Source organism: Vibrio cholerae ATCC 14035 (assembly GCF_000621645.1).
GTDB classification, from domain to species: Bacteria; Pseudomonadota; Gammaproteobacteria; order Enterobacterales; family Vibrionaceae; genus Vibrio; species Vibrio cholerae.
This window is the reverse complement of the sequence record NZ_JHXR01000020.1, coordinates 1-57671: the sequence shown is the minus strand read 5'-3', so window position 1 is coordinate 57671 and position 57671 is coordinate 1. Positions and strand designations below refer to the sequence as shown.

Genomic DNA, 57671 nt, shown 5'->3' with positions numbered 1-57671 from the left:
CATTGCTACTTAATTGTGCAAACCCCTGCTCTACTTGCTCTAATAAATCCCTATTGCCTTTGGCGACCGCTGGACGTAATTCCTCTGAATAAAGAAACTTCACTGGCGTAAAATCTTTCGCGCCATTGGAAACCACTATATAGAAATTGGCGACCTGAGTATCGGCCACAAAACCATCTAATTCTCGTCGCTTTGCTGCAGACATCATCAATTCATTGTTGGCGTACTCAATCAACTTAAGTTGAGGATATTCTCGTTGCATGAACTCTTGTTCAAATCCCCCTTTTACTACACCTAATGAGACGTTAATGGCCCCCGATAGCAGCGTATCCAATTTATCGCCCAATAACGTGCGGTGTACGTAGAGTTGTGTATCGATTGTCAGTAAAGGTTCTGCAAAATCGAGATACGCTAATCTTGAAGCAGAACGGATCAAACCAGCTTGAACATCGGATTTGCCAAGCTTCACCGCTTCTAGGGAATCATTCCAATCCATCAGTTGGAATTCAATATCGACATGATTCGCTTCACCAAAAGCCAACCAAAAATCAATCAATATGCCAGAAGGCTGTCCCTGTTCATCCAAATAAGAATAGGGTTTCCATGCTTTTGAGTTGGCAATAGTCAAGGTTTGGCGCTCTACAGCCTCACTCATTGATCCGAATAAAAGCGGCCAAGCAATCATGAGAAGCAGAAACAGTTTGGTCGAAAAGCGATGATCCATTCGCTCATATCCTTTGTAAGTCACATTATTGGGCGATGACGGTGGCCAGTATTAAATGAAAGCAGGTGAATAGAAAGTATGGCGCTGACAGCAGGGGAATACAAACGATCAGTATCGACTAAATGAAAGATTTTATTGCAACGTAAAAAGCAACCTTTTGATTATGAGTGATCTTTTCCACACCTCACCGAGGTGTGAACCCTCCTTGGCTCTTCATCATAACCTGTTGCGGCTGAGGTACTGCTCGCAGACTGAATGCGCAGTCGGAACCAAACCATTTGCCGATCAAACGATCAAATTTGGCTTGCCTCGATATAAGCATTGAGCTCTTGCTGGCTAACAACGGTAAAGAGTTCACCATCTAGATAAAAAGTGACCTCATCTTGACCTTTTTCGCCACGCAATACTTTATGACTGCCATCGACATAGGTCACTTCCATCTGAAGCGTATGCGAATCAAGTTGTTCTAGCGTTGCTTTTTCGATCGGGCGCACTTGTGCTTTCAGTGGTGCTTCTGTCAAAGAGCGATCCAATTGACCATTGACTTTGATAATCGCTTTGGCAGGAATATCAACAACCGCTGGCGACTTTCCTGAAATTGGGTTTTTACCTGTCCAGAACTCAATCGAGTTAAAAATAAACAGGTCGGCAGTACTGGTTAAACCATAGACGGGTGAAAGCAGCAAAAACAGGCCTTCACGGGCGTAACGGTTATCCACCACTTCTAAATTGAATTTATTGACCAGTCCGGTCGCTGCCATTTGTCCCATACATCCAGTTAAGGAAGTGACACCCAATACTGCGATTAGCGCCATTTTTAGTGCATTATGCTTCATATCAATCTCCACTTATTTGAAAAAGGTGGGCGATAGTAGAGGCTTTTTTCAATTTTTGAAGGGGGAAGAAAGTGAATTAACCCTATTTTGACCAAGTGCTTTACTTATTAGTCAAATCATTTAATAAACATATAGTTACAAACAAGAAGCTAACATTACCCCACTTAATGTTTACTGATGATTCATCACGCTGAATGATTGGGTTGACTCACTAAAAACCACCACATTTCTTCACAAATACAACAGTGATGAAACAAGCGAAATTTATTTTTTATCCGTCTTTAAAAAGTGATTCCAATCACAAGGCTATTGGTTATAATCCGCGCGCTTTGCCAGAATTGTTGAATTTTGCAAAGTTATTTTGAACAAATATCCCAGATAACGGGGTTGTCTATCCTAATTTTTACTGAGTATCACAAATAATGAGCAAGATTGATAAAGCTATGCGCATTCTGCTGGCGGGTTTCTGTATCAACCTTTGTCTTGGCATTCTTTATGCCTGGAGCGTTTTTAATAAAGCCCTAGTTACCGACTTTGGCTGGAGTGCAGCGGATGCCTCTTCCCCTTATGCTATTGCAACCATCGCTTTTTCTGTCTGTCTTTTAGTTGCTGGCATTCTGCAAGACCGCATGGGTCCACGTAATATCCTGATTTTAGGTACCACCTTAACGGGTTTAGGCATGATTGCCTCAGGTTTTGCTTCTTCTGTTTTGATGCTCAATCTCACCTTCGGCGTGATGACGGGTGCAGGTATCGGTTTTGGCTATGCTTGCCTCTCCCCGTCCGCTATGAAGTGGTTCCACCCAAGTAAAAAAGGCATGGTAAATGGCCTGATTGCAGCGGGTTTTGGTCTGGCAGCGATTTATCTTGCGCCACTGACATCAGCCTTGATTACTCATTTAGGCATTCAAACCAGCTTTATGATTCTGGGCGCGGGTGTACTGGCGATTGCGGTACCGCTCGCCTGTACGATTAACAACCCACCAGCGGGTTATGTGCCTGCTGAGCCGAAACTGAAAGCCGGTCAAGAAGCAAAAGTAGTCGCCAAAGTCGCCAACTTAAGCTGGAAAGCCATACTGAAAACACCTCAGTTTTATGCATTGTGGCTGATGTATGCTCTTGCCGCTTCTGTTGGTTTGATGATCATCGGTAACATCACGAACATCGCTAGCGTGCAAGCAAACCTACCAAACGCGGTATACCTTGCTTCAATCTTGGCGATTTTCAACTCAGGCGGTCGCATTGCTGCGGGTATCTTGTCAGATAAAATTGGTGGCGTGCGTACTCTACTGCTGGCATTTTTGCTGCAAGGTGGAAACATGGTGTTGTTCGCCACGTTTGACTCAGAATTTACCTTAATCATCGGCACGGCGATTGCCGCCGTCGGTTACGGTACGCTACTGGCGGTGTTCCCATCGATCACGGCAGAATTCTATGGCTTGAAGAATTACGGCACCAACTATGGCGTACTCTACACTTCATGGGGCATTGGTGGCGCGATTGGTGCTGCAGTCGTGGGTTACTCAATGACTCATGGTGGCGGCTACAACTTGGCATACACCATTTCCGCAGCAATGATGGCCGTGTGTATCCTGCTTGCTCTGATCACCAAGCCTATTTCAGCGGAGAAAGTGGCTCAGTTGCAAACCGCCTAAGCAGCGTAAGCTTGTGTATAAATAGCCTGACCCAGTCAGGCTATTTGCATTTCTATCCCCTTCCGACTTGAAGCGCAGCGGTGTTGGCTACGTTCGTTCACCCCAATCACATAGTCTATTTATGCTCATGGGGATTATGAGAGCCATCCTTGGCTCTCACCAAAGGCCAGCCGATGGCTGTGCAAATTTGTTCCAGACAAATTTGTCACTCACTTGCCGCTACCTGCAACTCCAAGTGGTTTGGGTATACACTTGTTTCTTTAAAGCAAGCGGAATGAAAGTGCACCGTGAGTTGGACATCTCCCCTCTTCCTTTGCTTTAATTCACCCATTCTCTTCTTGAATTTTGTCATTATGAATTTCAAATCTTCGATTCTGTTGCTGCTGGCCACGATTTTCTCCGGTTGCGCTATGTACGCAGGCATCAACTATGATCAGCTCTTTGGCACAGAGCAGGTACGTGAGCGACAATTGCCTTTGCACTCTAGCCAAGCTCAGCATTTTTTAAACGAAGTAAAACCCATCTTAGATAACCGATGTGTCGTCTGTCACGCCTGTTACGATGCCCCCTGTCAGCTCAAAATGACCTCGGCTGAAGGCATTGATCGCGGGGCGAGCAAAGCGTTGGTTTATCAGGGAACTCGGCTGACGGCCGCTACTCCAACTCGTCTCTACGAAGATGCTCAGTTAACCCAAGAATGGCGAGCTGCTGGTTTTCATCCCGTGCTGAATGAGCGAGATCAAACCGCGCAAGCCAATCTTGATGCTGGGGTGATGGCACGTTTGCTGATGCAGAAAGAGCGTCATCCACTACCACAGCAAGATCAGTTACAAGGATTTGATTTTTCAATTGATCGTGAGCAAACCTGCCCAACGATCAACGAAATGGATCACTTCGAACAAGTGAATCCTAATTGGGGAATGCCCTTTGGTATGCCGAATTTATCCCCCAAGGAGTACGCTACCCTGCTCTCTTGGCTACAAGAGGGAGCAGTGATGAATCAAGCGCTCCCGCTGAGTGCGCAAGAACAAGCTTTGGTTACGGAATACGAAGCCTTGTTGAATCACAGCTCGCGTAAAAATCAGCTCGCAGCACGCTATATCTACGAGCATCTATTCCTCTCACATCTGTACTTTTCAGAAATAGCGCAGGAGCGGCCTCGTTTCTTTAAACTCATCCGCTCCAGTACTCCACCGGGTGAGCCTGTAAAGCGAATCGTGACGCGTCGTCCGTACGATGATTCGGGCGTTGAGCGAGTCTATTATCGCCTTGTGCCAGAACAAGAGACGATTGTCGATAAAACCCACATGCCTTTCGCACTCCACAAACAACGGATTGCGAACTGGAAACTCTGGTTTATTGATGCGGATTATGAGGTTGCCGAGCTTCCAAGTTATCGTCCGGATATTGCCGCAAACCCGATGTCCGCGTTCATCGACCTTCCCGTTAAAGCGCGCTTTAAGTTTTTGCTCGATAATGCGCAAAATACGGTGATGGCCTTTATCAAAGGCCCAGTGTGTCGAGGCCAGTTGGCGCTGAATGTGATTAACGATAGATTCTGGGTCTTCTTCCTCGATCCTGAGAAAGCCGATCTTCCAGAAGTCAACGAATTCTATCGCTCACAAGTCGACAATTTGAAGCTACCGGCTGAACAAGAGAATACGGCACTGCCGCTGAGTAACTGGGTACGTTATTCGCTACAACAAAGCCGTTATCTCGAAGCAAAATCTGAATTTATTAATCAATGGTTTAAAAATGGTACGCACCTTACCACGGACATTATTTGGGATGGAGCGGGCACAAACCCTAATGCCGCATTAACGATTTTCCGCCATTTCGATAGCGCATCTGTCGTGCAAGGATTGGTGGGTGAGCCTCCCAAAACCGCTTGGATAATGGATTATGCGCTGCTTGAGCGCATTCATTATCTGCTTGTTGCTGGTTTTGATGTATATGGCAATTTCGGACATCAGTTGATTACTCGTATGTTCATGGATTTTCTGCGCATGGAGGGTGAGAGTAATTTTGTTGCCCTGCTACCACGCGATATGCGCCATCAGGAGTTATCTAGTTGGTACCAAAATCAAAGTGTACAGTTTTCCGATTTCTTGCAACGTAACGTAAAACCCTTTGATCAGCCAACCAGCGTTAACTATGTGACTGATAACCCGAAACAGGAGCTGTTTGCTAAACTCCGCAAGCAAGTACAGTCGGTATTGAGTGATCGATACGTGATAACTCAAACGGGATTCAAAGCCGAACATGAGTTTGCTTTGCGCCAGATAGATCATCTGCGTGGTGAAGGTTTGCTGCCCATTCCACAATTGATGATGTTGATGATTGAAAGTGAACAAGGTAAACCGCAACTGTTTACTCTCATTCACAACAATGCCCACACCAATATCTCGAGCTTGTTTGATGAACAGAACAACCGCGACCCCAAAAATGATAATTTGACTTTAGTGCGCGGAGTGGTCGGCAGTTATCCATCGGCGTACTTAACACTGAAAGAAAACCAGATCCCGGAGCTGTATCAACGCCTAGTGGCGATGAAGTCAGAGCAAGATTATGTCGCCCTATTGGATCGTTTTGCAGTACGCCGCAGCTCACCCGAATTTTGGGCATTTAGCGATCTTGTGCATCAATGGTATCGCCAAGATCAACCCATTGAGTTTGGTTTGCTCGATTACAACCGTTTCGAAAACCGTTGAACCAAGTTCTTCCCCTTAAGAAAAAATTTTCTTAAGGGGAATCCTTTGTACACATCCATACGTGTCAAGCAGTGCTATTCATTTTTACTCTGGCCGCGTGCTATGAAATAAAGGGGATAGGCTAAACTTGTCCTAGATGGGATAGAATCCATTATTGTGTTGTCCTAATGTTTGACATGCACTATGCAGAGAGCCATCACAGGAGGTATTGGATGAACATTCGTGATCGCATCGAAGCCATTGAGCAAGAAATTTATGTGGCTTGCTCAGAAGGAGATTTGGCAACGGTCAACTTACTCGAACAGCAATTGGAGCAGCTACGCGGTAAAGCGCAGCCTTGGTCTGATGAGCCTTACGCTCCTGAAGGACGAGATTACTGGGATAGTGACTGGCGTTGATGCCTAATAGCTAATAGACAGTTAATGAAGCCGAACGTGAATCATTCGGCTTCCTTTTAATTATGTGCCCAGAATCAACAACGGCAGGCTTAGCAACGTATCTCCTGTCGAAGCAAAACCTATGATGATGGCAATCAATCCACTGACTAGAGCAAAGTACCAGACGGTGGACACCATTTGTGCATAACGATTGAGAGGTAACAAATGGCTGTGATGGCGCTGACGCCACTCAAAAACAATATCTAGTGCGCCCATCAAAAGTAAGAACCCAAACAGGGTTAAGCCCAAGCTGTAACTTAACGCAATCCCACCAAGAATCGCGAGCACACAGAGGATTACCCCCATTTTACTGTTCATCGAAAAGCTCACGCTTTTGAGAATGTGCCCGCCATCCAGCGGTAAAACAGGCAATAAATTAAACAAATTAAGAAACGCATTAAATACTGCCAGCGCTGCCCAGAAAGGCGAATCCGTCACCCAGTACACCCCAACGAGCAACAAGGACAATAGGAAACCAAAACACGGTCCCATGATCGAAATCACCACGTCTTGCCAACGGGTATTGATCTTTTCATCGCTGAGGGCGAGTCCACCAAGGAATGGCACTAGATAGATGCCTTTGGTTTTCATGCCAAAATATTTCATGGCTCTAACATGGCCATACTCATGGAAAACCAAACAGCCGATCAGGGCGAGCGCAAATTGAAACGAAAAAAGCCAAGAGTAGGCGGCCAAACTGGCCGATGCCATGACCACTTTGATCATTTTGGCACTTTTGAGTGCTTTCATCGCTAAAGAGACAAGGCCGATAACACTGAATCGACGTTCTACCTTAGGGGCCTCATACGGTGTTTGGCGTTCAACATCCTTTTCACTGCGCATGCCTTGCGCCACAAGCTCACCGTTGAGTTTGGTTTGGTACTGTAACTGAAACGGTTGCCAAGTCAGTGCGATCTCGAGACAACACTCCAACACATGCTCCCCTTGAGTCAGTTGGAAATGGTGTTGAATATCCCCTTCATACTGTTCTTGTGCTGGGCGCTGAGCAACCAAAATGTTGTCCCAAAACAGTTGCTGCCAACCCGACATCGTCCCTTCAAGTCTTAGTGGCTTACCTAAATAATCAATGCAAAGCAGTTCCAAAGCTCAATCCAGTCGTCAAAAAATGATGCCGCATTATACCGAATGCCTTGAGAAGAAGCAGAAATTTACTCTTTTTGAGCCAAGTGATTGGCGCAGAAAAGCGGTGTTTTGCCTGAAATTACCGAATATCCCTTTAAATTCTGAGTTTAAAATGGATAATACGCGCTTACATTTATTTACAAGGTGGGTACTATGTCTACTGAAGCAACTTTACTTGAACGCTGTCAATCACAATGCGAGCTATGCGCGGCCTCTGCTCCTCTTTCTCCTTTTGTGGTTGCTCCGCATGCCCTCGTCACTGTCGATCACGCAGTGATGCTGTGTGACACCTGTAAAGGACAAATCGAAAACCCAGAAACGGTGGATATGAACCATTGGCGTTGTCTGAATGACAGTATGTGGAGCCAAGTTCAACCTGTTCAGGTTGTCGCATGGCGCCAACTGAAACGTATTTCTGAAACGGAAGGCTGGGCTCGTGATCTGCTGGATATGATGTATCTTGATGAAGAGACCGCTAAGTGGGCAGAAATTGGCATGGACGATGATGCGGAAAAACCACGCGATGTAAATGGTGTTGAGCTGAAAAAAGGTGACGATGTCACCGTCATCAAGGATCTACCAGTGAAAGGCTCAAGCATGGTTATCAAACAAGGTACTGCAGTACGCGGTATCGCGTTAACCGAAGATCCAAAGCACATTCAAGGTAAGGTGAACGGCCAAACCATGTACATCATTGCTGAGTATTGCCGTAAAAAGTAATCGATGATTGAGCGAGTGAAAGCTTAATTAAGATAATAAAGAAAAAGCGCTTTAGGCGCTTTTTCTTATTTGAAGCATATTCGTAGCAAATACGCCCTTCAAGAAACAAAAAAGTCGGCAAATGCCGACTTTTTAAACTCTATTTACGCTTAACGGTATAAACCCACATCTTTTTGGATGTGTGCTGACATTTCAGTCGCGTAGTAATGACGTGGCGCATTATCTACAAACAGAATGTCAAACAGATGAGCAATCAATCCTTTGAAGTTAACCGCGTAGGTTTTTTTATCCTTAGAGGTTGGGACTGTCATTGTTCCCATTTGCATTGCCTGAGCCATGATAGCCTCTCTTGAATCGGTAACTTACTTTGTTGAGGTGAATATTAGTCAATGCACATCTGGTTAGAAAATGACTAATTTTGACGGTTTGGATTACTAAAACTAATGAAACAATGCATTAACATGCTGCCATTTAGATATTCAACAAGTCACGAAAAAGTTCAAACTTTAAGCGCCTTTCACGCATAACTATTACGCCATTTTTTACAACACAAAAAACTTTAACAACTTATTTACTAAAAATATTTTTATCTCCCCATGACTCTACTCAACAACGAGGCACAGGGAGATAACATTTGAAATTTAAGAGACTTTCTCTGCGATGGGTTTGGATTGAGAACGCTCACGGAGTACAGACGCGATCACCGCCGTGCTCATGGTCACCAGTAGCACGCAGAGTGAGATCGGCGTTGGAATTGCCCAAGCTGAATCAACTAACATCATCTTCACCCCGATAAACATCATAATGAAAGCCAAAGCCGGTTTAAGATAGAAAAATTTATCCATCATGCCTTGAAGTACAAAATACAGAGAGCGCAGCCCCAATAAAGCAAACACGTTCGCTGCCAGCACTAAAAATGGCTCTTGGGTCACGGCAAAAATCGCAGGAATCGAATCTAAAGCAAACATCACATCCATAAACGCAATGACGCCAATCACAATAAACATCGGAGTTACCCACCACTGCCCTTGCTGCTTACAGATCAATGCATTGCCTTGATACTCTTTCGTCACATTGAAGCAACGACGAATCAAACGTTCAGGCAGTGGGTTAATCGACCCTTCACCTTTATCGCGCGCCAATTGGATCCCTGTCCAAATCAGAAACAGAGCAAACACGTATAAGATCCAGTGATATTGACTGAGCAGCTGCGCCCCCACGGCAATCATGATCGCACGTAAAACCAGCGCGCCGATCACCCCCCAAAGTAAAGCTCGTGGGCGTAAGTGCTCTGGCACTGAATATTGATGAAAAATAATCGCAAACACGAACAAGTTATCGACACTTAACGACTTTTCGAGCAAATAGCCGGTAATAAAAGAAAGAGTGGCTTTCTCGGCACTGTAGCTGCTGTGAGGGGCGTACCATTGCCAGCCGTAATAAAGGCTAATCGCAAAGACAAACGCGAGAAGAAACCAGACGATGCTCCAGATGGCCGCTTTTTTGATCGTGACATTCCCACTACGGGTTTGCCAGAGATCAACGGCTACAAGAGTTAAGGTAAGTAGGCCAAAGCCAAGATAAGTGATTGGGGACATATTTTCCTCCGAAAACGGAAGATCTTGCTTGGTCGCCAGACCTCAAGACCTTCCGCATACCAATGATTCCTGCAACAAATGCAGTATTGAATGCGTTGGTCTCGTCGAAGCGTTGAACTTGAATTCAGAGCTTATATTTGCCGGTTGAGTCAAACTCAACGAGATGACGACAAATAAACCTAAGGCGACTACTCCCCAAAACGTCGCCATTTTATGCCTGTGGTTTGACCGTGTCTAGTACAAAAAAAGGAGCCATATTCAATGACTCCTTCACGTTCGGCTTACCATTTTTCTATACACCATTGCGTAATGATTACACTCCCGCAAACGGCAATAGATAGATAAGGGCGGACCATATCCCCACCCAAGCCACTACCACTAATGTATCGAACCAATCTCGGCTTAACATGTTCTCCCTCCCCTTGCTCAGCAATATTGAGCAAAAACTAGGCAGAACAAAGCAAGCTGTATGCCAACCTACTTGATCAACTTAGTGTTGACGTGACATCCAAACCATTTGCAGTCACAGATAGGCAGCAAGGCAAAGAGATATCCGTTTTAATGATGGTGGCATTCACAAGCATCATGCGCTTCAAAAGAGAGCAAGGAGGGGCAGTCCGACAGCAGCTCAATAAAGGCATCGGCCATAGAAACCTGTGTCACCATGCCCTCTCCTTCCATATCAAGCAGCGCATCATAGCCTTCTTTGCCTTTCATGGTATAAGCGGAAGAGGTTCCCCAGTACAAAGCTTCAGAATCCACCGCTTGCCACTCACCCTCTAATTGGATCTGCAGTTGTGTAATGCGATGACCTATGGGCTTATCCGCTAAGTATTGATAACGCAGGTGATGGCAATATGGATAGCTGCCTGAGCCTGTTCCTTGCACGCCATTACTGAGCGCGTTATTGATCGCACCTTCCAGAGCGCGTGCGATCACTTCCCCTTTCACTTGGTAAACGCCGATCGGCACGGCAAATGGCAAAAGCTTTCCTGCCACATCGGCAACTGAGATGCTACCCGGCAAAATTGACGTACGGACACCACCCGCATTATGGATAGCAAACTGAACGTCTAGCCCACGCTTATTCAATGCATACACAAATGCTTTCGCGACCAGAGGGGCAATCTCACTGCCACCTTCAGCATCCGGTATGCGCAAATGGCGTAAAGTGCGATCCGCATGAGCGATAATTTGTTGTTGCAGTTGACGTACTTGGGGTATGTATTTCTCCTGCAATAGACTTTGCACCACAGGATCTTTTTTACACACCACCACATTCGGATGGTTATCCACTTCATCACGCGCTTGACTATAACGCTCACTGATCTGCTCTTGGCTCATGCTGGCATCAACAAACATCCGACGCCCGAGCAGTAGCTCATTCCGCCCTTCAAATCGGGTCACCTCACCATTGGCGGCAAAATCAATCTGACAATGGCCAAGAGTAAGCGCGTAAAATCCAGCTTGAACGATATAGGTGTGATTGATTTTTAAGCCATATTCATCTTGACTGCCGAGTCCAAGGGCTGAGAAATCACCTTGTAGTACATGGCTATGCCCCCCCACAATCACACTGATCCCAGACACTTGTTCCGCTAATGCAATGTCACCGTCATAGCCTAAGTGACTCAGCAAAATGATCTTATTGATGCCGTGTTGGTGGATTGCCGCAATCGTCTTTCGTGCCGTCTCGATGGCGTTCACAAACGGAGTATCACTGTCTGGGGTGGCAATATCGGCCATCTTATCAATCGACAGGCCAAAGATAGCAATTCTTTCACCCTGCGCCTTTTTCTCAATCCAGCGTGCATGGCCCTGAAGCGCATCATAACTGTAGACTTTAGGGTTGCTCCCCAAACGCAGCGATTTGCTGTCTCGTTCTTGTGATAAATCCCAGTTGCCCGCCAACAAAGGAAATTGAATGCGCTGCGCGAATTGAGCAACAGGATAATTTCCCATATCCAATTCATGATTACCGATGGCCATTGCGTCTAACTTGAGTGCATTGAGCATGTCGGCATTCGCTTTACCTTTGAACAGCGAAAAGTAGAGTGTTCCTTGGAAACAGTCTCCCGCATGTAAAAACAGAAATTCGCGCTGCATGCGCTGCGCATCATCGCGTAATTGAGCAATACGGGTTGCAATTCGAGCAAAGCCCCCAGCACTGACAAAGGGTTTTAAAATGTCCGCATCATGTTCCAGCGTCAGTTGTAACGAGGTAGGTTCAAAGTAGGAATGGGTGTCATTAATGTGTGCCAGCGTGATCGACGCTGGCTGATTTTTTCTTCTCATAGGCATACGTCTTCTCTCTTTTCCACTCCTATCCTAGCCCGCCGATCATGACAGAATCGTGACTTTTATGAAACCTCTCTGAAATTTTAGTGACGCTAAATAACTTATGTCACATTTTCTTGGCCTTATTCATTACAAAAATGTGAACTCTGGTTTGAAAAACCAAGCTTAACACCCTGCTTATATTGGGTTTTTCCTTTATTCTTAAAGAAAACCTCATAAGATAGCCCACACTATAGGCACTGGTGAGGAATCTAAGGAGCAGCCTATGCATTTAGAGCGAATTGAAATCGCTGGTTTCCGTGGCATCCGCCGACTATCACTGACCTTTGATGAAATCACCACACTGATTGGAGAAAACACTTGGGGTAAATCGTCTTTGCTGGATGCCCTATCGGTAGTATTGCCTGCGGATGGCACTCTGTACCCATTCACCCTGCAAGATTTCCACGTTGATTACTCTATTGCTGATGCGCAGACGCAAAATTTGCAGATCATCCTTGTTTTCGCCGCCAGCGACCTCCATGAGCCCAAGGCTGGGCGCTATCGTAAACTCAAACCACTTTGGCAAACCGATGAACAAGGGGCGCAAAAAATCATTTATCGGATCAGCGCCTCAAGGGTCAAATATGACATCAGCACTCAATACGCTTTTCTAGATTTAGAGGGCAACTCACTCACTCTTCATCACTCAGAAAAATTGGCGCAAGAGTTGATGAGTTTACATCCAGTGATCCGCTTAAAAGATTCTCGACGTTTTGAAAAATCGCTCGCCAATGGTAACGGCAAGAATGCTCGTGTCGAGAAACGGATCAGCAATACGTGGCGACGTTTAATGGCGACGCCCGGACACGTTAACAAAGGCGAGATCCGCAGCAGTTTGAGTGCAATGAACTCTCTGGTTGAGCACTACTTTTCGTTCAAAAGTCAAAGCCGGAAAAATCCGCGCCGCGAACGCGACAGCTTACTGTATGCGGCCTCTCCGAGTGAAAAAAGCCTCAGCCAAATCATTCATGAAACCAAAAATAAACAGACTAAGCTGCTACTTCTTGGTTTACTCAACGCGTATTTACAAGGCAAAGGACCCAAAGAGCTGCGCCGCTGCGCTCGGCCGATTTTGATCATTGAAGATCCGGAAGGTCGTTTACACCCTACACACCTTGCCCGAGCTTGGAGCTTTTTAGATTTGCTCCCCATGCAGAAAATTCTCACCACCAACAGCAGTGATTTACTGGGGGCGGTGCCTTTGCATTCGATTCGTCGTTTGGTGAGAAAATCCGATCGCACCATTGCGACCTCCGTTTCGCAACGCAGTTTAAGTCGAGATGAGTTGCGCCGCATTGGTTTCCATATCCGCTTTCACCGCTCGGGAGCGCTCTTTGCTCGCTGCTGGCTGCTGGTTGAAGGTGAAACGGAAGTGTGGCTATTTAACGAACTCGCCCATCAATGCGGATACAACTTAGCTGCAGAAGGTGTGCATATCATCGAATTTGCTCAATCAGGGCTAAAATCCTTAATCAAGGTTGCACGTGCGTTTGGTATTGACTGGCATGTGGTGACCGATGGCGATCCTGCGGGGAAAAAATACTCGGCGACCGTACGAGGATTACTGGGACATGATCAAGAGCGACATCGCTTAACCGAATTGCCCGATCGAGACATTGAGCACTTCCTTTACTCGCACGGCTTTGAATACTTCTTCAAAGAGCTGGTTAAAATTCCTCATGACCACCCGATCCCCGCCAAAAAAGTGGTCTCTAAAGTTCTGAAAAAACACGCGAAACCGGATTTGGCTTTGGCGATCGTTTCACATTGTGAAAGCAATGGAACAGAGTGTATTCCTGTACTCCTGCGCTGGACGTTAAAACGAGTCATCACAATGGCAAACGGCAATACCTAGGATTGGTAAAGGTTTTCATCTACACAGGGATTAAATCTCCCTCACCTAGCTGGGGGCTCTTACAAAAAAGCCACACAAAGTTGTGTGGCGGTATCTAAATTCTTTCGATACGAATTATCAGGGGTACTCTTTACCAATCGTTTTTTACCAATAGGCTTTTTTCTTTCACCTATCGCTTTTCTGCCAATCGTTTCTGAGAAAAGTTTCACACGGACCTTCACGCTTAGCGAGAAGTCATTTCGCTCACGATGGTCGTTTGTTCAGCGCGAGGTTGCTTGAGCTTGTGATGTAACCAAAGACCACTGGCTTTCATCAGATAACCAAACACACCACCGAGCATTAAAGACGGGATCACCAATTGCCAGTTTCCTGCAGCAGCAAAGGTTGCGCAGCAACCGATAAAGGTACCTGGGATATAAGCCAACCAGGATTTTTGCGCTTGGATACACATGATAAAAGCCACTAAAGCCGTCACAACGTAACCGATAATCTCAATGCCAACCCATTGACTGGCATGAATGATCACCATTGCCCAGAAAACACCCGTTAGGTTGGTTAATAAGCTCTGACCTAGCCCTTTCAAGCCATCTTTAGGGGACGCAAAGTAGCTCGTGCAGCCAAGAAAACCAGCCCATGAGAGCAAGCCGAGTGACACCGCAATCCATCCCCAAACACCAGAGAGAATTCCTGTGGTTAACGCAATAGCAAACAGAGTGCTCATATCCGCCTCATACATGCTGAAAAGTTTTCAGCCTTGGTGAATTAAGGCGACATGCTAACCGAAGAAAACGGGAATATTAGTGATTAAAATCACAATAAAATGATAATGAAAATCTTCATTACATTCATTTGGTGACGCAACCGATAAATCAACAGATTCAGGAAATATGATACCCCTTATAAGATGCTCGGTTTTCCTTTCATCATGCGTAATCCTTCACGTTTAATGCACTCAGCCAGCGGGTTTTCTTCCATATCTGCACGCCAAATAAAAGAGAGAGTACGCTCCATATTGAGCTCCGGCACATTCAGTGCAACCAGTAATCCACTTTCGATAAAGCGTTCAACATCCAAATACGGTAGGCAAGTCAAATAAGGGCCATTGGCCACCAACGTGCGTAACACAGGAACATGTTCATATTCGCGCCAAACATCTAAGTCTGGGATTAACGGATGGATCACACTATCAAAAATATTGCGAGTCCCTGCACCTTGCTCGCGCAGAACCCATTTCGCCTGTTCAAGCTGAGCAAGACTGACCGATTCACGTTTCGCAAATGGATGATGTGCCGAAGCGACAATCGTTAAGTGATCGCGACACCATACCTCTTGATAGATGCGGTTGTCATCGCAGCGTCCTTCAATAATCCCAAGATCGTATTTATAGTCGAGAACACCTTCGATCACTCCCTTGGTACTTTTCACGCCCAATGAGATGCGAATCTCAGGAAAGTCACTATCAATAATACTGATGAGATCAGGCACCAAGTGTTCCGCCGGGGTTTGACTCGCACCTAAGCGAATCTCACCACTTAAGAGGTGTTGATCATAAAAGCCCATTTCAATCTGCTGGGCATCTTGCAGTAAACGCTTTGCTTTAGGGCGTAGCCACATGCCCCAATGGGTTAATGCCATCTGTTTACCTTGTCTTTCAAACAGAGGACGTCCGAGCATTTTTTCCAACTGAGCTAAAGACATGCTCGTTGCTGATTGAGTGAGCGCCAGTTTATCCGCAGCCTGACTGACACTGCCACAATCGGCAACTGCATCAAATACTGCTAATTGCTTTAATGAATACCGCACTGCCTATCCTATTCTTTTCATTCACTGTTTTGCTCCAGATGAGCAAACGGTTTCATTTTACGCTTCATCCCTACCATATCAATAGAATTGATGTGGTTTTTAAAAATTATCAATTTTACCTTTACTCCTTTGTCCCCCTAATCTGATGGCGTAGCAACGCATAAGGTGTTGTGTACTAAACGGAGGTAAACATGAAATTGAGTTTGGGGAGCGAATATGTCTGCAGCCTACTCTAAAAATCAAAACTGCTTTTCACCCACGGAAATGATGGCAGAAGCAGAAAAGTTCGCACTGAGTAAAGCGAAAAAAACCAGCGGCATGATCTTAGGTCTTTCGGTTATGGCGGGCGCTTTTATCGGTTTGGCTTTTCTGTTCTACATTACCGTCACCACAGGCAGCGCTTCTGCCGGCTGGGGATTGAGCCGACTGGCGGGTGGTGTAGCGTTCAGTATGGGGCTGATTTTGATCGTCATCTGCGGTGGCGAGTTGTTCACAAGCTCTGTGCTATCTAGCATCTCATGGGCAAATCGCGAAATCAGTTTTGGAAAAATGCTCTCTATCTGGGGCAAGGTGTACGTCGGTAACTTTATCGGTGCCATTTTTCTACTGCTTTTGGTGACAGCGGCTGGCCTTTACCAGCTTGATGAAGGCCAATGGGGTTTAAATGCCCTCAATATTGCGCAGCACAAACTTCATCACACCACAGTACAAGCTTTTGCTTTAGGCATTCTATGTAACCTACTGGTTTGTTTGGCTATTTGGCTGACCTTCAGTTCAGCGAATGCTATGACTAAAGCGGCCATGACCATCATGCCTGTCGCGATGTTTGTTTCTAGCGGCTTTGAGCACTGTGTGGCCAATATGTTCATGGTTCCACTGGGTATTGTTATTCAAAACTTCGCACCAGACAGTTTCTGGCAACAGGTTGGTGTGACAGCCAGCCAATACAGCGATTTGAATGTCACTCAATTTATTACGGCGAACTTAATACCGGTCACGCTCGGCAACATTGTGGGTGGTGCCGTGCTGGTTGGCCTCGCCAACTGGAGCATTTACCGCCGCCCTCAGTTAAAAGCCGCCAATGTTGTCACGATTACGGAAACTCAAGCACTTACGTCAGTCAAGGAAACTCTTATGAAAAGCACAATTACAGTAAAAGATATGATGAACACTCAACCTGTTACCCTCAGCGTTGAGATGACCACTCCAGCCGCGATCGACACCCTACTCGACCACCATTTGTCCGCTGCTCCAGTTGTCGATATGCAAGGTCGCTTGGTTGGTGTGCTCTCTAGTCACGATGTAATGGTTGATCTCTGGTGCCAAGACTACTTGCCAAGCCAAGACCAAAAAGTGGTAGATCTGATGACTCGTGATGTGATTGCGATTGATATCAACGACAAGCTGGTGGATGTTGCGGAGTTCTTCTGTATCGATAAAGAACAGCTATTCCCAACCACAAGCATGGGCATTGCCACTCGCTTCAACGCTCTCTCATTAGAAGAACGCGCCAAAAGCATCAAGGTAAACAAACCACATATGCTGCCTGTTCTACACAATGGTCAGTTAGTGGGAGTACTGGAGCGTAATGATGTGCTTGAAGCGCTGCGCCCAATTTATGGTGAACGGGTAAGAATTGTCAAAGATAAAGCGTTGGCTCGCGCTTAACTCTCATTTTGGTTAGGAAATAAGTCGCTTGACCAAAAGCAAGCCCCCAAATTCTGGGGGCTTTTTCTACTCATCTGAGCCATCAATGAGTAAGAGATTAACATCGATTATTTTTGAACGCCTTCCACATGCAGTTCCATATCGACATAGCTAGAAGCACCCATCACTTGAATGCCGAAATCTTTCAGCTCAAGACGGGTCGTACCCGCAAAGCCAGCACGCTGACCACCCCATGGATCTTGCCCAGCGCCGATAAACTCAGCATTGATCACGATAGGTTTAGTTTGACCATGCAGAGTCAAGTCACCTTTCACTTCAAGCTGACCATTGCCTTTATCAACCACTTCGGTGCTCTTGAAGGTCGCGGTCGAGTATTTCGAAGCATCGATAAAATCTGCGCTGCGAATGTGCTTGTCACGCTCCGCATGGTTTGAATCTAGGCTGCGTGTATCCACATTCACCACAACACTCGAAGCGGCAATGTTGGCAGGGTCGTAAGAAAACTCACCATCAAATTTATTGAAACGTCCCTTAATGTAGCTATAACCCAAATGATTCACTTTGAAGTTGATTGAAGCATGCGCGCCTTTTGTATCAATCACATAGTCAGCGGCATTAGCTGCAAATGGGATAGATATGACTGCAGCAAGACCAACTGCCATTAGTGTTTTTTTCATTTTGATGCTCCTGTCAGCATTTTACGTAACGTGTTATCACGGTTAATAAAGTGGTGTTTAAGTGCGGCGACGGCATGCAGCCCCGCCAGTATGATTAAGCCCCAAGCCGTATAAAAATGGATATTGCCTGCGATATCCGCTTGGTTTTCAAATAGAGCCCCCGCCCCAGGTACCGTAAACCAGTTGAACACCTCAATACCTCGACCATCTTCCGTTGAGATGAGATACCCAGAGACAAAAAGAACAAACAATCCAACGTACATCAAGTGATGAGCACTTTTAGCCGCTACGATTTCCCAGCGCGCGCCTTCAATTTTCGGAGATGAAGAAAACGCTTTCCAAATCAGACGAAATAACGTCAAACCTGCCAGTAACAAACCTACCGACTTATGCCAGTGTGGTGCTGTGCGGTACCATTCACTGTAGTAAGAGAGATCCATCATCCAAGTGCCAACGGCAAACATCCCGATAACGACCAAAGCAGAAATCCAATGGATACTGCGAGTGACCAAGTTATAGTGTTGGCTGTCTGAATTTTTCATTACGTCATTGCTCTTATCGTGTTTCAGTTACAGGGTTGTAGCTTATTGGTTAACAATTATTCTCGAAAGAGTATTTACCAATTTTTACGTTGCGCCTAGTCAATCCATCTGAAGAAGTACATCAAAAAATTAGAACGAACTTTGACAGAGTATAGACAACACTCGCCATTTATGGCTTTTCACGCACCTTGAAAGAGTCATATCAGTAAAGAAGGTTCATGACTGAGTTGTAACAAAACGTGAATTTGGTAATTCATCGAACAGTACCAAGCGGACTAACATTTACCCACCAGAAAAGCGCTAGAGATCAAGAAGTCACCGTTTCCTGCTAGTGACAAAGTGTAACTGTGATAATCTTGTTTAGCTTTTGTAAGGGAGAACAACATCTTGCTACTGGATATCGTCACGCAAAGTGTCAATGAGTTTCAGGTGGACTGCCTCAGATTATGTGAGAAGCATTATCCAACCATTCATAATCAAGGAATGAGTGAACACCATTTAGGGTTAGCTTTTGCAAGACGCCTTGCCAGAACGTTGAGTGAATTTGGTCATCCTTGCGAATACGCCCCCATCGAGTCGACCTATCAACGCGATTTACCTCATCATTTCAGAGTATCCAGTGACGCGGGTACGGTATGGATTTTGACTCATCATCTGATGAGTGCGGGTAAAGCTTGCCGAGTCAAGTTAATGCGCGACATTAGCCAGTGGAAACAAGAATACGCTTATGTGATTCAGCCCAATGATTTACTGCTGCTACTGAGCGATCACTGGATGGGACGTAGTCGAAAAAGTCGTGAACTGCTCCATTGGTGGACCGGACAACTGCCAGATGAAATGGAGGAATACCATGCTCAAGGGATCGGGTTACAGGAAAGTGATTCGCAATTAACCCAAACGTTGGAACATTACTATCAAATAAGTCCCTGTTTCATCAAATTCGGGCACCCACTGAAGCGTTCTAAAAATCAGCAACTGGTTCGTAAATATGTACAACTTTACGCCGTGTTACAGTGGAGCTAATCGTTTGCTCGACGAATGATCTAGACGGATTTCTATTTTTTCCCGCCACAAAAAGTGAGCTACGTCGATATTTGTAAAACCTTTTTACGCACACTCTACAATCAGATTTATTGAACACCGCAATATGACAGCTTGATGTATTTTACCTGCATATTTATGTGATCCTCGTCATCCATCCATAACATAATGTAATTTAAGGTGTTACTTAAGTAATGCCTACTTTTGATTGAGACTGAATAAAGCTTAATTTAGCTCAAAAATTCATTTTTATGACTCATGCTATCGTGTGACAGCAAGATTGACAGAATGAACGTTTCGCCAATAACATGGCGTGCGTCAAAAGTCTTACTTCAGGGAAACATCACGCTGTTTTTGTTCAAGGATGCTCAATTTGTATGGTTCTGACTGATAAACAACAATTTCTCGACTGCATCCATTACGATGAAGGCGGCGAGTATTACGCGAGATATAACGGATTAACCTTGCGCAGTGTCTTTCAACCCATTTTTGATAAGCAACATCAGGTTGTGGGTGCTGAAGCACTGGTTAGGATTTTTACCCAGCATCATACACAAATCCGGCCCGATCTGTTTTTCCATTCTGAAACCTTCGCGGATGATGACAAACTTAATGTGGAGCGCTTAAGCCGAGCCATTCATATTCGTAATTTCAGCCTTTCCCCCTACCGTGATACCCGACTATTTCTCAATGTCTTACCCGTTGCCGGTGAGCAATTTGCTTACTGTGATATCAGCTCTACCTTGCTTGCAACTCGACTGGCCGAGCTTAATATTCCACATCATCGCGTGGTGATGGAGTTGGTTGAAATTGAGTCTGGGGATGAATGCATGCTGCAAATGGCCACCGAAAAACTCGTCGCCAATGGGTTTCAAATTGCGATTGATGACTTCGGCTGTAAAGCATCAACCCCAGAGCGGGTCGCCATGCTGCGCCCCAATATCATCAAACTGGATAGACAGTTACTGCTCGATTTTATGGCTGGTGATTGCTGTGGATTGCTGGCAGGTGTTCAGCTAGCGCAAAAAACGGGCGCACATACGGTTGTAGAAGGTATCGAAACGGCGGAGCAACTCGCTGCGATGCAAAAACTGGATATTAATATGTACCAAGGTTACTACCTCGCTTTACCAAAAGGGATTGCCAAAACCGCTAAGGTAGCAAATGCAAACTAAATACTCGTCAAGATAGGGGCATCAACGGTAAGTAAACTTCCAGCGAATATCGTTGCGGAATGTGTCTCTAACCTTTACACCTTAAACAATACACAGCATACTCGCTGCGTCTTTGCGAGAGGTTAACCTGTCATGTTGCATGTAGTAACATCACTGTTGAGTTTTATTTTGCTCTGTGCAGCACCTTTGCTGCATGCTGGTGATGCGCATCGAATTATTGACCCAACCTTAGAAAAGCAACTACAGCATCACACCGCTCACACATGGTTAGCCAAATTTGCGCTGCTTCCTAATCGCCAGCAAGATTACCGCACATTATTAAGAGCAGAACCTGAAGAAAGAGAAGATTCGACGTTCACACCGCATTTCAGTGCAGCCAACGAGACGTTCTCTTTCACTTTACGCCACTATTTTCTTTATCCCAGTCAGCGTTTCTTCCAGTTGACGACACTCAATCATGCTCGTAAAGCATGGTTATTTTCCAATCTCTACTCCCGTTACGCGCACGCTTAGCCACACCTCTTTTCTCGTATTCCAATGGGTTGTTGCTACTGAGGTGTAGCGCGAGTTAGTGTGCCATGTCTATCCAGAGATAAGCTCTGTTGTCACGACGCCCTCTTTGTAAGACCACTCATGCAGAGCATTTTTACCTTCATCATAAAAGAGGATCACCGTTTGGATTCCGTACTCTCTATTTTTAGTGCGCTTTGGCATCACGATGCCTTCGCCCTACAAAACGTTAATTTACTCTTGCTGTATTTCTGCCTAGCGCTACTGATTTTCTTGGAAAGTGGTTTCTTGCCTGCTGCGCCACTGCCTTGTGATAGTGTCATCGTACTGAGTGGCTCGCTCGCTGCAACTGGTGTATTGCAACTGCACTTTGTGCTTATTACCCTATTCCTCGCGGGCTGGTTGGGTAGTCTGGTGGCTTTCTACCAAGGCTCTCAGCTCAAACACTGGCGAATAATTAACAATTGGTTAGTGAAAGTTCCAGATAAACAATTAATGACGACCGATAAACTGATGCGTCGCTATGGATTAATTGCTTTATTTTTTGGTCGCTTCTTCCCTGTAGTACGCTCTTTGCTCCCTATGGTGATGGGATTACGTAATAGCGTTCAGCCGCTACGCTTTCTCTCAGCGTCAGCCATTAGTGCCCTATGCTGGGTTTTATTCTTGGTTGGCGCTGGCTTTGGTATTTCACTGTTACCCACTAAGCTCGAACAATTTGCGACCAAGCTACTGATGATCGCACCGATCTTCACACTGATTCTGGCCTTACTCACATTTGCCGCCAGCGCCATACTCAAAAAACGCGAGCGTAAAGTGAAAGTCACGGTAGAAGATTGAAAGTCTCAAAGCGGCTCGGTATGCAGAGCCGCTTTATAAGTATTCCCCAATTAAAGCGCCAACATAGACAAATGCGAGCATCCGGTTAACTAAAGGATGTGAGTCATCGTCACTTTTTCCTAGTCGCTTACGTCGAGAGACGTTTCATCGATTTGAACATAAAAAAAGGGGCTCATAAGAGCCCCGCAAATGCGATGGTATTGAGAATGGGAACATTATGAGTGGCGCTGAGAATCAGAAGAATGGGACGGCTCTTGCTCAATAGCGAAGCTGAAGCTGTCGACAGATTCCTCGGTCGTTGATGACTGAGTCGTCACTTCGTCACTGCGTAACGCTTTTTGAAAAGAGCGAATCGCATAACCCGCATCTTCACCTATGGTTCGCAATTTCTTAGTGCCGAAAATCAGCGCAACAATACACCCCAAGATTAAGAGCTTACCCACACTGATTCCACCCATGTTGTCCTCTGCTTTTTACAATGTGTGTTTACCAAGTAGATTTCAGACCATGCAAAGTGCACGTAAACAATCCCACTAAAAGTTCACGCCTTACCTGTCCTTAACCTGTGAAGCAGTGTAGCGAACCCTGTATAAATCGGTTGTATGGATCAGGCATACATCTGTATAGATTTTATAAAGATAGTTTTATTTTACATGTCTATTTATCCACTAAACGGTAACCAACCCCATTTTCTGTCAAGATGAAGCGCGGTTGCGCGGGATTGTCTTCCACTTTATGGCGTAACTGAGCCACATGGATGCGCACATAGTGATGATGTTCGACATAATTGCCGCCCCACACTTCTTTTAAGATCTGCTTGTGTGTGAGCACCTTACCCATATTTTTTGCTAGCAATTTCAAAATGTTGTATTCGGTTTTGGTCAGTTTTACTGGCTCTCCATCCTTGGTGACTTGCTTTAACACAAGATCCAACACCAGATCCCCCAATTCAAAACGAGTTTGCTCTACACTTTCAGTGCTCGGCGCTAAACGCAGCGCCACCCGAATACGAGCCATCAGCTCTTCACTGCCAAAGGGTTTAGTCAAATAGTCGTTCGCGCCAGCATCCAGAGCTTGCACTTTATCCGCTTCTTTTTCTCGGGCAGAAATCACCATGATTGGGGTTTGCGTCCATGCTCGCAGCTCTCTCGTCAAACTGATGCCGTCTTGATCTGGCAAGCCTAAGTCCAACAGGATCAAATGCGGATTCCAATTCGCCACCAGATGCAGCCCTTGCTCTGCCGTGCTGGCCACTTTCACTTGATACTCATAACCAGAAATAAGCACAGTCAAAAACCGTTGGATTGGCGCTTCGTCTTCAATAATGAGGATCTTAATTTCACTGTTCATACAGTTCCTTTAAATTGTATTGGCGGCAAGGAATCGTCACCGTAAAACATGCGCCACCAGACTCTCGATTATGTACTCGAATCGAACCTTGGTGAGCCGCAACAATCACTTGGCAAATCGCCAAGCCAAGCCCCGTTCCATCAGCATGATTGCCTTCCACACGATAAAACCGGTCGAAAATTCTAGGCAATGCCTCATCGGGGATGCCCGCGCCGTTGTCCATCACCGCCAGCGTAAACTGCTGATCTTGATAAGCACAAGCGATCTCAATTTCGCTGCCTCTAGGTGTATATTTTGCAGCATTTTCCACTAAGTTAATCAACATCTGTTCAATCAGTAAGCTATCAAGCTCAACCAACATCGGTTGACTCTCAATCTGTACTTTGTGATGGGTTAATCGCGGTGCTAAGCGACTGAGCACCGTTCCAATCAACTCCTCCGGTTCAACCCAATCTAACTTAGGTACTAGCGCGGTTGCCGTATAGCGGGTGATATCGAGCAGTTTGGTCAAACTGCGATTTAACCGCTCGCCTTGCTCAGCAATTGACGTCAGCAGCTCTTGCTGGGTTTCCGTCGAGAGGTGAAGACTCGGATCGGTTAAAGTGGTAGCAGAGCCAATGATCGCGCCAAGCGGCGTTTTTAGATCGTGCGAGACAGACGCGAGTAACGTTGTGCGCGTACTTTCCAGCTGTTTTTCCGCTTCCACATTGGCCAAGGTGCGATGCGCATGAGCCCTTGCTAGAGAAAGAGTCAGAAGAGAGCGTACCCAAGGTGCGATTTTAGATTCACGCCGCAACGCCTCTGGAGATGCGAAGCGATCATGGGGATAACGTAGGAAATAAATGACACCAAGGGTTGTCCCACGATCCACCAAGGTGAAAGCATTGATCTGCTCATCTTGCACCAAGGTTGATGTGCTATCAGTCGAAAGAGGCTGCGGTAGTTCAATTGCTGCAACGGGGAAATCAGGGTGCTGCGCCGCCCATTGCCACTGCAGTTGGTATAGCGCGATCGCACTGACTATCCCCTTCTCTTTACTTAAAAATTTGACGGTGGCTTGAGCAATGTCTTCACTGGTACTGAGTGCAGAAAGATGGCAAGCAAGTTCATAGTACTTCTTGTGTTGCTGCTGCAGGCGCTTATTTTTCTCTATTTGCTTGCGCTGAGCCTGTGTTATATTCACCGCGAAGATCCCACTAAAAGCTAACACCGCATAGGTAATCACGTACTGCGCATTCTCAAATCGGAACGATTGATAGTCTGGTAGCAGAAAGTAGTGATAATCGATGATGCTTAATCCCATCATCAAGTAAGCGTTGCGCGGTTTGAGTACTGATGCGCTCAAGATATTGAGCAGCAAAAACAGCATAGCCACATCAGTCTCAATCATATCTTTGCGGTACATCACACCCACGACAGTGACCATGGCGTAAAGCGCCACCAGAATCAGCGCTTTGTGTGCTTCATTAAGTCTTGTCACCACTGCTTCTTAATCCTGTTAGTTCGTGATCTCGTCACCTAGGTGGCCGGATCATACATCTTCCATCCTCCATCGCAAACGCTGCGATACCGACAGAGGTGAATTATGACTTGGATTACTGACGCAAATACGGCCGTTGCCCGCGTTGCTTATCAACTGAGTGAAGTGCTAGCCGTCTACCCTATTACACCGAGCACCAGCATGGCCGAAAGCTGTGAACAATGGGCAAGCCAGCAAAAGAGTAATCTGCTGGGTGATGTACCCAAACTTGTGGAAATGCAGTCGGAAGCAGGCAGTATTGCGGTTGTTCATGGCGCCGCCATGAGCGGTGCACTTGCCACTACCTTTACCTCATCGCAAGGTTTATTGCTCATGATCCCAAGCTTATACAAGCTTGCTGGTGAACTGACGCCTTGTGTCATTCATGTGGCGGCTCGGACTGTCGCTACTCATGCGTTATCCATTTACTGCGATCATTCGGACGTGATGGCCATCCGCCAAACGGGCGTTGCAATGCTCTGCGCCAGTAATGCGCAAGAGGCGCAAGATCTGGCCGCCATTGCCACTTTCAGTGCTTTACAATGCCGCTTACCGTTTGTGCATTTCTTTGATGGATTCCTCACCTCACACGCCATTACCCAGATTGAGCCGCTCTCCGAAGAGGCGTTATCTGCACTGCTACCCATGCCAGCGTTAGTTGATTTTCGTGCCCGAGCCTTAACGCCCGACCGGCCAACTCTACGCGGAGCCACTGCCGATCCCGACAGTTACTTTCAGTGTCGCGAGGCTCAAACACCATACCATCAAAGTACGCCTGAACAGGTGCAGAACATCATGAACTGTTTTGAAACACAGACCGGACGCCGCTACCAGTTGGTCGAGTATATCGGTCATCCGCAAGCACAATCTGTGATTGTCGCAATGGGATCTTCCGTCGACACCATCAAACCAGTCGTCCTTGCTGGCGTTCAACAAGGTGAGCGGATTGGCGTTATTCAGATCCGACTATATCGCCCTTTTCCAAGCCAAGCCTTACGGGATGCGCTTCCAGCCACGGTGACTCATATCAGCGTATTGGATCGCACCAAAGAGCCGGGCAGTCACGGCGAACCGCTTTATCTTGACGTTTTAAGTGCCTTGTATTCCCAGAGGGCAAACTCGATCCGACTCTCTCGCGGTCGCTATGGGTTATCAGGAAAAGCGTTTTACCCAGAAGATGTCGAAGCGATTTTCACCATGATGCAAGCTCCCGAGCAGGAGCAAATGCACGAGTTTGTGGTGGGTATTGAAGATGACGTAAGCCAACTTACTCTACCGAAAACGATTTCAGCGACGAGAGACAAGCCCTATCAAAGTGTTCTGATGTATGGCTATGGCGGCGATGGGAGTGTCAGTGCGGGAAAAAATCTGATTAAAACCCTAGGCCAAAACTGGCATGTACAGGGTCAGTTTGAATACGACTCCAAAAAATCTGCCAATGTCACCACGACACATATCCGTTTCAGTCAGCAACCGATCACTGCTCCCTATCCGGTTCGTCACGCTTGGTTGGTTTCGCTCAGCAATCTGAAACTTCTCCATGAGCGTGACATTGCCAGCAAGCTGATCGCCAATGGCTATCTGTTGCTCAACACCGCACTGACGGGGCAAGCACTGTGGGCCGCTTTACCGCCCGCATTGCAAAGTCGCCTTCAGGCTTTATCGGTTCAAGTGTCCACCATCGATGCCGATGGCTTGATTGAGCGCCATCAACTCGGCAATAAAACCAGTATTGTGATGCAAGCCGCGGCGGCTCGATTATTAAGCCAGCATACCGAACAGGCGTTATTGACCTCACTGGAAGCGAGTCTAACCGAACAGCTCAAACACCGTTCAGACCAGCAACTGACACAAAGCCTGCAATGCCTGAACCAAGCGTACCAGTCGGTGTGTGAGATGCCTTTTGCGATCCCAAGTGAAACAACGATGGCCATCCAGAGCCAGCCGAAGATTTGGGGCGCGAGCTTGGTTGAACAACTGCTGGCGGGGAAAGGCGATGCGCTACCTGTCTCGGCTTATCCGGCCGATGGAGTATGGCCTACCAATACTTCGCAGTTAGAAAAGCGCAATCTTGCTGAACAGCTGCCGGTTTGGGAAACCGATCTTTGCACTCAATGCGGTTACTGCGTCGCGATTTGCCCGCATTCGGCGATTCGTGCCCGCATTGTGAGCGAAACCCATCCCACCTTGAGTGAGTTAAAAAGCCTGCCTTATCGCTCAAGACAGCAACCCGATGCGCATTATGTACTGCAAGTGTCGCCGGATGACTGTACTGGCTGCCAGTTATGCACTCAGGTTTGCCCAGCAAAAGATCGACAAGAGCCAGAGCGTAAGGCATTGAATATGTTTGAGAAGAACCTCAGTTATCAGTCAGAGCAACAAAGATTCACTCATTTCCAAGCCTTGCCGAAGCAGTCGGCCTATCAGCAGCAGCGAATTGATGTCAAAACATTGCAGCACGTTGAGCCCTATTTTGAATACCCGAATGCCTGTGCAGGATGCGGAGAAACGCCTTATATCCGTATTTTGACTCAGTTATTCGGCGATCGATTGATGATTGCGAACGCGACAGGCTGCTCCTCAATTTTTGGCGGCAATCTACCCACGACGCCTTACAGTCAGGATAGTGATGGACGAGGCCCTGCTTGGGCCAACAGCCTATTTGAGGATAATGCCGAATTTGGCTTGGGCATGAATATGGCACTGGAAGCCTTACAATCGCGTGCGCAGCGTTTGCTAGGCGGATATACCCCGCAATCTCCGCTTCCCGATCTAAGATCGCAGATTGCTGAGCTGAAGCAGCGACTTCCTGCTCACTCGGAAGAGCAACTGCTGGCCGATTATTTAAGCGAAAAAATGGTGTGGATGATAGGAGGTGACGGCTGGGCTTATGACATCGGCTTTGGCGGACTCGATCATGTGATGCGCAGCGGACGTAACATCAATATTCTGGTTCTGGATACGCAGTGTTACTCCAATACTGGTGGACAAAAATCCAAGTCCACTCCGCAAGGACAAACCGCGAAATTGTGCAGTTTACCCAATCCAAGTCCAGCCAAAGATCTGGTTAAACTTTACCAAGATCTGCCCGGTGCGTTTGTAGCGAGAATAGCCTTGGGTGCCAACATCAATCAGACCATTAAAGCGCTGCAAGCTGCAGGTGAACATTCTGGTCCGTCATTGGTTGTCGCCTATTCGCCCTGCATCGAGCACCATTACGATTTGGCACACAGTGCGCAAGTTACAAAAGAGGTGGTGAAATCTGGCGCATGGCCGCTGTATGCGGGCGTCGCGCAACAAGATTAGCCTCGCTCCCCTAGCGAAAAACTAGGGGAGCCTTGTAAAGGCTAAACCTCAGAGCTAAAAAAACCGTTCAAGATTGAACGGTTTTTTCGTGCGAGCCTTACATCTCTCGGTACACACCCATCTCAATTAGGCGATCGGGAGGAATATTCAATCTTTCCGACGTTCTCAGCGCATGTTTGCTCATCTGAATAAAGAACCAGACTTTCAGGTCATGCCACATCCCCAGTTTTTGTACTTTCAATCGCTCTGAAGAGAGCAAAAAGAGCGTTTCATTGGGATGCAAATACAAGCCTTTTAGACCGCAGCAATGCATCACTTGCGCCATATCTGGCTCCTCTTGATAACCGATATGGATCACCACTTGCCAAAAACTGGCCGAGACCTGCTCTATCTCAGCTCTGCGACATGGGTGAACCCTTGGTACCGCTTCATATTGAAAGGTCATCAATACATTTCTTTCATGTAAGGTCTTGTTGTATTTGATATTGTGCAGCAGCGAGCGCGGCACATGATTCAACGAGCGAGACAGATAAACGGCGGTTCCTGCGGCACGTTGGAAAGACTCTTCCTCCAATGACTGAATCATCGCCGAAACCGAGAGCTCGTTACCGGCAATTTCCAGCAAGCGTTGGCGCTGCTGCTGCCAGATATACATGACGATAAACACCACGCATCCTAAAAGCAGAGGCAGCCAACCACCCTCCATCAATTTGGTTGAGGTCGACGCTAACAACAAAGTATCCATGCCAATAAACGCGATCCCAATCGTGACGACTCGCGGCCATCTCCACTGCCATTGATAACGCGCAACCAAAACCAACAGTAGCGAAGAGATCATCATGATCGCTGTGACCGCAATACCGTAGGCAGCCGCTAAGTTGGCGGATGAGCGAAAACGCAACATCACAAAAATCACGGCCACAAACAACAACATGTTCGCCGCGGGCACATAAATCTGCCCTTGTGAATGCTCTGAAGTATGCGCAATTTTCATCGGCGGCAAATAGCCATAGTTGATGGCCTGTCTCGCTAACGAAAAGATCCCAGAGATGACCGCTTGCGAAGCAATAACAGTGGCAAACGTCGCCAGCAAGATCAAAGGCCACAACCAAGCTTTAGGCGCAAGGCTAAAGAAAGTAGAACCTGTGGGCGCAGACAGGGTAAGCAGATACGCCCCTTGCCCAAAATAGTTGAGCAGCAAACTGGGCATCACCAGTGCAAACCACGCAATGCGGATCGGCTTAATCCCAAAGTGCCCCATATCGGCGTACAATGCTTCAACCCCAGTCACCGAAAGCACGACTAAGCCCAAAATAAACAGGGTGTGCTGTCCATGAAGCAAGACAAAATGCACCGCATACGCTGGGTTGAGTGCACGTAATACTTGGGGCGCGTGCCAAATTGCATGGGCACCGAGTAAAGCCAGCACTAAAAACCACAGCAACATCACTGGCGCGAAAAAGCGCCCGATACGCTCAGTTCCCATCGCTTGCACCGCAAACAGCGCCACAATAATCATCATGGCAATGGGCAGTACATAAGGAGCTAAGTCAGGTTGCGCCACCGCAATCCCTTCTACCGCAGAAAGTACTGACATGGCGGGCGTTATCACCGCTTCACCAAAGAAAAAGCCCGTCGCCAAAATCCCAAGTAACATGGCAATCCGCCGCCAAGGTTTGGGGGCATTTTGTTGAGCAATGGCGGATAAAGTCAGAATACCGCCTTCACCATTTTGATCGGCGCGTGTCACCAGCAAAAGATATTTAATGGAAACGATCAGGACAAATGCCCAAAACACCAAAGATAAAATCCCCAACACATTGTCAGGGTTAATCGCGAGTGGATGGTGACTGAAGAACACTTCTTTAAAAGCGTAAAGAGGACTGGTTCCAATATCGCCATAGACGATACCCATTGCCAGAAATGCCAAGCTGGCTGTCGTTTGTTTTGCAGGTTTCATGGTTCTTAAGCACCGCGGTGCTTCCTAAATCACAACTTCCAGCATACTAACTAGCCCGATTTAAAGAAGGTGTATAAAAGCGCCAGTCGGGTATAAAGAAAATATATAGAAATACCCGTTCCCACGCCCTCATCCACTGGTGCAATCCATGGTTCGGGCTGATGACGATTCCCGCATCCGGCGTAAAGTGTTAGCATTGGCGCATTCCAATGACCATAGCGTCAAGGAGTTGAGCGCGAGATGGCTCCTGCTGACTCCATGTTAAGCATCATTCTTATCTCTCAACTCATTTAAGACTGTATTAAAAGGCTAATTTTTCAAATGGTTAACAACTCAATCCAATGGTTTCCGGGGCACATGCACAAAGCACGCAAGGAAATCGAAGAAGCGATTCCGCAAGTCGATGTGATTATCGAAGTGCTTGATGCGCGTATTCCTTTCAGTAGCGAAAACCCGCTGATTTCGCATATCCGTGGTGAAAAACCTTGTGTGAAGGTACTGAATAAGCGCGATCTTGCGGATCCTGAGTTAACCGAGCTGTGGATTGCCCATCTTGAGCAAGAGAAAGGGGTGAAAGCGATGGCGATCACCACATCCAATCCGCAGGAAGTACACAAGATCCTCGAACTGTGCCGCAAGCTCGCTCCACAGCGTGAAGAGATCGGCAAAAACATTCGCACCATGATCATGGGCATTCCGAACGTAGGGAAATCAACCATTATCAATACCTTAGCGGGCCGCGCAATTGCTCAAACCGGAAACCAACCCGCAGTGACTCGTCGTCAACAGCGCATCAATCTGCAAAATGGGATTGTGCTCTCTGATACTCCGGGAATTTTGTGGCCAAAAGTGGAAAACCCTCATAGCGGTTTTCGTTTGGCGGCCACTGGCGCGGTGAAAGATACCGCGATGGAATACGATGAAGTGGCGTTTTACACCGTCGAGTATCTGGCTAAGCACTACCCAGAAAGATTGAAAGAGCGTTACCAAATCGATGAACTTCCAGAAACCGATGTTGAATTGATGGAAGAGATCGGTCGTAAGCGTGGTGCGCTACGTGCAGGTGCGCGAGTGGATCTGCATAAAGCCTCTGAAATCCTACTGCATGAGCTGCGTCAAGGTGTACTTGGACAAATCACCTTGGAGCGCCCAGAAATGATCACCGAAGAGTTACAACAAGTTGAAATTGATGAAGCGCTGAAAGCCGAAGAGAAAGCCAAACGTAAAGAAGAGCGCCGTAAGCGTTATCTGCGTAACAAACGTTAATCATTCCGCGCATAACAGAAAGGCGAGTATGACTCGCCTTTTTCACAAATCTTTTTCGTAAATCTTTTTCGCAAAGAAAGGCCTGTGATTTACGCCTGTGGAATACCTGCAATCTTGAGCAGTATTCTTTCTAACTCGCTCCAAGGCATCAGTTGTGAATCAATCACTTCTAAGCGCGATTCAAAACCGTCTAAGCTCATTTCAGTCACAGAAACCACGCCATTCGCCACGTTGAAAGCGTAGCAACCGCGATCGGTATTCAGCACCCCTTTCACTCGCTCGGCGGTTAAATCATTCAGCAGTTGAAACAACAGATCGAAGTTAAACTGATACTCCGCACCAAACAGCCAGCCACAACTAAAATAGCCTTGGCCGCGATTTTCTTTGCGCAAAAATGGCTGTTGAGGTGCAAGCTGAAATTGCGGCTCATCGGCAGCATGGTGGTGATGATGGGAGTCAATATGAGTGGATGCATGACCGACCAAACGCGGCATATCCAGTAACTCTATAGGGAATTGCCCTTGCTTGATGAGCTGACTAAAGGTTTTGGCCGGCGTTTGGTCCGTAATCCAATCATTAAAGGCATCAATGTCACTACTGCTGCACTGATCGACTTTGTTCCCCAAAACAATATCCGCGCTCGCCAGTTGGTCGTTGAAATTTTGGTTACTGCGGTATTTATCCATGCTCAAGTGGCGTGGATCCATCAACGCAATCGTGGCTTTTAAGTCCACATAAGGCTGATACTGCTCAGAAATTAACGTGGCGACCACTTGCTTAGGATGCCCTAATCCTGTGGGTTCGATGATTAAACGATCGGGCTTTTGACGCAACAAGGCGTTAATGCCAACGGACATTGGAACCCCAGCCGTGCAGCACAGACATCCCCCCGGTACTTCTTTGATCATCGCACCCTGCTCGCTCATGATGGCACCATCAATACCAATCTCGCCGAACTCATTAACGAGCACAGCCCATTTTTCATGCGCAGGTTTCGTGGCTAGCAGGTGCAAAATCGCGGTGGTTTTTCCAACGCCCAGAAAACCCGTAATAATATTGGTCGGAACTCGATTAATCATGCTGATTCTCCTTTTGGCCGAAGTATATCCAAAAGCTTTTAAAGAAGCAGTTTCAAATTTCGTGGACAGCATAAAAGCTTAAATGCAAAAGGCGCACTGTAGAGCGCGCCTTTTTCCTCGTAGACTCAATCGTGAGTTTTTGCGAATTCGCTTGGCTATATATGCAAGCGTCTCTTAGCCGAGGTACTGATATGAACGTTTTGATTCCATCCAAATTGTCTGTAAGGTTCCATATCCTCCATCAGAAATGTTCTCACTAACCTTACGCTTTAACTATGGTACATAACGCTGGATTTTCCAGAAAAGTTACTCATTTTTTGGTGTAGATCTCAATTTTTTCAGAATGATCCATCAAATCAATCATATATGTAAATCAATATTTCAACTTTGTCGCTATAGTTGAACCTTATGCAGCGTATAATTCCGGCACATCTTTTCCCCCAATTCATCAATAGGTGTCATTCGTATGTCAACAAGAGAGACGTTTAAGATCAGTTTGCTGGCCAAAATGCCTAAAGATGTGATTAACCAATTTCTCTCAAAAGATAAGACGCCTTTCTCAGTTTTGTTTTTATCATTGCTGGTTGGTATTTTGGCTGGCTTGGTCGGCACCTATTTTGAACAGGCGGTACATCTAGTCTCAGAAACTCGTACCGATTGGCTAAAAAGTGAAATTGGCAGCTTTTTACCACTCTGGTTGGCTGCGTTTCTGATCAGCGCATTTCTCGCTTTCATCGGCTATTTTCTTGTCCACCGCTTTGCTCCTGAAGCTGCGGGATCTGGTATTCCAGAAATTGAAGGCGCGATGGATGGCATGCGCCCCGTGCGTTGGTGGCGAGTATTGCCCGTGAAATTTTTTGGCGGCATGGGCGCGTTGGGCTCAGGTATGGTGCTCGGCCGCGAAGGTCCTACAGTACAAATGGGCGGCGCCGTTGGGCGGATGATCTCCGATATTTTCCGTGTCAAAAATGAAGATACGCGCCACTCATTGCTGGCTGCGGGTGCGGCAGGAGGTCTTGCTGCCGCATTTAACGCGCCTCTTGCTGGCATTATGTTTGTGATCGAAGAGATGCGACCGCAATTTCGCTATACCCTGATCTCGGTACGTGCGGTGATCATCTCTGCAGTAGCGGCCAACATTGTGTTTCGCGTGATCAACGGACAAGATGCGGTGATCACGATGCCACAATACGATGCGCCGGAATTGTCGACGCTAGGGTTATTCTTACTTCTTGGTGCCCTATTTGGCGTATTTGGCGTGCTGTTTAACTATTTAATTACCCTTGCCCAAGATCTGTTCGTTAAATTTCATCGCAATGACCGTAAACGCTATCTATTAACGGGTTCAATGATCGGTGGCTGTTTCGGGTTATTGCTGCTCTATGTGCCTGAGTTAACGGGTGGCGGTATCAGCTTAATTCCCACTATCACGAATGGCGGCTACGGAGCGGGTATTTTATTGCTGCTGTTTGTTGGCCGAATTTTTACCACTTTACTTTGCTTTGGCTCAGGTGCGCCCGGGGGGATTTTTGCTCCTATGCTCGCACTAGGTACCCTGTTTGGTTATGCCTTCGGCTTGATCGCTAAAGTGTGGTTCCCAGAACTGAATATTGAACCTGGGATGTTTGCGATTGCTGGTATGGGTGCGTTATTCGCCGCAACCGTGCGGGCACCTATCACGGGTATTTTATTGGTGATCGAAATGACCAATAACTATCACCTGATCCTGCCACTGATTATTACCAGCTTAGGCGCGGTGATTTTTGCCCAGTTACTGGGTGGCCAACCCATCTATAGCCAGCTATTACATCGCACTCTGAAAAACCAAAAATTACAGCAACAAGATTTACCACCGCAGAGCCCCAACTCATAAAAGTCAATTTGCCTAAAGTAAAGGGAACCCAGATAATAGCCGCTCGCAAAACAAGCGGCTTTTTATCATTTTAAAATCAGGATTTTTATACCTAAACGACTTGGCGTTGCGGCATCAAGTCGGAAGGGGATACTAAGGAGTAGCAATTGAATTGGCATAGATTTACCCAAGTACAGAACGTGCCCCCTTCACAAGCCGCATTAGCGTTAGGCATGATTGGGCTCGGCCATGCTTGGGTGCTCTATTATCCTGCCGTTGGCATGGTGATTCGCCCCTACTTAGCATTCAGCGGAGCCTTGTTACTACTCCCTGTACTGCTCAAATATCTTCATTGGCGTACTTTCATTAATGATCTTCGGCACCCCGTATCAGGGAGTTTAATGGCTCCGATGAGTATGGCTTTACTCATCCTTGCGACTATCTCGCGATTCTATCTCCTTTCATTGCCTATCCCATCTGGGCGGCAGCCTTATTATTGCATTTAACCATGATGACGCTGTTCTTCTATTTTCAGTTGCGTCAATTCAAGCTCGCAAACATTGTGCCTAGCTGGTTTTTGTATCCCGTCGGCGTCATCAGCAGTTCACTTGCAGGCACCCAATTTGGACACACCCTGTTTTCGGAAACCATGGTTAACGTCTGTATCGCTATCTATTTCGTCATGTTGCCGCTCGTACTTTATCGGTTGGTGTTTGCGGGTACATTACCGAAAAGAGCTCGCCCCACACTGGCGATTATGGCCGCACCCATTAACCTGACCTTAGCCACTTATCTGGTCAATTTTGCGCAGCCCGACCCGATTCTGACAGGGGCTTTAGCGGGCATTGCCATAACCATGACTTTACTCATCTACCTCTGTTACCTGCGTTTACTGCGACTACAATTTCAGCCCTCCATCGCGGCAGTCACTTTCCCATCGGTCATCAGTGCGGTTGCCATGCAACGATTGACCGAGTTTTTCGCTACCGATCATCCACACTGGTATTGGCTACACTATTTCGGCTTTTTAGAGGTCACGATTGCTACTTTGTTAGTTGCCTGGGTCTCTTGGAGATATATCAAAATGTATTGGCCTGAATTATTTAAGAATCGCTCAGTAAACTCCTAAATTATTTTTAATATCAGAATATTCTTCGGGGTAGAGTCCCTACCCCTAATGATTTTTCCTCCCCTCACCATCGAGAATTATTAATTATTCTAAGTTGCTAATAAAAATAATTTTTCCCAGATGACAGACGTTTTTAATCACGCAATATATCACTCGTCAGCTGGCGTTAAATTTTTTATAACTAGGATATATTGCGATGAACAAGCCTCAACTTCCTGATTTTATTCAGAACAAGATAGATCACTATATTGAAAATTATTTTGATATAAACAAAAACGGTAAACACCTTGTATTGGGTAAACAAGCCAGCCCTGATGACATTATTTTGCAAAGTAATGATTATCTCGCATTGGCCAATCATCCGTTGATCAAAGCTCGTTTGGCGAAGTCATTACTGGAAGAACAACAAAGCTTATTTATGTCAGCCTCATTTCTACAAAATGACTATGACAAACCCATGATTGAGAAACGTCTGGCTAAGTTCACAGGCTTTGATGAATGTCTATTATCTCAATCTGGTTGGAATGCAAACGTCGGTTTATTACAAACCATCTGCCAGCCCAATACGAATGTTTACATTGATTTTTTCGCGCACATGTCGTTATGGGAAGGGGCGCGCTACGCCAATGCTCAGGCGCATCCTTTTATGCATAATAACTGTGACCATTTACGTATGCTGATTCAACGTCATGGTCCTGGGATCATTGTCGTAGACTCGATTTACAGCACTTTAGGTACGATTGCACCGCTAGCGGAACTGGTCAATATCAGCAAAGAGTTTGGCTGCGCCTTATTAGTCGATGAATCCCACTCTTTGGGCACACATGGCCCTAATGGTGCAGGTTTATTGGCAGAATTAGGCCTCACTCGTGAAGTGCATTTTATGACCGCAAGTTTGGCCAAAACCTTTGCTTATCGCGCAGGAGCCATTTGGTGTAACAATGAAGTGAATCGCTGCGTTCCTTTTATTAGTTATCCAGCTATTTTTAGTTCTACTTTGCTGCCTTATGAAGCGGCAGGATTAGAAACGACTTTAGAGATTATTGAATCTGCGGATAATCGTCGTCAGCATTTAGATCGTATGGCAAGAAAATTACGCATAGGATTATCCCAGCTGGGATTAACCATTCGCAGTGAAAGCCAAATTATTGGTCTAGAAACAGGAGATGAACGAAATACCGAAAAAGTTCGGGATTATTTAGAAAGTAATGGAGTATTTGGCTCAGTATTCTGCCGCCCGGCAACTTCAAAGAATAAAAACATTATTCGCTTATCACTCAATAGTGATGTGACCGATGAGCAAATCGCCAAAATAATTGAGGTTTGCTCTGATGCGGTCAACTGCGGTGATTTTTATTTTCGTTAAATGCATAAATAACAAAAACTGCTAAACGTTATTCCTAAAGAATTTAACGTTTCCTTGCATAAGCCGTGGGAGAACTCGTTCTCCCACTTTTCTCTAAAATAGCTACACCCAAGCTGCCACTTTATTTAGCAATACATCACGGTCAGCAGGCTTCACAATGAAATCATTCATGCCGGAGGTTTGTACCAGAGCCAAGGTTTTGGGGCTGTTATCACCGGTGTAACCAATGATCGGAATATTTTTATATTCATGCTCAGAGTCGCGAATTAAACGCGTCGCTTCTAATCCCCCGACATTCGGCATTTCAATGTCCATCAACACTAAATCGATGTTTTGACTCTCCATATGCTTGAGCACTTCACTACCATCGTTGGCTTGCACCACTTCATAACCTTGTTGCTCAAGCAAAATAGCCGTAAAAGTTCGGATCGATTGATTATCATCAACCACCAAAATACGTCGTTCATGCCGACTCTTTTGCAAGGGGATCACGTTACGATTCATCGATAAGGATTCTTGCTCAAACAACAAGCGTTCGATGATTTTCCGCGGCTTTCTGAGAATAGAATGAATACTGATCGGTTGGATGCGCAGATAGCGGTTAATGTTTACTGCGTACGTTTTGCCCGGATCATACACATAGCCGATACAGCCTTCTGCAAAACTCAATGTCCCTTCAAGTTTCGGCAGTAGTTCTCCCTGCGCCGTAGCGTCATCAAGGTCGAGCAAAATAAGGTCGAACTCAAACTCATAATCTTGGCGTCTTACTGCTTGCTGCGCAGAAATAGCGGTAAAACCAAACTCATCTTCTACTGCGAGCTGATTTAACTCTCGAACGATAGCTTGATTTGAGCCGATATAAATGAGCGATTTGGTTTTCAGCAGTTCTGTTTTTATCTCGTTAACCGTATCGGAATCGTAACGAGGAAAGCTCAATACGAATTCTGTCCATTGACCTTGTTGAGACGCACAGCGAATCGTCCCCCCAAATGCGGACATCACTTTGCGGCAAAATGGCAATCCTAGCCCATAGCTGCCATTTTTACCGAAGGTATAGAAATCACGGAAAATGTCTTCCAACATCTCTGGCGCAATCCCCACGCCGTTATCACGGACTCGAATAAGGTTCTGCTCACGGGTTTGTTCAATGGAAATACGAACCGAGAAATGCTCTTTTTGATAATAGAAGGCATTTTTCAACAGGTTAAATAGCGCATAAGTCAGTAGAGTATCACTGCCAAAAAAGTCAAACGGCTGATGCACTTCAAGCTCTACCGAGTGCTGGTCCGCTGCATTTTTATACGGAAAAGTTTTCACCGCTTTTTCAATCACATCCACTACGGTGTGTTTTTTAAAACTCGCCGGAGAGACGCGGTTTTCATCAATCGAGGTGAGCAGCAAATCAATCGCGTTATTGCCAGAGTAGATGACATCATCAGCTTCATTCAAAATTTGATGCAGCAGATCCAGCTCTTGCGCATCCAAGGAATAATCCGTATGAGCTGCAGTTTGCGGTTTAGGGATCATGGTTCGCACAACATCAATCGACGTTTTCAAAGCGCTGAGTGGATTACGCATTTCATGGGCAATCCCCGCTCCGAACGTTTTGGCAATCGACACTTTGGTCTCATGAGAGATTTGGTTACGGAAAAAACATAAATTCCCAAATACATAAGTAAACAAAAAGATCGGTATGTATTGCCATTCAATCAAAGTGGTCGGGTGAAAATCCGTCAAACCATATACCGCAAGATAGGCCACCAACACGGAGAAAAGTGCTTGTAACGCCATTACTCTCGTATCGTGCACTAAGAGAATATGCAGAAAAATGGACGCCATAAACGACATGGCCCAAATTGTCGACCAGTCATTCATTAACATCATAAAAGCGAAGAAAAAGGGTAAGCAGAAGCCTATGGTGAATAGAAAATAGCCCGGCATATACCGCTGCCATTTCTTAGGCATCGAATCACGAAACACCAGCCCACCAAACAGCACCGCTGCCGCACAGCGCAGCCCTAAATTTTCGTATGGTTGCGGAAACCAATATTCCCAGATGAAGTAGTAGGCAGGAAAGCCAAGCATGCCCATCCATCCGACTAAGGACAGATTAGGTTCTGCGTATTGATACACTCTCTTTATTACATCCATGCTCACTATCACTACCGTTGCATTCTCTTGCTAATCATCAACATGCACATACTTTACCGTTTCGCTAGCTAGAGGTCAGTGATAACCATCAAACCCCTATCTTTTATCTTATGTGATTAAACGCAGCGTGCTACCCATTCTTGTCGCCAACACATCCAATCTTAGACCGATCTGCTCTTTCAGCTCGGTAACATGAGAGATGATCCCTATCGTTCGACCACCTTGCTGAAGATCGATTAGGGTTTGGATCGCTAAATCTAAAGATTCCGGATCCAAACTACCAAAACCTTCATCAATAAACAGAGTATCAAGACGGATACCACCACTGTAAGCCTGAACCACATCGGATAAACCAAGCGCAAGCGATAAGGCGGCCATGAACGATTCACCACCGGACAAGGTTGCCACATCACGCCATTTACCGCTGTAGCTATCTTCGACCATCAAATCCAGCCCTGAGCCTACATTACCTTTAGCGCGTTCCTCTTTACGTTTGAGTAAATAGCGGCCTCGGCTCATTTTCATCAGTCGTTGAGAAGCTTGTAACAAGACATCATCCAGCAAAACACCAAGCACAAAGCGATGTAAGCTGACTTTAGCGCCCGTTTTGCCATTCGCAATATCACTTAAGGTACCCACGACCTGATATTCGGCTTCTAATGCACGATTTTTCTGGTAAAGATCCGCCAGTTGCTTGGCGACACGTTGCAATCCATCCATCCGCGATTGATGTTGCGTAAACGCCTGCAACGCCAGTTCCATTTTTTCTTCAGCTTGAGTTACTTTGACAAGAAGTGGTTCCAGCTCTGGGCGATTTTTCTCTGCTAATTTACGTGATAAGGCTTGCTGTTCGCCACTGAGCATCGCACTGCGCTCTTCATACTGGGCGATTTGGCGCTCGATATTGCCGATAGCCTCATCGGTTAAACGAGCGGCAAGATAGGCGGACTCATCGTTAAATCCAGAATGGAGTAACCCTTGCTGCCATGCGCTTGTGGTTTCCTCCTGCTGACGCTGAGACTCACGGTGCGCTTCAATCGCCGCCTGATGAGCGGCCTGCACACTGGCAAACTGCTTTTGCGCCTGCACCCACTGTTCACGAGCCGTATGTTCCGCTTTTTGTAAGATTTCTATTTGGTTCTGCACACGCCCGATCGCGCTTCGTAAAGTATCAAGATTGGACAGCTCCGGCGGGATTTCTTGGCGCAAACTTGCCAATTCCGCCTGTAACTGAGCCAAAGTCTGCCAAGCTTGTTGCTGGTTTTGATTCTGTTTTTCGAGCGTCATTTTGGTGTGCGCTAACCGCTGCTCCCCCTCTTCAATCTGCCGTTTCAGCAAATCAGGATTAAGCTGTTGTAGCGCAGCAATATCACTGTGCAGTATTTGTTGCTGTTCAATGAGCTCGTTCAATAACGCCACTTGCTGCAAAGTTAGCTCACTCGATAAAGTCGTGAGATTTTGCGCTATCTGCTCGGTTTTAAACCCTTGTTGCTGCCAAGCATGGAATGCCTCTTGCTGACGCTGCACCCAATCTTGTTGCTGCTGTCTGGCTTTTTCAACCTGAACCTTGGTGACAACGTCACCCGAATATTGCGCTTTATTGGGATGCTCTAAACTGCCGCATACCGGACAAGGTTCATTTTGTGTGAGTGCAAGAGCAAGCTCCGCAGCCCTCTGGGTATGCCATGCAAACTCCAGTTTATCCGCGGTCAGTTTCGCTTGTTCGGCCTGAGTTTGGATGTGCCGATGTTGCTGCTCAAAGCGCAATAAAGCTTGTTGAGCAGTTTGTAATTCATTGAGTAGGGATTGTTCTCGCTCGCGAGCCTGAACTTGCTGCACCAACTGATTCATTCGCGCTTTTTGAACTTCTAAGCGCGTTAATTGGCGCTGTTGCTGTTCCCATTCGAGTCGTTGGTTTTGTAGCTCTTGCTCTAGCTTTTCGCTCGCATGCTGCAAATTAAGCGCATTTTGTGTCGCCAGTTGCAGTTCACGCTCAGCCTTGGCCACCGCTTGCTGAACATTTTCTTGTGCCAGCAATTTTTGCTCAGCACGCTGCCACGTGATGCGTTGCTCGTTTAATTTTGGTACTTCTTCACAGGCTAAACTGGCTTGCTGACTGACCTGTTGAGCCTGTTGCTGCTGAGCTTTCGCCTGTTGCAACAGAGTCTGCTGCTGCTCAACCTTAAGCTTAGCTTGCAGTAGGTTTTTTTGAGCTTGGTGCCACTGTTGATGGACGGCGGTTAAACGCGCTGCTTTTTGGGCTTGCTGGCGTTGCTGGCGCAGCATTTCGATGTGCGAAGCCTGCTCTTGGTGAGTGGCGATTTCTACCACCAATTGCTGCTTGCGGATAAATTGTTGTTCTAACTCAAGCGCAGCTTGATAGTGCGCTTTTGTTTCATCCCACTGCTGTTGCTCAGCTTTGAGTTGTGATTGCGCATGGGTTAATACTGGGGCCAGTTCGGTCAACTCGGTTTGTAACTGCTCTTCACTTTCCAGTCCGACGACACTTAACGTACCTTTGATCTGCTGATCAAACTCTTCTTTCTCTTTACGAATACCCGCGGCGCGCTCAAACAGCGCCCGTTCAATTTGGCTGTAGAGCTGGGTTTGAAAGAGCTGACCAAAAATCTGCTCACGCTCTTTTGAATTGGCGGTTAAAAGCTCACGAAACTTGCCTTGAGGCAACACCATGACTTGGCGAAATTGCTTAACATCAAGTCCCATCAATTCGATCACCGCCTTCGCGACAGGATTGGGCTTGTTGGCAATCAGCTCGTTTCCATCCGCTTTCAGTGCAACCAAAGTAGCGGAATGGGATTTCTTCGTCATCCCTTCACCCCGTTTTTTCGGGATCTCTTGATCGGGCTGACGGGTGATTTGATAACGCGCCCCGGCCAGCTCAAACTCAAAACTGACTTCGGTGAGAGACTCAGGATCCGCATAATCGCAGCGCATTTGGTCGCCAGTACGCTCACTGCCCGTGGTTTCGCCATACAAGGCGTAGCAAATCGCATCCAGAATCGAGCTTTTTCCGGCTCCCGTTGCCCCATTGATCAAAAACAGTGGAGCATCACCCAACTTCGTAAAGTCAATCTCTTCTCGTCCAACAAAAGGGCCGAAAGCTTGGAGGATAAGTTTTAACGGACGCATGTTACATGCCCTCCGCTTTCAGGCGCGCAATCACCTCGATCACCACTTTCTCTTGCTGCTCACTCAGAGGTTCACGTTTCGCCTCAAGGAAAAAATCACGAAACATATCCAATTCCCCTCGCGCCAATCGTGCCTTGCCCATCTCTTGATCCACACCAATCAACATGCCCGGCTTTTCAAGATGCAGCACATTGGGATAAACCTGACGCAGCTTTTCCATCGGGTCGAGAATGGCATGCTTATCCAGAAGACGCACTAGCAGGTAATCGTCTGCCTGCGGGTCGGTGGCTCCCGCCGCAAGAATCGCCTCCAACTCTCCCTCGATAATGCGCATTTGATGAGGCGCGGTGAGAGGAATATGCGTTGCGCTGATAAAACCTTGCTGACCCAGCTCTACCAAGGTAGCGCCTTTGTTTTGGTGCTGCTCACCGAAGCTGTATTTCATCAATGAGCCAGAGTAGCGAATGTGTTCCGCGCCTTTCATTTGCGGCTGGTGTAAATGCCCAAGCGCGACGTAGTCAAAAGGCAAAAAATGGCGATGGTCAACACGATCTGATCCACCAATCGATAATGGCCGCTCAGATTCCGACTCCATCGCGCCATCGACAAAACAGTGGCTGATTAATACGTGACGTTGTGACGGATTGCACTGAGCAAGAATACTCTCGCACAAAAATTGGTGTGCAGCGTCATGCGTGGTGATGTCATTCTGATAGTAATGGCGCACTACCTCAGGGTCGTGATAAGGCATTCCCCAGAAGGCGACCTCGCCCGCTTGTGGTGAATGCAGCACAAGTGGCTGCATCATCTGTGCAAAATCAGCAAAGATATGTAAGCCCGAATTTTTCATCTGCTTCGCGGCAAATCCTAAACGCTTCGCACCATCGTGATTGCCCGGGATCATCAATAAAGGGGTATTCAACTCGCCACAGATCACGCTGACCACTTCATCCAATAAATCAATCGCCGCCGTGGGTGGAATCGACCGATCATAAATATCACCGGCGACAATCACGGCATCCACCGGATTGTCGCGCAGAAAGCCGATCAGTTGTGCGAGAACGGCGCTTTGATCATCTAATAATGAGACTTGATGAAATTGGCGACCAAGATGCCAATCCGAAGTATGTAGAAACTTCATGCCTTGCCTGTGGGAGGAAACGAAAACTGGCGCATATCATACCTTTATTTTGTTTAAGTGCGCACCTTTAACTGACGTGGAATGAGCTCGATCCCCGTTTGATAACGTTTCGCCGACGCGTTCAGCGCCAAGGCTAATGCGCTATCGGCAATCAATTCAAATTGCTGAGGCAGAGAATTCACTCGGATGGGTAAAAAGTCGAGTAAGCGGTTATCACCAAAGGTCGCTAAGCGAACTTTTTGCATCAATTCTGGCTGCTCAAGCAAAACATCAAGAATGCCTTCAAGGAGCGTATAGGATGTTGCCACTACCGCATCAGGCAACTGATCATTCGCCACCCATTTGGCAAATACTTTACGCCCCTCTTCACGGTTAAAATGCTCACCATAACCTAGAGTGGTTGGTAAACCGCGCTGCTTAACCGCCATGGCAAACCCTTGTTCACGTTCACGCGACACATTCAGTTCGGGCAGAGCGCCAACCAAACCGACGCTGTGCACATCCTGAGTAAGCACGGAACGCGTTAACTCAAATGCCGCGCCAAAGTCTTCACTGATCACGCAGGAGAAATACTCATCATCCAAGGCACGGTCAATCGCAATCACAGGCGTTCCGGATTGTTGCAGCTTGAGGTAATACTCGCTGGCACTCGGAATTCCACTCGCCACAAACAGAGCGTCGATTCGGCGAGAGACTAAGGCTTCAGCCGCTGCCATTTCAATTTGTGGATCATCATCCGAACAAGCGATCAAAATTTGGTAGCCGGCTTGCCGCGAGTTTTGTTCAAGTAATTTTGCCAAACGCGCATAACTGGTGTTTTCCAGATCCGGAATGATTAAACCAAACGAGCGGCTATTGCCTGCACGCAATGCCGATGCGGCATGATCCGGCCGGAAATTATACTGCTCCACCACAGCCATCACTTTGTGCTGCGTTTTCTCACTGATCCGATACTTCTGCGCCTTGCCGTTGATCACATAACTGGCGGTGGTTTTCGATACACCAGCTAATTTCGCGATTTCATCCAGTGTCATAAGGGGGTCTCGTTTTATGTGCGTCTGATCATAGAACGCGATTTTTGATCCTAGCCTGGTGTTGAATTATACGCTGAATCGATTCAGTATTAAAGCTGAAAGGATTCAGCAAAAGTACCGTTGATTCACAATCTCGTCCACTACAAAGGTCAGATTGTGTCGAGTATCCAGCAGCAAGATCGTGAGTATTCGAGGTTTTGCTGAATTTTTTTGCCCTTTGTGCTGAACCGATTCAGCTCAAAGGAAAACGAGACGGGATGAATGACAAGGTATTGCTTCAACTGAAAACCTGCAGCGATACATCACATCTCGCCTATAGAGGCAGACAGGAGTTAAGAATGTTAGAACTCACTACACAAGATATTCAATTGCAGCAAAACTTTGCGAATAAGCAAGCTGCGATTCAAGGACTGGCTCACGCGTTGACCGCGAAAGGCTTAGTGGCAGAAGGCTATGCGCAAGGTATGCTCAATCGCGAAGCACAGCATTCCACCTATCTCGGTAATGGGATTGCGATTCCGCATGGCACAACCGATACCCGTGAACTGGTTAAACAGACAGGTGTCACCGCCATGCACTTCCCGCAAGGTTTGGATTGGGGAGACGGTAATCTGGTGTATGTGGCCATCGGTATCGCCGCAAAATCGGATGAACATTTGGGCATTCTAAAGCAGCTGACCAGAGTGCTGTCTGCCGATGGCGTTGAGCAAGCGCTCCAGCAAGCCAAAACAGCGCAACAAATCATTGCCATTATCAAAGGTGAAGCCCAGTTAACCGCAGATTTTGACGCTTCGTTGATCCAATTGCAGTTTCCAGCCAGTGATATGGTGCAAATGAGCGCTGTTGCGGGGGGATTGTTGAAAAACACGGGCTGCGCAGAAAATGAATTTGTTGCCGACCTAGTCACTAAAGCACCGACTCATCTTGGACGCGGTTTGTGGTTAGTAGCCAGCGATCGCGCAGTAAAACGGACTGGGATGTCGATCGTCACTACGGCAAACCATTGTGAATATGAGCAACAAGCGGTGAAAGCGCTGATTGCGTTTTCGGTGTGTAATGACCTCCATCAGCCTCTGCTTAACACCATTACTCAGTGCGTGTTTGAGCAAAAACAAGATCAACTCTTGCAGGCCGATGTTCAGCAACTGCTTAATCTGTTTAGCGGCAACGCTGAGCAAACAATAGCTGGGGAAACGATAGCCGCAGAAACGGTGGCGGAGCCTGATTCTGCTCGCGCTCATACGGCGACTTTCCGCATTAAAAATAGCCATGGTTTGCACGCTCGTCCCGGTGCGATGTTAGTCGCCGAAGCCAAGAAGTTTGAATCTAATATCCGTGTGTCTAACCTGGATGGCGATGGTCAAGTCGTCAATGCCAAAAGCTTGATGAAAGTGATTGCGCTGGGCGTAAAACACAATCATCAGTTGCAGTTCACCGCAGAAGGCCCAGATGCAGAAGCCGCGCTGCAAGCGCTAGGCGGGGCGATCAATGCTGGCTTAGGCGAAGGTTAAGGGGCATCACATGACAAAAAAAGTGGTCACCATCACCTTAAATCCAGCGCTCGATTTAACGGGCAGTGTAAACCAGCTTAACGTTGGCTCAGTCAGCTTAGTTGGCCAAAGTTCACTGCATGCCGCGGGCAAAGGGGTAAACGTTGCCAAAGTACTCAGTGAACTTGGCGCACAAGTGACAGTTACGGGCTTTCTTGGCCGAGATAATCAAGAACTCTTCTGCCAACTGTTTGAGCAGTTGGGCGTACAGGATGCGTTTATTCGCATCGTGGGAGCGACGCGTATTAACGTCAAACTGGTTGAACAAAACGGCGCAGTCAGTGACATCAATTTTCCCGGTATTCAGGTGACGAAAGCGGATATTGAGGCTTTCGAAGCGACCTTACAGCGTCTAGCACAAGATCATGATTATTTCGTGCTCGCGGGCAGTTTGCCACAAGGTATCTCACCACAGCGCTGTGCTGGGTGGATTGCCCAACTGCGCAGCATGAATAAAAAAGTACTGTTTGACAGCAGCCGCGATGCACTGTTGGCAGGATTGGATGCTAAACCTTGGCTGATTAAACCCAATGATGAAGAGCTTTCTCAATGGTGTGGTCGCGAGCTGACTACCCTAACCGACTGCCAGCAAGCCGCCGCCGAACTTGCTCAAAAACAGATTGAAAACATTGTTATTTCGATGGGGGCCGAAGGCGTGATGTGGCTGCACGAAAACCAATGGTTGCATGCAAAACCACCCAAAATGCAGGTGGTGAGTACAGTCGGCGCAGGCGATACGCTGGTTGCTGGTCTATGCTGGGGACATATGCAACGTATGGAAAAAGAATCTTTGCTCCGTTTCGCAACGGCCTTGTCTGCACTTGCGGTAACCCAAGTCGGCGTTGGTCTTGGTGATTGGGAGCAACTCAATACCCTACAACAACAAATTCAAGTATCCGCACTCCATCCTACGATGAGTGCCTAAGGACAGAAGGTCGTGAAGATGAAAATAGCCATTGTAACCGCATGCCCAAGTGGCGTTGCCAATAGCATTATTGCGGCGGGTTTACTGCAGCAAGCCAGTAAAACGTTAGAGTGGGAAGCCTATATCGAATGTCACTCAACAGTGATTGCAGGCCACACCTTAAGCGAAGAGGAAATCAATAAAGCCGATCTGGTCGTACTGGCCGCTAACGGCGAGATTGATATGCAGCGTTTTGTCGGTAAAAAAGTCTACCAAAGCCCTATTACCGCCTGTACTTCCGATCCCGTCGGTTACCTTAAGCAAGCCGCAGAACAAGCGACTGAACTCAGCTCCGAGCAGGCAACACGCTGTGACTCCCCCGCCACAGTGCCTGTTTCTGCCAAAAAAATCGTCGCCATTACTGCTTGCCCAACGGGGGTTGCACACACCTTTATGGCAGCGGAAGCACTAGAAGCGGAAGCGACACGTCAAGGCCATCAGATCAAAGTTGAAACGCGTGGTTCTGTCGGTGCTAAAAACCAACTGACAGAGCAAGAAATTGCTGCCGCCGATCTAGTGATTATCGCGGCCGATATTGATGTTCCTCTGGATCGCTTCAATGGTAAAAAACTCTATAAAACCAGTACTGGCCTCGCGTTGAAGAAAACCGCGCAGGAGCTCAGTAATGCCTTCGCGCAAGCAAAAACTTTCTCAAGCTCTGCCAACAGCGCGACTAACGAGAAAGCAGAAGAGAAAAAAGGCGTGTATAAACACTTGATGACAGGCGTATCGCACATGCTGCCTGTCGTGGTCGCTGGCGGTCTTATCATCGCGCTCTCTTTCGTATTTGGTATTGAAGCATTCAAAGAAGAAGGCACTTTAGCTGCTGCTTTAATGCAGATTGGTGGAGGTTCAGCATTTGCGCTGATGATTCCGGTGCTTGCTGGCTACATTGCATTTTCTATTGCCGATCGTCCGGGACTGGCTCCGGGTTTAATTGGCGGTATGCTCGCAAGCTCAACGGGCGCCGGTTTCCTTGGCGGTATCGTTGCAGGTTTCCTCGCGGGTTACAGCGCCAAATTTATTGCCGATAAAGTGCAACTGCCTCAATCAATGGCCGCGCTAAAACCGATTTTGATCATCCCGTTTATTGCCAGCTTATTTACCGGATTAGTGATGATTTACGTCGTGGGCGGCCCCATGTCGAGCATCATGAGCGGTATGACCAGCTTCCTAAACAACATGGGTTCAACCAACGCGATTTTGCTCGGTATTGTGCTTGGGGCCATGATGTGTTTCGACTTAGGTGGGCCAGTGAACAAAGCCGCATACACCTTCGGCGTCGGCTTACTCGCCTCACAAACTTATGCGCCAATGGCCGCGATCATGGCGGCAGGTATGGTGCCAGCATTGGGTATGGGCTTAGCAACCTTTATCGCGAAAGACAAGTTTGAAGCGGGAGAGCGCGAAGCAGGAAAAGCCTCTTTTGTTCTGGGCCTATGCTTTATCTCTGAAGGTGCAATTCCTTTTGCCGCCAAAGATCCAATGCGAGTGATCCCAGCTTGTATGGTCGGTGGAGCCGTGACAGGCGCACTCTCTATGCTATTTGGCGCGAAATTGATGGCGCCACACGGCGGTCTGTTTGTGCTCTTGATCCCGAATGCGATAAGCCCGGTGCTGCTGTACTTGGTCGCGATTGCTGTCGGTACGGCGATTACCGGTTTTGGCTACGCTATGCTGAAAAAGTCGGCACAAGCCAAAGCGGTCGCGGCTTAATCTGAGTGCGCGGTGAAAGGCGTACTTAGTGACATAAATGCTCAGTGAAATGAAAAAGCCAGTGGAATTCCGCTGGCTTTTTATATCGAAAGAACTTTTTATCCATCAATAACTTAGAATGGCGAACCTAAAAGTGCTTTCCCATGAACCTAGATTCCCTATGTGCATGGTGAGCGGAACATAGTCAACACTTTCACTGCCCTCAAGTTAGGCGAGAAGATTCGGACTATTTTTTAGGGCTTGGATGTTTGGGTTGAATATAGTGGCGAGAGACATCCACCACCGCGACATCTTTAAAGAAGCTGCGCCCCAGTAGCAGTGGATAAGTTAAGTGCGTGCGATCGGTCAAAGTAAACTCCGTTTGCTCTTTCAAATCACCAATTTGGATCCATGCAACCACAACGGCTCTACGCTGCGCTTCCTCGGCACTCGATTGACGAATTCTCACCCAACGTTCGACGGGTAAACTTAACTCCTCACTGCGAATGTTGTCGTGCTCAATACGAAATTTCACCCAATCCTGTCCGCCGCGTTCAAAAGGCACGATATCTACCGCACTGATCGATGAGGTGGTCGCCCCAGTATCAATTCGTGCTTTGAAACTCTCTTTCAAACCCGGCAGATAAACCCACTCTTTATCGCCCAATACTATCTTGCCATCAGAAGTTTTTGTCGCTGTCGAAAAATCATCTTTCTCTTCAAACGAGTGTGCAGGCTCAAGCAAGGGTAAAGTCTCGACCAGAGGAGCATTAGGATCGACGATCTCTTCAGGCACGGTTGCCACAGGCTGAGCTTGCGTCTCCACCACCTCAGGCACTTGTGCCGGTGTAGATGGCACCGGATTGGTAGCGCAAGCCACCAATCCACTACTTAACATTAATGGTACTAACAACTTCAGTGGTTGACTCATACTTTCACCTAATCAAATACCACCCTTCCTGATTGGGCATATTGCTGTCATCTTCATTTACGACACATGAATAATAGCATTGGCCACATAAGGAATGTCTTTTTCGGTCAGCCCTGCGATATTAATTCTGCCATCTGCGACACCATAAATCGCAAACTCTTCACGCAGCCTTCCCATCTGCTCTGCACTGAATCCTAGTACAGTAAACATGCCTCTATGGCTCTCAATGAAGTCGAATTGTCGCGTATTGTGTTGATTTCTCAACTCATTACACAAATTTTTGCGCAGAGTTAACAAACGTTGCTGCATTTCACTCAACTCTTGTTTCCAAATTGCCGTGAGCTGCTCATCTCTTAACACTGTTTTGACGAGAGCAGCACCGTGATCGGGCGGCATAGTGTAAGTGGAACGCGCTAAGGTCAGCATTTTGCCGCGTGCATTGGTCACCTCTTGCTGATTTTTCCCAATCACAATAGCCGCTCCCGTACGCTCACGGTACAAGCCGAAATTCTTAGAGCAGGATGTCGTGATCAACATCTCTTCCATGCGCTCAGCCATGTAACGCAAACCTTGTGCATCTTGTTCTAAGCCGTCACCAAAACCTTGATAGGCGATGTCGACAAAAGGGATAAAGCCGTTTTTCTGCGCCAACTCAGTGATCGCTTGCCACGCAGAAAAATCGATATCGGCACCTGTCGGGTTATGACAACAACCATGCAGTAACACCACATCTTTCGTTCCCGCTTGTGCCAGATCGGCCAACATTTGTTCGGTATCCACCATTTTGGTTTCACGGCTGAAATAACGGTAGTAACGTACTTTCAGACCAGCCGCTTCCATCACGGGCTTGTGGTTGACATAACTAGGATCAGTGATCCACACGGTAGTATCCGGTTGTGCCACGCGCATTAAATCCCCCAGCATACGCAGCGCACCGCTGGCTCCCGGAGTCTGGATTGCAATCGTGCGCTCCGTATCCAAGGTTGAACCTAATACGAGCTGCATCATGCTCTGGTTGAACTCTTCACAACCGGCAAGGCCGACATAAGATTTGGTTTTTTGGCTTGCCACCACTTTATCTTGCGCCAGCGCAACGGCACGCATAATTGGTGTTTCGCCAAGACTGTTTTTATAAACGCCGATTCCAAGATCCACTTTTTGTGGACGAGGATCATTGCGAAAGGCGACGGAGAGAGAAAGTATTGGATCTAAAACTGGTGCTGGTAAATGAGTAAACATGAAAGTCACAACCCTTTGAAATTCAGGTAACAACTCACAAAGTAAACCAGATAAGAGAAAACCGAAAGGGATTTTTTGTTCTCAGTCGCCCCTTAAACACTAGAGCGCTGAGAACAAGGACTTACAAGGTAAAGCGATGAATCACTTGATTCGCACTGCCCCGCCACTCTAGCCCAGGATCAGCCTGCTCTTGGATAAATTTGCCATCCACCAACACATCAATGTATGGCAGTAAAGCTTGTTGGTTATCATCCAATTCCGCCAAGGTATATCCCGTCCAGAGCCAAATATCTTTATCTGGGCACTCGGTTTTTACCCGCTGAACAAGCTGTAACACCGCTGATAAATTGGCAGGATGCATCGGATCGCCACCCGAGAGCGATAATCCACGGCGTTTGATACGTGTGTCTTTCAAGTCCGCAATGATTTTATCTTCCATCTCTTGGGTATAGCGATGTCCAGACGACAGCGACCACGTGCTTTGGTTATAACATCCTTTACATTGATGAACGCAGCCGGAGACAAACAGCGTGCAGCGTGTCCCCGGCCCGTTAACCACATCAATCGGATAATATTGATGGTAATTCATACTGTTACAGGTGTTTTACCCGACGTTTGACTTCTTCTTGCTTACCGACGTTAAATGGACGTGCATCTGGGCTGCCCAAATAACCGCATACTCGACGCGTCACTGAGACTTTGGTCGGCTCATGATTGCCACATCGCGGGCAAACAAACCCTTTACTGGTACAGTCAAATTCGCCAGTGAAACCACACTCATAACATTCATCGATTGGCGTATTGGTCCCGTAATACGGCACGCGGTGATAACTGTAATCCCATACGTTTTCGAGTGCTTCTACGTTACGTTGCATGTTCGGGAATTCGCCGTAGCAGATGAATCCACCGCTTGAAATTTCCGGATATGGCATTTCAAAATCGATCTTATCGTACGGATTCACCTTCTTCTGAACATCCAAATGGAAGCTGTTGGTGTAGTAACCTTTATCCGTCACCCCTTCCACCACGCCAAATTGCTTGGCATCAATTCGGCAGAATCGGCTGCACAGGTTTTCACTCGGTGTGCCATACAGGCTGAACGCGTAACCAGTCTCTTTTTTCCACTGTTCAACCGCGTTGCGCAGATGTTGAATGATTTTCACGGCTTCTTCGCGCAGTTGCACATCATCATAAACATGCTTTTGCTGACCAAACAGCGCCATGATGGTTTCATGTACACCGATATAACCCAATGAAATAGAAGCACGGCCATGTTTGAAAATATCCGCAATCGAATCATTTGCTTTCAAACGCACACCACACGCACCTTCCATATATAGGATTGGTGCAACACGTGCTTTCACATTTTCTAAACGGTTAATCCGAGTATCTAATGCGCGGCGAGCAATTTTCAGTTTGTCATCCAACAGAGCATAGAATTTGTTTATATCGCCTTTCGCCTGCAAGGCAATGCGTGGCAGGTTCAAGCTGACAACGCCAAGATTATTACGCCCTTCATGGATCAACTCCCCATTTTCCTCATAAGGATTTAGGAAAGAGCGACATCCCATCGGGGTTTTGAATGAACCCGTCACTTCAACCACTTTGTCGTAGTTGAGAATGTCTGGGTACATGCGTTTAGAAGCGCACTCTAACGCGATCTGCTTAATGTCGTAATTAGGATCTTCTGCTTTGTGGTTGAGCCCATCTTTAATCGCAAACACCAGTTTCGGGAATACCGCCGTTTTACGGTTTTTACCCAAACCTGCGATGCGATTTTTCAGGATCGATTGCTGGATCAAGCGCGATTCCCAGCTTGTACCCAGACCAAAACCAAAAGTCACAAACGGTGTTTGCCCATTCGCGGTATGCAGCGTGTTGACTTCATACTCCAACGATTGGAAAGCGTCATAGCACTCTTTTTCCGTGCGCGCCTTAGCAAACGCTTCAGGGTTGTGAATATCCCATTCGCGGGCAATCTCTAAATGCTTTTCGTAGCTTGCCGTCACATAAGGAGCCAGTACTTCATCAATCCGGTTGATGGTAGTGCCACCATAAATATGGCTCGCGACTTGAGCAATAATTTGCGCGGTAACTGCCGTTGCGGTTGAAATTGACTTAGGCGTGTCAATTTCAGCATTACCCATTTTAAACCCATGAGTCAGCATGCCTTTTAAGTCAATCAACATGCAGTTAAACATCGGGAAGAAAGGCGCGTAATCCAGATCATGATAATGAATATCGCCCGACTCATGAGCTTGCACCACATCACGTGGTAAAATTCGCGTTTTGGCATAATGCTTGGCGACAATACCCGCCAACAAATCGCGCTGAGTCGGGATCACTTTGCCATCTTTATTGGCGTTTTCATTGAGCAGATCCGCATTGCTTTCTTGGATCAGACCTTCGATCTCTTTGGTCAGCTTGCTCTGCTTCTCACGCGCGACATCGCGGTCATGGCGATATTCAATGTATGAACGAGCTAATGCTTTGTACGGGCCTTGCATTAGCTCGTTCTCTACTAAGGTTTGAATCTCGGTGATGTGTACCTCATCGTAATCACGCAGCTTGAGTTCAACGGCTAATGCCACATTGAGTGCGTAGATAGCGATTTCCTGATCGGCATGTTCCGCAGCACTTTCTACAGCAGCTTGGATACGATCCCTGTTGAATGGCGCTTTTGAGCCATCACGTTTGATTACGATAGGTTTCACCTTCTCTCCTTACCCAGCATACTCACAGAGTTATCCACAAATACACTATATAGGGCTAATTTTTCTGCGACTGACACTATATGTTGTGGCGTATTTAACGAAATGCATCAAGTGAGAGTATTGATTTAGATCAACGAAAACCGACCAATGAACAAGATCAATGCGATCTTATTGGGGAAGATCTCAAACCAGAAAGAAACCTTGAAAATCGTGATTTTTGTGATGGGGCAACCTTGAACTCAATGAAGTATTGTCAGACGCATTGCTACGCTTGAGTGAATCCCCAAACCGCTGGAAAAGTGCGAAATACACGCCCCGAGTTTAACGTCTAGAATACCGATTAAGTTCTCATTTTCTGATGACCGCTCAAGCATGAGCTCCTGCACGTCAATCATGCCGCTTGCTACAGTACAACACTGTACCCAAGCGACTTGACATTGTAGATCGACGTAAAGTGAGACGTTACTGAATATCTAACTTATTGAGTAATGAAGGGTAACCCCAGCCATCATGGCCAGCCTCAATACTTTCTCCTGTTAAATACTCATAAAGTGTAGGAGCCAAAGAGCCATTTTGTTCCGATTGTAGTGCCATCGCATTAGGCCCAATCGGTTTACCCCAGAATCCCAAAAACGCATCTTTTTCTAAGTAGCTTTCACCAGCGTGTCGTCCCGGCACTTTGGTGTTGTATCCGACGCCCTGCTTAGGGAAGAGATTCATCGTGCCGGCACGATCTTCTTCATAAAGTGCCGCAAGCTGATTCACAGAGTCAGGACGAGGAGTGAAGCGGGTTAGCTGCCGCCATTCCTGCTCATCACACCAAGTCGCTATGTTCGCTTCTTCAGCACGATAGAGACATTTGTCCACCAACTGCGCGAACTCTTCGAGAGCCTTGGCTTGAGGCTTAGGTAAATATGGATTCAGTTGCTGTAGCTGTAATAGCTGAGGTTGGCCTTGCTGTGACGTGTAAAAACGCTTATTACCCACTAGGCGTATGATCTCATCCAAGCGCTGACCTTCACGCATGCCGATCACCCGCACAGCACAATCATCCACAGTACAGGTTTTCTCTCTAACCACTAAGTAATCCAAGCTATCCCCTAAACGAACAAGGCTTTCACTAACAATATCAAGGGGTTTGTCACTCTCTTTGGGTTGCCACTGGGTCAATTCTTGATAAATAGGTTGTGTTGCCCACCCTGCCGCTGAATTAAAGAAATCGAGCATGAAGTTACCTCCGGCAGTCGAGGCCACCACCACATCAATCTTCTGATAACTGGGCGCATTAAGAGCATTGGTTAATTTCGGCCCCTCTCCTTCATCGGAGGAAATTTTCTCCAGCGCAATCTTAATCCCCAGATCTTTTTGTAATGACTCAAAAATTTTACGTTCTGGATTTAAGGTGCCGTAAACGGGAGCTAAACCGTGATCGCCCGCCATTCCCCATAAAGTACGCTCATAAACTCCAGCTTTTTTGTATGCGGCTTCTGTTTCTCTCAACCAGTAATCTAAGCGATTCAATTCTCCCGTTGGCATGATCACCTCATCGCTAAACGGTCCAGCGAAATGGGCAAAATGGTCGGGCCAAGGATTATAAATCAGCGTGTAATCGGGCATGCCAAAGATGTCCCGCTCAGCATATTCAGCCAGTTGTTGCTCAAGGCGCTGCTTTAATGTCGCTCGCGTTAATACCATCCATTTCGACGAATTTTGGTAAGCGGTGATCTGCTCAATTAATTTCGCTCTTAATGGGGTAAGTTGACGTTCCACCTCCGCTCTTTCATTTAATTCTCGCAAACAACGTTTTTCACCGAAATCGCGTAGAGCTTCGCCAGCACCAAGATTCACCAGTCCATCGTAGGTAGTATGTGCATTCCAATCGTACTGAGCGTTGCAGTTGAGTGTTTTCAAGTAATCTAGGCGATCGAACATTGTCTTCACACCTCGTTCATTGACCAAGCGATCGAGCTGCAAAGCATCGTTGCCAAAAAAGTAGTAAGCGCGATCTGCTTGACGATCAACGAAGTGGAAATTGGGAATACCAGTACCACCAAGCCCAGAAACCTTAGCGCCAGTTTTGATGATAGGTAAATTACGCACACTGATTGTCGGTGTCGAAGAGATACCGACTTGCACAATGGTTTGACGATAATGCTGATAAAGCTGTTTGAAGAAGGGCAAATAGTAAGGATCTTGATAATTTTGCTCAGCCAAGGTGGAGAGGAAACGGACTTGTTGCTTATGTTCTAGCGGCTCCATCAGCGTTGAATGCTGGCTTTTTTCAGCTTGTTGATGCTCTGCATAGACTTGTTTGATAAAGGGGTTTTCTGGGTGAACAAGCCCTTCAATCAAGCCTTGCTGCAAACCATCCACTGTCACTTGTACCGCAAAACGGCGCTGCTGTTGTGAAGTTAAAAAAGTGACTAATTGCTCAGGGTCACTGTCCAATGTTTTGTTTAACCACTCTTTTAAACGCGCGGTGCGCTCTTCCTGATAAAGAAATTGTCGATATCCTTTCAGCACATTCAAACGCACAAAATCAATTAGGCTAACCGTAATAGCTTGCGCTTTGTTGTTCACTTTATTGGCGTTTTCTGGTTTCGCATCTTCTAGAACCGACAGAAGTGCATGTTTCATCTCCCCCTCATCCATGCCGTTGGCCGTTTGACGCAGAATATCCACGACAAGTGGTTGAATTTTTGAGACTAAGGCGTTATCAGCAGGCGTATCCGACAAATACTGGTATTGGGAAGGCAGTTGTTTGAGATCACGCCACTCACCAATCTGAACTAGAGCGTCATACAAGGTCACCATAGTCGCAATAAATTCACTGTCGACTTTAATTCCTTCCTGGTGAGCTTGATCTTTACTATGTTGGCTTTGCTCTGTCACTACAGGTTTGCCAAGCTGAAACAAACTATGTTCAAACCCCTTTAAGGCTGGCTCATCATACACAGTGGATAAGTAATTTTTGAATTGATCTTCCGTTGCCATGCCGGTGTAGCGGTCATAATACTGATAAAGAAAATATCCCAACGGGATTGCATAGCTGGGATCGGATATTTGCTTTATGACTCGCGCTTTCGTTTTTACGTCCAATGGTAAGGTGAGGATATAACTATCCAAAGTGAGACCAGCGATAGTAAACAGCGCAGTATCGCGTGTTAATCGAGTTGAATAACTCAACGAGTTGGTGATTTGATGCTTAAAAACATGCGCCGAGTTATACACGCCTCCCATAAGAGGCATTGATTCCACTGCGCCATTTACTGAAAAGGGTAAACATCCCAAAATAGCCATTATTGAGAGTCTTTTACATTGATGAGATGAGTACATAATCTTTCCTATTTCAGTTTGATAATGCGTCAATTTAAAGGTTAAAGCGCTTGAAAAACCAACACTCTGCCTTCGATAACATAATGAATCAACACATGTTTCGTAATTCTGACTCTATATCTCTTTATTCTTGAAACATTTTTCTATCACATCATTCTATGCAGTATGGCTACTAAAAGTATTGAAATGCGCAAAACACGTAGACATTGGGGGATTGATACGGTCATGAGAACGATGAAACCAATGAAAAGAGCAGCGGACTTAGCCGACAATATCTGCCTATAAAGCACCTCGATAGCGACACTTACTCAAGCTGTAGTGGTCAACTAAAATTGGCCACGGTTTTAGAGTTTTCCCAATATAATCGTTCTGATTCATTGGGAGTTAGACCACCGTTATACTGATGTGGCCTGAGTTGGCAGTAATATCCGATAATGTAGCGGGTGATCTCTTGTTGAGCCTCAGCGAAGCTACGATAACCCACAGTTGGCACCCATTCCGTCTTCAGACTTCTAAAGAAGCGCTCTATCGGCGCATTATCCCAACAGTTTCCTCGGCGAGATAAACTCTGTTTTATTTGAAAGCGCCACAGTAATTGACGGTATTTACGGCTAGTATAATGACTGCCTTGATCGCTATGGAACATGACACCTTTTGGCTTTCC

42 protein-coding genes and 1 pseudogene (1 of these 43 running past the window's edge) are annotated in these 57671 nt (G+C 46.7%); 18 read left to right on the top strand and 25 right to left on the bottom strand.

Translation table 11 applies throughout. The features are described 5' to 3' along the window. Together T411_RS0112140 and T411_RS0112135 are read right to left on the bottom strand one after the other, a co-directional pair. A protein-coding gene (locus T411_RS0112140) for a transporter substrate-binding domain-containing diguanylate cyclase (protein ID WP_000350040.1) crosses the window boundary here: on the bottom strand, window positions 1–724 show its 5' portion. The gene continues 662 nt to the left of window position 1, outside the view; the window shows 724 of its 1386 coding nt (coding positions 1–724); the start codon lies at window positions 722–724; its stop codon lies beyond the left edge, outside the window. 293 nt (window positions 725–1017) lie between these two features. After that, window positions 1018–1560 (bottom strand): DUF3332 domain-containing protein, encoded by a 543-nt coding sequence (locus tag T411_RS0112135; RefSeq protein ID WP_000682162.1) that lies wholly within the window; start codon window positions 1558–1560, stop codon window positions 1018–1020. A 422-nt stretch (window positions 1561–1982) separates the two neighbouring features. Here T411_RS0112135 and T411_RS0112130 point away from each other — a divergent pair, with 422 nt between their 5' ends. The 3 genes from T411_RS0112130 to T411_RS0112110 all read left to right on the top strand — a co-directional run bounded on the left by T411_RS0112130 (window position 1983) and on the right by T411_RS0112110 (window position 6324). Next, entirely contained in the window at window positions 1983–3215 is a 1233-nt protein-coding gene (locus tag T411_RS0112130) for an L-lactate MFS transporter (RefSeq protein WP_000034190.1), read from the top strand. A gap of 353 nt (window positions 3216–3568) precedes the next feature. Then, entirely contained in the window at window positions 3569–5926 is a 2358-nt protein-coding gene (locus T411_RS0112115; protein WP_001911907.1) for a fatty acid cis/trans isomerase, read from the top strand. Between the two features lie 212 nt (window positions 5927–6138). Further along, window positions 6139–6324 (top strand): hypothetical protein, encoded by a 186-nt coding sequence (locus tag T411_RS0112110; protein WP_001025949.1) that lies wholly within the window; start codon window positions 6139–6141, stop codon window positions 6322–6324. 60 nt (window positions 6325–6384) lie between these two features. Here T411_RS0112110 and T411_RS0112105 read toward each other — a convergent pair whose 3' ends face one another. After that, window positions 6385–7467 (bottom strand): site-2 protease family protein, encoded by a 1083-nt coding sequence (locus T411_RS0112105; RefSeq protein WP_001911906.1) that lies wholly within the window; start codon window positions 7465–7467, stop codon window positions 6385–6387. Window positions 7468–7659: 192 nt separating this feature from the next. Here T411_RS0112105 and T411_RS0112100 point away from each other — a divergent pair, with 192 nt between their 5' ends. Beyond that, window positions 7660–8226 (top strand): PhnA domain-containing protein, encoded by a 567-nt coding sequence (locus T411_RS0112100; protein WP_000102409.1) that lies wholly within the window; start codon window positions 7660–7662, stop codon window positions 8224–8226. A 149-nt stretch (window positions 8227–8375) separates the two neighbouring features. Here the strand turns inward: T411_RS0112100 and T411_RS0112095 are convergent, their stop codons facing one another. From T411_RS0112095 to T411_RS0112085, 3 genes are all read right to left on the bottom strand, one after another. Beyond that, window positions 8376–8564 (bottom strand): hypothetical protein, encoded by a 189-nt coding sequence (locus tag T411_RS0112095; RefSeq protein ID WP_000035884.1) that lies wholly within the window; start codon window positions 8562–8564, stop codon window positions 8376–8378. 303 nt (window positions 8565–8867) lie between these two features. Then, window positions 8868–9824, bottom strand: a complete 957-nt coding sequence (locus T411_RS0112090; RefSeq protein WP_000074640.1) for a TerC/Alx family metal homeostasis membrane protein — start codon at window positions 9822–9824, stop codon at window positions 8868–8870. Between the two features lie 558 nt (window positions 9825–10382). Next, window positions 10383–12125, bottom strand: coding sequence for a bifunctional metallophosphatase/5'-nucleotidase (locus T411_RS0112085; protein WP_001132215.1), 1743 nt, complete (start codon window positions 12123–12125; stop codon window positions 10383–10385). A gap of 262 nt (window positions 12126–12387) precedes the next feature. Between T411_RS0112085 and T411_RS0112075 the strand changes: the two genes are divergently transcribed. Then, window positions 12388–14019, top strand: coding sequence for an ATP-dependent endonuclease (locus tag T411_RS0112075; protein WP_000549956.1), 1632 nt, complete (start codon window positions 12388–12390; stop codon window positions 14017–14019). Between the two features lie 223 nt (window positions 14020–14242). Here the strand turns inward: T411_RS0112075 and T411_RS0112070 are convergent, their stop codons facing one another. After that, window positions 14243–14740: a DUF1097 domain-containing protein gene (locus T411_RS0112070; protein WP_000105488.1), complete on the bottom strand. Its 498-nt coding sequence runs from the start codon at window positions 14738–14740 to the stop codon at window positions 14243–14245. A 176-nt stretch (window positions 14741–14916) separates the two neighbouring features. Further along, on the bottom strand, window positions 14917–15822 hold the full coding sequence (locus T411_RS0112065) for a LysR substrate-binding domain-containing protein (RefSeq protein ID WP_001270755.1): 906 nt from the start codon (window positions 15820–15822) through the stop codon (window positions 14917–14919). A 216-nt stretch (window positions 15823–16038) separates the two neighbouring features. Between T411_RS0112065 and focA the strand changes: the two genes are divergently transcribed. Further along, window positions 16039–17490, top strand: coding sequence for a formate transporter FocA (focA, locus tag T411_RS0112060; RefSeq protein WP_001271452.1), 1452 nt, complete (start codon window positions 16039–16041; stop codon window positions 17488–17490). 107 nt (window positions 17491–17597) lie between these two features. On the opposite strand, the gene T411_RS0112055 is transcribed toward focA, so the two are convergent. Next, entirely contained in the window at window positions 17598–18167 is a 570-nt protein-coding gene (locus T411_RS0112055; protein WP_000753197.1) for a YceI family protein, read from the bottom strand. Next, window positions 18164–18709, bottom strand: a complete 546-nt coding sequence (locus T411_RS0112050) for a cytochrome b (RefSeq protein WP_000797822.1) — start codon at window positions 18707–18709, stop codon at window positions 18164–18166. Before T411_RS0112050 ends, T411_RS0112055 begins: the two co-directional genes overlap by 4 nt. A gap of 387 nt (window positions 18710–19096) precedes the next feature. Here T411_RS0112050 and T411_RS0112045 point away from each other — a divergent pair, with 387 nt between their 5' ends. From T411_RS0112045 to T411_RS0112030, 4 genes are all read left to right on the top strand, one after another. Further along, the gene (locus tag T411_RS0112045) at window positions 19097–19732 is read left to right on the top strand and encodes a hypothetical protein (protein ID WP_000923231.1); all 636 of its coding nucleotides are present in this window, start codon (window positions 19097–19099) and stop codon (window positions 19730–19732) included. A gap of 395 nt (window positions 19733–20127) precedes the next feature. Further along, on the top strand, window positions 20128–20925 hold the full coding sequence (locus tag T411_RS0112040; RefSeq protein WP_000244529.1) for an EAL domain-containing protein: 798 nt from the start codon (window positions 20128–20130) through the stop codon (window positions 20923–20925). A gap of 132 nt (window positions 20926–21057) precedes the next feature. Beyond that, the gene (locus tag T411_RS0112035; RefSeq protein ID WP_000903487.1) at window positions 21058–21438 is read left to right on the top strand and encodes a hypothetical protein; all 381 of its coding nucleotides are present in this window, start codon (window positions 21058–21060) and stop codon (window positions 21436–21438) included. A gap of 162 nt (window positions 21439–21600) precedes the next feature. After that, window positions 21601–22275, top strand: coding sequence for a DedA family protein (locus tag T411_RS0112030; RefSeq protein ID WP_001912377.1), 675 nt, complete (start codon window positions 21601–21603; stop codon window positions 22273–22275). Window positions 22276–22490: 215 nt separating this feature from the next. Here the strand turns inward: T411_RS0112030 and tatA are convergent, their stop codons facing one another. The 3 genes from tatA to T411_RS0112015 form a co-directional block, all read right to left on the bottom strand. Beyond that, window positions 22491–22733, bottom strand: a complete 243-nt coding sequence (tatA, locus tag T411_RS0112025; RefSeq protein WP_000508976.1) for a twin-arginine translocase TatA/TatE family subunit — start codon at window positions 22731–22733, stop codon at window positions 22491–22493. Between the two features lie 199 nt (window positions 22734–22932). Continuing rightward, entirely contained in the window at window positions 22933–23625 is a 693-nt protein-coding gene (locus tag T411_RS0112020; protein WP_001083606.1) for a response regulator, read from the bottom strand. Next, entirely contained in the window at window positions 23615–25108 is a 1494-nt protein-coding gene (locus T411_RS0112015) for an ATP-binding protein (RefSeq protein ID WP_000258672.1), read from the bottom strand. Before T411_RS0112015 ends, T411_RS0112020 begins: the two co-directional genes overlap by 11 nt. 102 nt (window positions 25109–25210) lie before the next feature. On the opposite strand from T411_RS0112015, the gene nifJ reads away from it, so the two are divergent. Further along, window positions 25211–28450 carry a pyruvate:ferredoxin (flavodoxin) oxidoreductase gene (gene nifJ / locus T411_RS0112010; protein WP_000219878.1) on the top strand — a complete coding sequence of 1080 codons (3240 nt, stop codon included), beginning with the start codon at window positions 25211–25213 and terminating at the stop codon, window positions 28448–28450. A gap of 97 nt (window positions 28451–28547) precedes the next feature. On the opposite strand, the gene T411_RS0112005 is transcribed toward nifJ, so the two are convergent. Continuing rightward, window positions 28548–30410, bottom strand: coding sequence for a potassium transporter Kup (locus tag T411_RS0112005; RefSeq protein WP_000801195.1), 1863 nt, complete (start codon window positions 30408–30410; stop codon window positions 28548–28550). A 321-nt stretch (window positions 30411–30731) separates the two neighbouring features. Here T411_RS0112005 and ylqF point away from each other — a divergent pair, with 321 nt between their 5' ends. After that, window positions 30732–31676 (top strand): ribosome biogenesis GTPase YlqF, encoded by a 945-nt coding sequence (gene ylqF / locus T411_RS0112000; protein WP_000247909.1) that lies wholly within the window; start codon window positions 30732–30734, stop codon window positions 31674–31676. Window positions 31677–31765: 89 nt separating this feature from the next. Here the strand turns inward: ylqF and T411_RS0111995 are convergent, their stop codons facing one another. Next, window positions 31766–32755, bottom strand: a complete 990-nt coding sequence (locus tag T411_RS0111995; protein ID WP_000610707.1) for a CobW family GTP-binding protein — start codon at window positions 32753–32755, stop codon at window positions 31766–31768. Window positions 32756–33221: 466 nt separating this feature from the next. Here T411_RS0111995 and clcA point away from each other — a divergent pair, with 466 nt between their 5' ends. From clcA to cqsA, 3 genes and pseudogenes are all read left to right on the top strand, one after another. Further along, window positions 33222–34628: a H(+)/Cl(-) exchange transporter ClcA gene (gene clcA / locus T411_RS0111990; protein WP_000107452.1), complete on the top strand. Its 1407-nt coding sequence runs from the start codon at window positions 33222–33224 to the stop codon at window positions 34626–34628. 146 nt (window positions 34629–34774) lie between these two features. Next, window positions 34775–35736: pseudogene (locus T411_RS01000000119390) on the top strand (TDT family transporter). Between the two features lie 196 nt (window positions 35737–35932). After that, a complete protein-coding gene (cqsA, locus tag T411_RS0111980) occupies window positions 35933–37102 on the top strand; it encodes an alpha-hydroxyketone-type quorum-sensing autoinducer synthase (protein WP_001039913.1) in 1170 nt (389 codons plus the stop codon). A gap of 102 nt (window positions 37103–37204) precedes the next feature. Here cqsA and cqsS read toward each other — a convergent pair whose 3' ends face one another. From cqsS to cra, 4 genes are all read right to left on the bottom strand, one after another. Further along, on the bottom strand, window positions 37205–39265 hold the full coding sequence (gene cqsS / locus T411_RS0111975) for a quorum-sensing CAI-1 autoinducer sensor kinase/phosphatase CqsS (protein WP_011929317.1): 2061 nt from the start codon (window positions 39263–39265) through the stop codon (window positions 37205–37207). A gap of 96 nt (window positions 39266–39361) precedes the next feature. Continuing rightward, window positions 39362–42403: an AAA family ATPase gene (locus T411_RS0111970; protein ID WP_001247629.1), complete on the bottom strand. Its 3042-nt coding sequence runs from the start codon at window positions 42401–42403 to the stop codon at window positions 39362–39364. Window position 42404: 1 nt separating this feature from the next. Then, a complete protein-coding gene (locus tag T411_RS0111965) occupies window positions 42405–43544 on the bottom strand; it encodes an exonuclease SbcCD subunit D (RefSeq protein ID WP_000670252.1) in 1140 nt (379 codons plus the stop codon). Window positions 43545–43597: 53 nt separating this feature from the next. Next, window positions 43598–44578 (bottom strand): catabolite repressor/activator, encoded by a 981-nt coding sequence (gene cra, locus T411_RS0111960; RefSeq protein ID WP_000171125.1) that lies wholly within the window; start codon window positions 44576–44578, stop codon window positions 43598–43600. Between the two features lie 338 nt (window positions 44579–44916). On the opposite strand from cra, the gene fruB reads away from it, so the two are divergent. Genes fruB through fruA form a run of 3 tightly spaced genes read left to right on the top strand, consistent with a single transcriptional unit; the run spans window position 44917 to window position 48808 of the window. Continuing rightward, on the top strand, window positions 44917–46089 hold the full coding sequence (fruB, locus tag T411_RS0111955) for a fused PTS fructose transporter subunit IIA/HPr protein (RefSeq protein WP_000891949.1): 1173 nt from the start codon (window positions 44917–44919) through the stop codon (window positions 46087–46089). 10 nt (window positions 46090–46099) lie between these two features. Continuing rightward, a complete protein-coding gene (pfkB, locus tag T411_RS0111950) occupies window positions 46100–47053 on the top strand; it encodes a 1-phosphofructokinase (protein WP_000163397.1) in 954 nt (317 codons plus the stop codon). A gap of 18 nt (window positions 47054–47071) precedes the next feature. Continuing rightward, window positions 47072–48808 (top strand): PTS fructose transporter subunit IIBC, encoded by a 1737-nt coding sequence (gene fruA / locus T411_RS0111945; RefSeq protein WP_000684709.1) that lies wholly within the window; start codon window positions 47072–47074, stop codon window positions 48806–48808. A gap of 226 nt (window positions 48809–49034) precedes the next feature. On the opposite strand, the gene T411_RS0111940 is transcribed toward fruA, so the two are convergent. The 6 genes from T411_RS0111940 to T411_RS0111910 form a co-directional block, all read right to left on the bottom strand. Continuing rightward, window positions 49035–49718 carry an ATP-dependent zinc protease family protein gene (locus T411_RS0111940; protein ID WP_000082071.1) on the bottom strand — a complete coding sequence of 228 codons (684 nt, stop codon included), beginning with the start codon at window positions 49716–49718 and terminating at the stop codon, window positions 49035–49037. Window positions 49719–49775: 57 nt separating this feature from the next. Then, window positions 49776–50957, bottom strand: a complete 1182-nt coding sequence (locus T411_RS0111935) for an amino acid aminotransferase (RefSeq protein WP_000494051.1) — start codon at window positions 50955–50957, stop codon at window positions 49776–49778. A gap of 121 nt (window positions 50958–51078) precedes the next feature. Further along, complete coding sequence (gene nrdG, locus T411_RS0111930) at window positions 51079–51546, bottom strand: anaerobic ribonucleoside-triphosphate reductase-activating protein (RefSeq protein WP_001106207.1); 468 nt, start codon at window positions 51544–51546, stop codon at window positions 51079–51081. Window positions 51547–51550: 4 nt separating this feature from the next. Then, window positions 51551–53671, bottom strand: a complete 2121-nt coding sequence (nrdD, locus tag T411_RS0111925; RefSeq protein ID WP_000802766.1) for an anaerobic ribonucleoside-triphosphate reductase — start codon at window positions 53669–53671, stop codon at window positions 51551–51553. A gap of 462 nt (window positions 53672–54133) precedes the next feature. Beyond that, on the bottom strand, window positions 54134–56911 hold the full coding sequence (locus tag T411_RS0111915) for an alkaline phosphatase family protein (protein ID WP_000509637.1): 2778 nt from the start codon (window positions 56909–56911) through the stop codon (window positions 54134–54136). Between the two features lie 418 nt (window positions 56912–57329). Further along, a partial coding sequence (locus tag T411_RS0111910) for an integrase core domain-containing protein (protein ID WP_027694893.1) occupies window positions 57330–57671 on the bottom strand: 342 nt, incomplete at its 5' end.

What these genes read in the sequence shown, in the direction of transcription:
- T411_RS0111970 (WP_001247629.1), bottom strand. Translation starts at nt 42,403, where the DNA reads ATGCGTCCGTTAAAACTTATCCTCCAAGCTTTCGGCCCTTTTGTTGGA.
- fruA (WP_000684709.1), top strand. Translation starts at nt 47,072, where the DNA reads ATGAAAATAGCCATTGTAACCGCATGCCCAAGTGGCGTTGCCAATAGC.
- T411_RS0111965 (WP_000670252.1), bottom strand. Translation starts at nt 43,544, where the DNA reads ATGAAGTTTCTACATACTTCGGATTGGCATCTTGGTCGCCAATTTCAT.
- T411_RS0111935 (WP_000494051.1), bottom strand. Translation starts at nt 50,957, where the DNA reads ATGTTTACTCATTTACCAGCACCAGTTTTAGATCCAATACTTTCTCTC.
- pfkB (WP_000163397.1), top strand. Translation starts at nt 46,100, where the DNA reads ATGACAAAAAAAGTGGTCACCATCACCTTAAATCCAGCGCTCGATTTA.
- nrdG (WP_001106207.1), bottom strand. Translation starts at nt 51,546, where the DNA reads ATGAATTACCATCAATATTATCCGATTGATGTGGTTAACGGGCCGGGG.
- ylqF (WP_000247909.1), top strand. Translation starts at nt 30,732, where the DNA reads ATGGTTAACAACTCAATCCAATGGTTTCCGGGGCACATGCACAAAGCA.
- focA (WP_001271452.1), top strand. Translation starts at nt 16,039, where the DNA reads ATGTCTGCAGCCTACTCTAAAAATCAAAACTGCTTTTCACCCACGGAA.
- T411_RS0112070 (WP_000105488.1), bottom strand. Translation starts at nt 14,740, where the DNA reads ATGAGCACTCTGTTTGCTATTGCGTTAACCACAGGAATTCTCTCTGGT.
- T411_RS0112040 (WP_000244529.1), top strand. Translation starts at nt 20,128, where the DNA reads ATGGTTCTGACTGATAAACAACAATTTCTCGACTGCATCCATTACGAT.
- T411_RS0112005 (WP_000801195.1), bottom strand. Translation starts at nt 30,410, where the DNA reads ATGAAACCTGCAAAACAAACGACAGCCAGCTTGGCATTTCTGGCAATG.
- T411_RS0111995 (WP_000610707.1), bottom strand. Translation starts at nt 32,755, where the DNA reads ATGATTAATCGAGTTCCGACCAATATTATTACGGGTTTTCTGGGCGTT.
- T411_RS0111940 (WP_000082071.1), bottom strand. Translation starts at nt 49,718, where the DNA reads ATGAGTCAACCACTGAAGTTGTTAGTACCATTAATGTTAAGTAGTGGA.
- nifJ (WP_000219878.1), top strand. Translation starts at nt 25,211, where the DNA reads ATGACTTGGATTACTGACGCAAATACGGCCGTTGCCCGCGTTGCTTAT.
- T411_RS0112100 (WP_000102409.1), top strand. Translation starts at nt 7,660, where the DNA reads ATGTCTACTGAAGCAACTTTACTTGAACGCTGTCAATCACAATGCGAG.
- clcA (WP_000107452.1), top strand. Translation starts at nt 33,222, where the DNA reads ATGTCAACAAGAGAGACGTTTAAGATCAGTTTGCTGGCCAAAATGCCT.
- T411_RS0112020 (WP_001083606.1), bottom strand. Translation starts at nt 23,625, where the DNA reads ATGAACAGTGAAATTAAGATCCTCATTATTGAAGACGAAGCGCCAATC.
- fruB (WP_000891949.1), top strand. Translation starts at nt 44,917, where the DNA reads ATGTTAGAACTCACTACACAAGATATTCAATTGCAGCAAAACTTTGCG.
- T411_RS0112130 (WP_000034190.1), top strand. Translation starts at nt 1,983, where the DNA reads ATGAGCAAGATTGATAAAGCTATGCGCATTCTGCTGGCGGGTTTCTGT.
- cqsA (WP_001039913.1), top strand. Translation starts at nt 35,933, where the DNA reads ATGAACAAGCCTCAACTTCCTGATTTTATTCAGAACAAGATAGATCAC.
- T411_RS0112075 (WP_000549956.1), top strand. Translation starts at nt 12,388, where the DNA reads ATGCATTTAGAGCGAATTGAAATCGCTGGTTTCCGTGGCATCCGCCGA.
- T411_RS0111915 (WP_000509637.1), bottom strand. Translation starts at nt 56,911, where the DNA reads ATGGGAGGCGTGTATAACTCGGCGCATGTTTTTAAGCATCAAATCACC.
- T411_RS0112050 (WP_000797822.1), bottom strand. Translation starts at nt 18,709, where the DNA reads ATGAAAAATTCAGACAGCCAACACTATAACTTGGTCACTCGCAGTATC.
- T411_RS0112115 (WP_001911907.1), top strand. Translation starts at nt 3,569, where the DNA reads ATGAATTTCAAATCTTCGATTCTGTTGCTGCTGGCCACGATTTTCTCC.
- T411_RS0112085 (WP_001132215.1), bottom strand. Translation starts at nt 12,125, where the DNA reads ATGCCTATGAGAAGAAAAAATCAGCCAGCGTCGATCACGCTGGCACAC.
- T411_RS0112055 (WP_000753197.1), bottom strand. Translation starts at nt 18,167, where the DNA reads ATGAAAAAAACACTAATGGCAGTTGGTCTTGCTGCAGTCATATCTATC.
- T411_RS0112135 (WP_000682162.1), bottom strand. Translation starts at nt 1,560, where the DNA reads ATGAAGCATAATGCACTAAAAATGGCGCTAATCGCAGTATTGGGTGTC.
- tatA (WP_000508976.1), bottom strand. Translation starts at nt 22,733, where the DNA reads ATGGGTGGAATCAGTGTGGGTAAGCTCTTAATCTTGGGGTGTATTGTT.
- T411_RS0112090 (WP_000074640.1), bottom strand. Translation starts at nt 9,824, where the DNA reads ATGTCCCCAATCACTTATCTTGGCTTTGGCCTACTTACCTTAACTCTT.
- T411_RS0112035 (WP_000903487.1), top strand. Translation starts at nt 21,058, where the DNA reads ATGTTGCATGTAGTAACATCACTGTTGAGTTTTATTTTGCTCTGTGCA.
- cra (WP_000171125.1), bottom strand. Translation starts at nt 44,578, where the DNA reads ATGACACTGGATGAAATCGCGAAATTAGCTGGTGTATCGAAAACCACC.
- T411_RS0112110 (WP_001025949.1), top strand. Translation starts at nt 6,139, where the DNA reads ATGAACATTCGTGATCGCATCGAAGCCATTGAGCAAGAAATTTATGTG.
- T411_RS0112095 (WP_000035884.1), bottom strand. Translation starts at nt 8,564, where the DNA reads ATGGCTCAGGCAATGCAAATGGGAACAATGACAGTCCCAACCTCTAAG.